Here is a 41552-nt window from a genome sequence, read left to right on the forward strand (position 1 = left end):
GCCCACCCACAACCAACATCAGCGTGACGAGGCAAGTTAGCGCCGTTACCACGGTCGAATGAATACTTAAATTGCGCAGTAAACGCGTCATTGTTATGGCTCCCCTTATTAATGCATGAACCAAGAAGGGTTTGACATTTCTTGGTACTTAAACGCGCTGCGCGCGCCCTGAAGCAGCAACCAGCGCCATAAGACGCGACGGTATATCGTCGAGTGCAACGACCTCGACTGCTCCCCCAACGGCAATCGCCTCGCGCGGCATACCAAAAACCACACAGGTCTCTTCATTTTGTGCGATCGTCGGCGCACCTGCTTGACGCATTTCTAATAGGCCTGCCGCGCCATCTTTTCCCATACCGGTCAGAATGACGCCGATGGCGTTTTTACCAGCATGCTTAGAAGCGGAGTGAAACAACACATCTACCGAGGGGCGATGGCGGTTAACCGGCGGTCCATCATTTAGGCGGGCTACGTAGTTGGCGCCACTGCGGGCAAGCTCTAAGTGCTGGTCGCCAGGGGCAATATAGGCATGGCCTGGCAGAACCCGCTCACCGTCCGTGGCTTCCTTCACGGTAATACGACACAGTCGATCCAGGCGTTCTGCAAAAGAGCGCGTGAAGCCACCGGGCATATGCTGGGTAATTAAAATGGCAGGCGCATTGGCAGGTAAAGGTTCTAATACGGCACGGATTGCTTCAGTGCCGCCAGTAGAAGCACCAATAATAATGAGCTTCTCGCTGGATATCATGGGTGCTTTAAGCCGAGTGGGCGGCGGCGTGTTTTTATGGCGTGCCTGACGCGGACGCGAACGAGCTGCAGCACGCAATTTTTCAGCAATTTCGTTAGCATACTCCATCATACCGCTGCGAATACCCAGGCTTGGCTTCGCTACAAAATCCAGCGCACCGAGCTCCAGGGCGCGCAGGGTAATTTCAGAGCCGCTTTGGGTTAGCGACGACACCATCAGCACCGGCATAGGGCGCAATCGCATCAGCCGCTCAAGAAAATCGAGGCCGTCCATCCTCGGCATCTCGACATCAAGCGTCAGTACATCTGGGTTATGCTGCTTAATCAGATCTCGGGCAGCAATGGGGTCAGGCGCAACGGCGACAACTTCCATGTCTGGCTGTGAGTTAATGATTTCGGTCAGCAAATCACGAATCAGCGCCGAGTCATCGACGCACAACACTTTGATCTTGGCAGCGCTCAAAGCACGCCTCCTCTTACGGTATCCACCGCGGCATCACTCCCTGCTGGCAAACGCCCTCGCCGGAGCTTAGCTCACGTCTATTGTTCACTTATTCGCGAGGGTATAAACCGTTTGCCCGCGCAACTTAAACGCATCGCTGATATACGAGAAGTTTTCGGAGTGTCCCGCAAATAGCAGACCATCCTGTTTCATCAGCGGCGCAAACCGCTTCAAAATCTTAGCTTGCGTCTCTTTGTCGAAATAAATCATGACATTACGACAAAATATTGCATCAAAAGGGCCTTTGATAGGCCACTGAGGGGCCAGCAAGTTCAGTGGCATAAACTCAACAAGTGCCGAGACTTCTGGGCGCACGCGGGCAAGCCCGATGTGATTGCCGGTACCTTTTTGAAAGAACCGCTTCACTCGCGCTTCGTCCAGTTTGCGCACTTGCTCCTGGGGATAAATCCCCTTACGTGCTTTCGCCAGTGCATCGGTATCAATGTCGGTAGCAATCACTTTGGCTTGGGAGGCTTTCGCGCCAAGTGTCTCTAGCAGCGTCATGGCAATCGAGTAGGGCTCTTCCCCTGTCGAAGCGGCTGAACACCAGATCGTTACCGGATCTTGCTTATGCCTAATATGTTCCGCCAATAATGGGAAGTGATGCGATTCACGAAAGAAAGCAGTTAGATTGGTAGTCAAGGCGTTGGTAAACGCCTCCCACTCTTTCGCGTCGGGTTGACGCTCCAGCCGCGACAGGTAGTCAGTAAAGCGCGTCATGCCATGATGGCGCAGCCGCTTAGCTAAGCGGCTATAGACCATTTCGCGCTTATGCTCAGCTAATACAATACCAGCGCGCTGGTAAATCAGCTCTCGAATGCGCGCAAAATCAGCATCGGTCAGCACCAGATCTCGTTCGATCTGCCCACTGGACGCCCATTGGCCTGCGTCGCTACCCCGTTCGCGTTGGTCTGTCAAAACTCTTCCCACTCCTCTACAGAGGCCATTTGCCGTTTCTTAGTCGGCACAGGCGATGTGGCACTGCTGTTATGTGCAGACCCCGCTGGCAACACGTTTGCCTTTGGAGTTGCGGTCACAGGCGGCTGCAAGCCAGTGGCCGCTAGCGGGCTTTGGTTAAGTCGAAACGCTTCAACGGAAAGCGACAACAGTCCTGCTTGTTGCTCTAGGGCAACAGCTGCCCGTGCAGTTTCTTGAACGCGCAGAGCATTTTGCTGTGTTGCTTGATCCATTTCCGCAACGGCTTGGTTGACTTCCGTAATACCGCTGCTTTGTTCCGCAGAAGCCGCCGAGATGTCGTGCATAATATGAGTAACGCTGCGTGCGGCTTCGGCAACCTCACTAATCGCTGCCTCAGCTTTTTCGACTAAGCCAGCGCCTACGCTCACTTCCTGGCTCGAATCGTCAATAAGTGTGCGAATTTCCTGCGCTGCTCCAGCACTACGCCCAGCAAGCTTACGCACCTCTTCGGCCACCACAGCGAAGCCACGACCATGCTCTCCCGCCCTGGCGGCTTCCACCGAGGCATTCAGAGCCAAGATATTGGTCTGAAACGCAATCGAATCGATGACGTTGATAATGTCGGTCATTTTCTGCGAGCTTTGTGTTATCCGCTGCATATTAGCGACCAGTTGTGTCATCAATTCCCCGGTTTGTGTAACCCTTGTTGCATTATTATCGGCCAGTCGACGCGCTTCTTGAGCGTTATCACTGTTCTGTCTAACTGTAGTAGTCATTTCTTCCATACTGGAGGCCGTTTGCTGAAGCGAAGCTGCCTGCTGTTCAGTTCGCGTGGAGAGCGCTTCGTTGCCACTGGCAATGTCTTTAGCTGCTGGGGTGACTACGTCAATGCCACTTTTTACATCACTAATGATGTTGCTCAGGCTTTTACGCATGGTGTTGAGAGAGTCCATCAACTGACCAATTTCATCACGGCGTTTGGGCGGTACATGTGCCGCTAAATTGCCGCCTGCGATTTGCAACGTAAAACGTGACGCGCGCTTCAGTGGCGTAATAATAGAGCGCAGCGTTAGGACACTAATCAGTACCAGTAACAATAGTCCTGCGCCTAATACACCAGCTTGTACGCTAAGCATGGCGGTTTGACCACGCTCGGCCTCTGCTGCCATTGCCTCCGCAGCTTCCTGCTTTTGAGCGATCAGTTGATTGACCATAGCGGATAGCTCCCGCCCCTCCTCGTTCATCACACTGATAACAGCATCCAGGCCGGTGAACGCTTGGTAAGTCTCTTCAGCCTGTAGCACGCTAGCCGCTTGGTTCATGCCTTCAGACAAAAAAGCTTGTAGCCGCTCGTTGAACGAAGTGGCCAACGGCGTCGTATTCACATCGCGACTGAAGTATGCCTGCCAGATATCAACGATTTGTGTAGCACTTCCCTCTATCGCCTCCCCCATCTCGAAACGCTGGTTAATCAGCTCCATGCGCTCAGGCTCAATCAGCGCCTGACGTGTTTGCGCAATCGTTTGATCAATTTGCTGAAGGCGAATAACATCCCTTAAGCCATCGTTATTTAGCTCACCCAATCGTTCGCCTGCCACATTAAGGCCATAAAGCCCCACGCCACCGCTCGCTACTAGCAGGGCCCCTGCCACGACCACCATGCCAACTAATTTGGCACGTATTGTGTCGAGACGAATGCGCTTAATGCGCTGTAACAAGCCCTTTTGGCGCACGCGCCCTTTATCCAAGTAGAGGCGCTTATTGCGCCCTTCTCGTATCTCTGCATAACGCTGTTCAGCCTGAGCAATCGCCTTGCGGGTCGCTTGCACCCGCACAGAGGTGTAACCAATTACTTGGTCGTTCTCTACAATCGGTGTGACGCTGGCGTCTACCCAGTAGTGGTCTCCATTCTTACAGCGATTTTTCACCAGCCCTCGCCATGTCTCCCCCGCCTGAACGGTTTTCCAGAGGTTCTCAAACGCAGGCGACGGCATGTCTGGATGACGTATTAGGTTATGAGGCGCTCCTATCAGCTCTTCATGCTGATAGCCGCTAATCTCGATAAATGCTGGATTTGCGTAGGTTATACGCCCTTTTAGATCAGTACGCGAAACGAGAAAATCGTCTTGTTTAAGCTCAACTTCCCGTTGAGTCACTGGCTGGTTATTACGCATCATGCTGCCTCATTGTTTATGTTATTGTTTATGTTTTAACGCGGTAATAGCTTGGTTCATTCCATGGCCAGAGCAGAGAGCGCTGAGTTAGAACTCTTCCCACTCTTCGGTCAGCGCTTGTGTTTTAGTGGCCGGTAGGCGCTGCGTTGTCGTTGGCGAGTGCGAAGGGGCGCTGATGACACGTTTTTGTGTGTCGGGCTGCCCACCACCTGCTACACGGAACCGTTCCACGGCTTCACGCAGGCGTGCTGCCTCGCTCTCTAGCTCATTGGCGCTCCGCGCGGCTTGCTGCACCAGCTGAGCATTCTGCTGAACGACTTGATCCATTTGCGCAACCGCTTGGTTAACTTGGCCAATACCGTTGCTCTGCTCTTCTGAAGCGGAGGCAATCTCATCCATGATGTCGCTAACGCGCTGTACCGCCGCGACGAGATCCTGCATGGTTTGGCCCGCCTGATTCACGCGATGTGTGCCAGCGTCTACTTTACCGAGCGACGCATCAATCAGCGTACGAATCTCTTTGGCAGCATTGGCACTGCGGCTGGCAAGGCTGCGAACTTCTTGTGCTACCACGGCAAAGCCCTTGCCATGCTCGCCCGCACGCGCCGCCTCTACAGAAGCGTTAAGCGCTAAGATATTGGTTTGGAAAGCGATATTGTCGATCAGGGTGATAATGTCAGCGACTTGATGAGAACTGGCGCTAATCTCCTGCATGGTCTCAACAATGTTACTGACTTCTTCCCCACTGCGACGCGCCGTGAGCGTCGCGTCTCCTGCCAACTGGCTTGCCTGCCGAGCATTGTCGGCATTGTGGCTAACGGTCGACGCGAGTTGCTCCATGCTCGATGCCGTCTCTTCTAGCGATGAAGCCTGCTGTTCTGTGCGAGAGGAGAGGTCGTTGTTGCCGCTGGCAATGTGCTGGGAGCGCTCAAAAATCGTGGTGCCGCTACGCCTGACCACGCCAACAGTTTCCGACAAGGAACCTTGCATATGGGCCATCGCGCTATAGAGCTTGCCGATCTCATTGTTGCCAGGTGACTGGATCTGCTGACTGAGGTCACCCTGCGCCATGCGCTCAAAATAGCCGACCAGCCGATCCAGCGGGCGCAGTACGTTGGCACTGACGCCCCATACCACTACCACTACCGTTAAAACGGTCATGGCCACAACGCCGATCAATACCCAGCGGATGCGGGTGGCAAAGGAAGTAAAGGCCAACTGCTGGACTTGTGGGTCGCTGGCACTTTGTACAATGGTCGCCCCGTGATGCAGCGCATAAAGACCGATACCACAGGCAATGAGCACCAGCAGCGAGAAGGTGGCCAATACTAGCCCCCAACTCAGACGGACGGTCATATTACTCATCAGTTGACGTACTAGCTGTGTCACACGCATTTCTCCAAACACAACCGTACTAGCCAGCGCCATCCATCGCGCCAGAGTGGGTTGTTTTTTGGCTCAAGATGGGCACGTCTCCCTGTGCCCCGTGGCAGGTCGTTAGCGGTTACTGGTGCTATCTACCAGCGCCATCTCTTCGCTCGTCAGCAGCTTATCGATATCGACCAGCACCAGCATTCGGTCATCCAGGCTACCGAGGCCACTTAGGAAATCAGAGGAGAGCGTTACGCCAAACTCTGGCGCAGGCTTGATTTGATCCGGCGTCAAGGTCATTACGTCAGAAACGCCATCTACCACGATACCTACGATACGATCTGCCACGTTGACGACGATCACCACAGTTTGGCCACCGTACTCAACGTTATCCAGGTGAAACTTAATGCGCAGATCCACAATCGGCACAATCACGCCACGCAGGTTCGTTACTCCCTTAATGAAGTCGGGTGCATTCGCAATACGTGTGACGTTTTCGTAACCACGAATTTCCTGAACCTTTAAGATATCAATGGCGTACTCTTCATCACCTAAAGAGAACACCAGGAACTCGCGATTTTCCGCTTCTGCTGCGGCTAGCACCGCCTCATTAGATGCTTGACTCATGACGGCTCAGCCTCCTTGTAATAAGAGAGATATGGTTGGTTAGCGGCTTTTCCTGCTTCTTTTTTGGCACGGCTTAAGCGATGCAAGCCTGTGATATCCAGAATTAACGCAACACTGCCATCTCCCAAGATGGTAGCGGCCGATACCCCGGGCACTTTGCGGTAATTATCTTCGAGGTTTTTAACCACGACCTGTTGCTGGCCAATCAATTCATCGACCAGCATGGCATAGCGACGCCCTTCGCCCTGAACGATGACAGCAATACTCTTGGTCGGGTCGGTAATGGCGTTTTCGACATCCAGCACTTCGTGAATGGCAATGACTGGGAGGTACTCATCGCGTACTTTTAGTACCACGTCGTCCCCTGCCATGGCATACATATCGCCTTTGGCGGGCTGCAGTGACTCAAGTACGGTAGACAGGGGCAGAATAAAGGTTTCCTTTCCGACTTTAATCGACATACCGTCGAGAATTGCCAGAGTTAGCGGCAGCACGATACGTGTATTAGTGCCTTCACCTTTTTTCGACTGGATCTCAACCCGGCCGCCCATGCCTTGAATATTCCGTTTGACAACATCCATGCCCACGCCACGTCCAGAGACATCGGTAACCTCTTTAGCAGTCGAGAAACCGGGGGCAAAAATCAGCTGAAAAACATCTTCATCCGACATGGTATCGGAGACGTTAAGACCATTCTCACGGGCTTTCGCTAGCAGGCGTTCACGATCCATTCCGGCGCCGTCATCACGCACTTCAATCAAAATATTGCCACCTTGATGCCGGGCAGACAGAACTAACTTACCCGTACGCGGCTTGCCCAGGGCTTCACGCTCGTCGGGCATTTCAACACCGTGGTCCAGACTATTACGCACCAAGTGCGTTAGCGGGTCGGTGATACGCTCGACCAAGCTTTTATCAAGCTCTGTGGATTTACCTTCGGTGATCAGTTCAATCTCTTTGCCTAGTTTGCCAGCGGTATCACGCACTACACGCGGAAAACGGCTAAATACGAACTCCATGGGGATCATGCGAATCGACATGACCGCTTCCTGAAGATCGCGGGCATTACGCTGCAATAGGCTCATGCCATTCTGTAGCGAACTGTTGCCGACCGACTGGTCACCAAGATCACTCACTGTTTGGTCCAGCATCGACTGAGTGATGATCAGCTCGCCCACCAAGTTAATAATCTGGTCGACCTTATCCACGGACACCCGAATAGAGGAGGACTCTGCTGCTGCCTTTTTCGGAGCCGCTTTACCTGGTTTACTGCTAGCAGGCGACTTGCTGGCGTGTGCTTTTTCGGCCACTGGCGCGGCTGGCTTCTCTTCTGACGCAGAGGGCTCAGCCGGTGTGCTGGGTACAGGTGTTGCGGGCTCTGCTGCCGAAGCAGCCTCCTCCACAGCTACCGTGGTGATTTCAATTTGTTCTGGCTCAATAATGAAGCACATTACGGCTTCAATATCATCGGCGCTGACGCCCCCTTTTAGGGTGACCTCATAGCGCTTTTCATCCCCCGACTGGGATTGAATATCGCCTAGCTGCTCTAACTCTTCTACCAGCAGCCCACGATCTTTATCGCCCACATTGAGAAGCACCACTTTGAGGGTGTGCTCGCTGGAGCTAGCGGCTGCCGATGCTTCTTTGTCGTCCTCTGCAGGCGCTGATTTTTGAGGGGCCGGTGCCTCCGCAGGGGCATCAAGTGTTTTGCCAATCTCTTCGAGGGCAATTTGCTGCAGCGTTTGGCAGATACGCTCATACGCTTCTTGATTGGGTTCTTCCTCGTTGCGATAGGCATCGAGTTGCTCGTGCATGATGTCTTTGGCCTCTAAAAAGGTATCCACGAGGTCAGCACGCAGGGTGAGTTCCCCTTTGCGCGCGTGATCCAGCAGGTTTTCGAAAATATGCGTGGTTTTTTGTAGCACGCTAAAACCGAAGGTTCCTGCGCCACCTTTGATAGAGTGGGCTGCGCGGAAGATAGCGTTCAACTGCTCGCTATCCGGATCATCGACATCCAGTTCCAATAAGTGCTGCTCCATATCAGCGAGCAGCTCTTCAGCCTCTTCAAAAAAGGTGTCAAAAAAATCCGCTATATCCATGCACCGCTCCACGTGAACGTCATATTTTTTGTGACAAGCCGCGCTTACTGGTCGTCGTTGGCTTGTGGGGTGTTTTGTGGCACTAGCTCTTTCGGCACCTCTTCCTCAGAAAACTGAGCATCAGGCGCTAGAACACCAGGGTTACGAATGGCTTCGGCAATTTCAGGTAACAACACAACCAACTCAATACGCCGATTGATCGGATCGGTTGGCGCAGTGTCAGCCAACAACACACGATCAGCAAAGCCCGATACGCGCAACAATTGATCTGGATCAAGCCCGCCGGCAACAAGCTCTCGGCGCGAGGCGTTCGCTCGATCATTTGAGAGCTCCCAGTTGCTGTAGCCACGATATCCTCCAGCATACGGCACACTATCAGTATGCCCACTAATACTTAAATCGTTAGGCAACTCATTGAGAAGAGGAGCTATGGTGCGTAGCAAACTACGCATATAGGGAGCGACCTGATCACTACCAAGCTCAAACATGGGTCGCTGTTCGGTATCCAAGAGTTGGATCCGTAACCCTTCACGGGTTAGATCAAAACGCATTTGGTTGCGCAGCTCACGCAGCTCCGGGTCACGCTCAATCACACGTTCAATGCGCTCCTGCAAATCATTAAAGAAGCGCCGCTCTTGAGCACTAGGGCGTGTATGCTGCATTACATCAATACGAGCGCGTTCACCATCACTATGAGTAGGATCAGGGCCACCACCAGGAATCACGCTGGTACTACCTGACATGTCGCCGCCTGTAATTGCAGTAACCAGGGGCGTACTGAAATACTCCGCCACACCTCGGCGGGTCTCTTCGCTGGAGACACTCAAAATCCACATCACTAGGAATAGCGCCATCAACGCGGTCATAAAATCCGCTAGGGCAATCTTCCAAGCTCCCCCATGGTGAGCATGGACGACTTTTTTACGCCGAATAATGATCGGACGCTTATCCCCACCCTTACTCATGCACTACCGCCTTTTTTGGCGTCACGAACGTACTCTTCAAGCTCAGTGAAACTGGGACGCTCTGCGGTATGCAGTGCCTTGCGGCCAAACTCAACAGCTAATTGAGGCGCATAACCGTGCAAGCTTGCTAGTAAGGTGACGCGGATACACTGCAACATTTTTTCTGCTTCTTTTGCTTGTCGCTCGGCGTAGCTGGCCACTGGACTTATAAACCCGTACCCCAACAAAATGCCTAAAAAGGTACCTACTAGCGCTAGCGCAATCATTTCACCCATCTGAGCGGGTGTGGCATCAGCGTAGGTCAAAGCCTTAATTACCCCCATAACAGCAGCAACGATACCGAATGCAGGCATCGCATCCCCCACTTTAGAGATCGCATCAACTGGAATATGAGCTTCCTGTTCGAATGCCTCGATTTCATGCAGCATAAGCTCATCAATTTCCATTGGCTCCATGCCGCCACTGACCATGAGGCGCAAATAGTCAGTTAAGAAATCCATGATGTGTGGGTCCGCCAGCACGGCTGGGTGCTCTTGAAATAAAGGACTCTCTTGAGGGTTATCGATATCGCGCTCAATCCCTAGCATGCCCTCACGGCGCACCTTGGAAAGAATCTTGTACTGCAATGCCATTAGCTCCATGTACAGCGCTTTATTATATTTTTTGGTTCGCTTGAGCTTGGGCAGTATCTTAAAAGTAGCTTTAATGGCTTTGCCATTATTGGCAGCAATAAAAGCACCGACCCCTGCGCCGCCAATCATGAGCAACTCCGTCGGCTGATACAGCGGCCCCAAGCTACCACCTGCTAACACATACCCGCCAAATACAGATAGCAGTACGACGACATAACCTAAGGGAATCAGCACAAGCAGTGTCCTTGCGATATCAGTTTTTTATCGACGAAGCCACACCCATTTCTTCACCAAGAAGGCATGAGCAGCTCCACCCCAAGTGCAACTTAGCAATATCATACTAAGGCGCATGCAATGTTTAATGAGAAATTACCAGCGTCTTTTACCGCTATCTAAACGTTAAAGAGGTAGTGTATTCGTTCTATACCCTGCTGCTAGTAACGTGACAATTTTATACGTTCAACGCTGTGCTTTACGGGTTTTCCCTGCACGCGAAGGCGGCTGACAAATACCACACACATAATCATGTGTCGGACTATGAGCATGGGCAACAAAGCGACCTTCACATCTTGTACAAGTCGTTAGCTGCAACAAATCACTTTCAAAAAAGCGCACCAACGTCCAAGCACGAGTAAGCCCCAGCACCGGCTCCACGCCTTCCAGTGAAATCTGCTCCTCGTACAGTCGATAAGCCTTAACGAAGGCGTCGATGCGCTCGCAGCCAGCGCCTTTCAGCAGCCCGACATAAATGTTGTAGAAGAACGAGGAGTGCACGTTGGGCAGCCAAGTGACGAACCAATCCGCAGAGAATGGCAGCATCCCTTTCGGTGGAGACATACCACGCACTTCCTTGTAGAGCTTAATCAACCGGGTACGGCTAAGCTCTGTTTCTGTCTCCAGCACCTGTAGCCGTGCACCCAACTCAATCAGCTCAATGGCCAGCTGCACTTGGTGCATCTCATCAACCAAGCTCTTCTGGCTCACTCCGACTCTCCCGACGACAAAGACTCCAAGGGCTCGCAAGCCGAAAGCAGTGATGCATGTAACCCAGATAACCCTTGATCTCTGGGGTTTTCTAAAATTTCGCGCAAACGTCGCCCACTCGAATGGCTAAATCGGCAGACTAACTGGTTGCTGCGCGCCAGCTTAGTGAGTTGCCAGGCATTCAGTGATACCAATAAATCGGCAAGTTCGCTGTCTATTTTCAGGCGAAACATAGCTGCTTCGCGATCCTCGCTCAGCAAACGCTGCGCAAGAAGCAAGTACGCTAAGTTAATTTCTTGAATTTCATCGAGAAAGCTTGTTTGACTCATAGTGTCCCATCGAACGACACAGGCGCGACATTGTGACCGTTATACTGGCGCCATTGATGACTTTTTTCTTTACCCAGCACCATGGTTGCATACAGCGCTTATATTGGCTACTTGAGCGTTTCACGATGACTTATCCCATTCTCAGATAGCTCAAACACCCAAACAAGCAGCTCAGCGACCACTTGATATAGGCTCGCCGGGATCTCGGCATCCAAATCTAACTGCATGAGCAGCGCCACAAGCTCTGGTGCATCGTGAACATAAATACCCTGGCGTTGGGCTTCGGCCATAATTCGCTCAGCCAGCTCACCATACCCTTTGGCTACTACACGTGGAGCCTGCTCCCCTTCTTGATACGCAAGTGCAACCGCTTGCCGTCGCCGATCACCCGATGTCATCATGATGGCGCTCCAATGTTACATACCTAGCCTTGATCTGAACTTTATGAAAATCAAGGGCGTTTAAACGCTGCTCCAATGAGCTAACCCCTTCCTCAAGACGCTGGTGCGTGCCAGCATTATCAGTGGTCAAATCAATACTCAGCGTCTTTTGATGAAGCCATAGTGCAACGCTGAAGCTACCTAAGTTAGGCACATCAAGCTGCATTTCGGAGCGCCAGCTCTCCTCCGCACCCTCCTCTTCCGATGAACCTCCTTGCCCCCCTTCACGCCCAGGCAGGTTGATCACTAACGCCATAAAAATCCCAGCCCACACATCACCTTCCCAGCGGAGCGTTGGCATCACCAACATCTCCAACTGCTGACGCACCAACCCCTGTAAGCTCTCATGAACGACCTCTCGTGAGCCACGGCTAAGCGCTTCCGGCTCGCTGGCAGTCGGCAATGTCAACGAGGCTGGATTAATCTCTCGACGCTCCGCAGCAGCTGGCGTCGGCGAAGTCGAGGCCGGGAGCATGACAACAGGGCGCTCTAAGAGCAGTTTATTATCGCCATTCATAGGCACTAGGGGCGTATTAGGCAAAATACCGGGGGTGGCGCTTGAGCGTAAAGCGGCTATTGAGGGGGTTGTGGCTAATACCGCAGAAGCAAAATTTGGTAAAAAAGGAGCAGCCGGGCGAGGCCCAGGTTGCATTTGTGGTTCACGCAGTAGTTGCTGGAGTGGAGTTTCACCTTGAAACCAACGCTTCAGGTGGGACTCATAAAATAATCCACTATCGCGGATGCTTGCTTCTAAACGACTTGCCAGCACTTGCGCCGATGGTGCGTCTTGAGCCGACATAAGCGGGGCCTGAGGCTTCATTACCGCTGGAGGTGCCGGGAAACGCAGTAATACATCCGCAATCGTGCGAGCAGCAGGGCTGAAGTGTGTCTGTGTTGAGGTGGGTGCGCCATCACCAGTGGGAGGACTTCCAGGCTGAGACTGACGCGCCCCCTCAGACGCACCTGGCAACCGCTTTAGGTCACCAAGCAGGGGAGCAAGCGGACGGCCATCCAACCCTGCATCGCCTTGCAAGGCACGTGGCCCCTCCCCCGGTAAAACTGGCTGTACTGGCGCATTTAATACACGCTGAGAGGACACCTCTCCCTGGCGCCCAAGCACTTGATGTAAGAGGGTATCAATAAGCGGCGTAATGCCACTCACGATGCCCCCTTATTCTGAGAAGCATCGACATCAAAGGCGCTATAAGCTCCCTGCTGGGGAGCATAAGCTCGGTGCAGGTCCCGCTGGCGCTGGGTGACGCCAATCAGCCTGCCAAGCTCATCGCGTCGTGCCACCAGGCGGCGACGAATCTCCACATCATGCTCTAAGATATGTTCTATTAACTCTGTTTTACGCTGCTTACCTGCAGCGTCAAGCATGACGTGTGCATCCAGCTCACGGAGCTCTTCTACGAGCATCACATAATTACTGCGTTGCTCGATCAACTCGGCCCACTGTTCAGCATCTGCAAGCTCATGCATGTCATTCACACGCACCAACAGCTTTTCGTATGCATCGAGCAGCGTTTGCTGAGAAATATCACGAACTGCTTCGGGAGCTGCCATGCCTGCCTCACGCACTCTGCTGTTGACCGATTTCACGCCATGCTGAGGCGATATCCTCAAGTAACCGCTCAGCTTGGTTGAGGCTCTCTTCGTCGTTTCGCAAGTTAGCTGTTAACAGCAAGCGGGCGATATAATCGTAAAGTGAGGCGAGCCTCTCTGCAATGACACCCCCTTGCTCTTGATCAAGGGCGGCCGCTAAACCGTTATTAACAATATCCAACGCTTTGGAAATTGACTTGCCTTTTTCAGCTCGGTTGCCAGCTTGCATATGGATTCGCGCTGCGCGGATTGCCGCCTGAGCGCCATCAAATAGCATCACGATCAGTTGGTGAGGATCAGCTGACATGACACCACTTTCGACACCGACACGGGCATAAGCATTAGCGCCTCGTCCGTTAGCGGTGCCACCGCGAGTGTAGGTCATTAGTGGGCACTCCTTTATAGGGTGTAACAACAGCTAGGGCAAAAAGCCAGTCGTGCTGTTCATCATTCAAGGTTGAGCATATATGCTCAGCTATTAAATATATCGGCGAAGCCACAGCAGACTTTAATGCCTGATTACTTTTTAATTTAGCTGCTTGCCTGAATTCGGCGTCCTATGTAGAAACCGCCACTTCTCTGACAGGCTTGCCTAGTCGCTCAAAAACATCGCCACGCAAAACACTCCCTAAATTATCGCGCATTGGCGGCTCGGCTGCTTGGGCCAGCACCACCTCTGCTGGCGCCCCACTATCATCAAGGCGCAAAATCCAGGCAAGCTGATCACTAGAGAAAAGCGCTAACGACCCCACCGGCAGGACCTTGAAATGTTCGACATAACGCCTCATCCAATGGCGATCAAACTGATGCGGATGAGCCAGCAAGTGGCGGTAAATTTGCTGCGCCGTGCGGGCCGGGCGATCTGGGCGATCTCGCCGCATCGCCTCAACAACGTCAACCACTGCACTGGCTTTCGCCAACTCGTTAATATCATCCCCGGTGATTCCTGCCGGATAGCCACTACCATCAAGCCGCTCGTTGATCCCCCCAATGACCGCTTGCGCCACCGTAGCAGACAGCCATTGGCAGGTATGTAGCCGAGCCATCAAGAGGGAAACATGCTCACTTAATGCCTGCCGATGTGTCGCTTCAAAATTGGGCGCTTTGAACACGACCTGAGGAATAAGCGCCTTACCCAAATCATGCACCAGCCCGCTGGCAACGATCGCCTTGCGCACATCCCGCGGCATATTGGCTCCTACTAAATCCAGCAAATGGACTGCAACAGCAATCCCGTGCCTTACCAGCAGCGGCTCTAAAGACAAACAGCGGGAGGCAAACAGCAGTCCCTCTCGATCTTCTTCATGCAGCATCAGTAAGCGGTCCGCATTACGAGAGAGCTGCCTTGAATCAATATCACTGCCTTGCTGAAGCATGAGCAACTGTGCATCAAGATAAGCAGCTACCTTAACCAAACGCCTTGCCATCGGTGTGGCATAGCGGCGTATATCGCGCCGTCCTATGTGCTCAGTATCTGGAGTGCGCTTGCCCGGCTGCTCAAACAGAGGCGATGGCTGCCGCTCCTCCTGCGCCTCCTTTTTATAGCGCGCCGCTTCACGCTCAATCTCGCAGACAAAATACCAAATCTGCCGTTCCTGCTCGGAAGTGCACCCTGCAAAGCGAAAGCCAACGCGTAGCATGTGCCGCTCGGGATCAGTTTTCTGATGGCGGGCAACGCCATTCACTTCAAAGTAAGTGCCGTTTGGAAAGGTAAACGCAAGTTTGAGCGAGTATTGCGTTTCAGCCAAAACACCGCTTGCTGTTAATGGCAACTCAAGCTGGCACCCATCCTGGGAGAGGTCACGGAGCTCCCCCTGGGCACTCTCACCACTCTCACCAACAACCAGTGCAGACACCACCATTCCCATGCGCAATTCAGCACGATATGACTCGCGTCGTTGCAGCACTTCGACCGAACTTGGGTAATTACTACAACAAAGAAAACGACCACCAGAACGACGGGTCTCCGTCAAAGATAACAGCGGTGTCCGCACCACTTTTCCCTGTGACTGACCCCGCAAAAAAAATTGCTCTCCCTGCTGTAAACGACTTAGCAGGTAGTCAACCGATGACAGATCCATTACCAGCGTTTCGCCCGCGTGCTGCTCCATCAAGACCACTGGCTCTGGACGCGCATCAGGAGTGGCCAAGCAGAGAGTCACCCCACCGCTCTCTATCATAGTATTCAGAAGAGAGCTGATTACCGATGGGCTAGTGACGCTCTCGTACTCATCTTGTTGGACTGCCATGCGTGCCTCGCTTTCCCCAGACGCGTTATACGTTAACGCTCATCACAAAGCAGCAGAGCATAACAGAAGCCTTTATCGAGCCGCATGTCCGCCATAGGACTCATAACACTTTTCTTTTCATCTATAGTAAAAGGATAAAGTTTGTGACAAACGCGCCGATAGATTGAAAAAGAGGCTCATCACCAGACGGTAAACGGCCTCAATGCCTTTACTCGGTTACGTTGCCTAGCCCCCGGCGGGCTTATTTAATAGAGGAACGTTGTACATGAGCCCACTATCCATTGACTCAGCCACACCAGCAATAACAGCCGCTTTATCGCAGGAACGCTCTACGCGCCCCGCTATCGATCCCCTACCTCCAGCCACCCCAAGCGGCGATGAAGCAGCAGCAGATGGCAATAAGGCCACAAAAGAAGCGCTTGTTGAACCGATACAGCGCATTAACGATGTCATGCGTCCCCGTGGGTTGGAATTTGATATTAGCGAACAATCGGCTCGCATCATTACAAGGGTCATTGATCGAGAAACGGGTGACGTCATACGTCAAATACCAGCAGAAGAAGCGCTGCTACTGGCCGAGCGGCTAGAAGAACTGCAAGGAAAACTGATCTCTCTTAAAGCATAGAAACCAAGCGAACGCTGCGGGCGCCTTGAAAAGCGATAACGTACCAGCCTAAGCGTTCGCCTTCCCACTACCCACCCAGCTAGCCGCATAACTACTTTACGCCCCCTATACCTGCATATTCATCACATCACGATAGGCAGTTACTAGGCGGTTGCGCACTTGCATGCCCATTTGAAAGGCCACACTGGCTTTTTGCATATCTACCATCACATCGTTTAACTCAATGTTTGGCTCGCCTGCCTGAAACGCCATCGCCCTGGTACTAGCCGCTTGCTGCAACCGATTAATTCGCTGTATAGAGGACTGCAGCTCACTTCCAAAGCCACCTTGACCAACAGCGGTTGCCACATGCTCCCCTTTAATAGGCTGAGCCGCTTGTGCCGCTAGCCCCTGCATCTGTTGCAGCGCAGACTGTATAGAAGGTGAACTCATACTCAGGCCTCATTTTTGCGGAAAATCAATTAGTACAAAAAGCCTACCATTGGTAGGAGTAGCGTCATACGTACAAATGAGTATAAAAAGCCAAGCTTTTCGTTCATTTATGGTCGACACACCCCCGGATAATGGCGTTCATCACAATTCCGCTTCATTTTTTTAGCGGATAACCGCGATTGACGGATATAGCCTATGCCTTCTTTGGTGATGCGCCTGGGCCGACACCCGTTTTGCCTGCCCTTCTGGAGGGACGCATGAGCGAAACTGGTGCTACGGCAGGCCGTCAAAACAGCACGACACCAAACGCCTCTCGCAGTGGAGCGGCGGAAAACGAATCCAGCAACCCCTCTGCCTTGGCGCGCACCATGAAACAGCTGCGCGGCAATCCGTTAGTGGTTGTATTGATTGCGGCAGCGGCCTCTATCGCCGTTGTGGCTGCTTTATTTATGTGGGCTAGCAGCCCAGAGTACCGTGTGCTTTACAGCAACCTGAGCGAAGCGGATGGCGGACGAATTATTTCGGAGCTTGATAGCCGCGGCGTACCCTATCAGTTTAGCCGGGGGGGCCAGGCACTGCTGGTGCCCGGCGAGCAGGTGCATACACTTAGGCTCCAGTTAGCTGAGCAAGGCTTGCCCCGCGGTGGCAACCTTGGCCTAGAGCTTATGGAAACCCAAGCTTTTGGGATTAGCCAATTTGCTGAGCAGGTGAACTTTCAGCGTGGCCTGGAAGGCGAGCTTTCACGCTCTATCGAATCACTAGGCCCCGTCGAAAGTGTGCGCGTGCATCTATCGATGGCAAAGCCGTCCGTCTTTATCCGTGACCGCGAACCTGCCAAAGCCTCTGTGGTGTTGAATCTCTTGCCAGGTCGCGTCCTTGGCGAGGGGCAAGTTAGCGCCATTGTGCACATGGTATCCAGCAGTGTGCCTGAGCTTGCTGCTGAAGATGTGACGGTGGTTGATCAGAACGGCCGCCTACTCACTGCCAATAGCGCCCAGGGTAATGACCTGGATGGTACGCAGTTAGCATACATCAGCGAAGTGGAGCGCTCCTATCAGCAGCGTATTGAGAACATTCTTTCGCCCATTGTTGGCAGCAACAATGTTCGCGCCCAGGTAGCGGCACAGATCGATTTTTCACGCCGCGAGCAAACCTCCGAGCGTTACAGCCCAAACCAAGCGCCTAACGAATCAGCAGTCCGCAGCCGTCAGCTTAGCCTCTCTTACGATGGCGAAGATCCATTGGCCACCGGCATTCCTGGGGCGTTAAGCAATACTCCTCCCGGGGTAGCCCCCTCCCCCATCAACCAGCTAGACCCGGAAGAGGGTGATGTTGCGGACGATGCAGGTACCGAACCAGGCGCTTTGCGCAACCTGCGCCAAGAAGATGTCGTTAATTACGAAGTAGATCGTAGTATTGAGCATATTCAGCACCGCCTTGGCCAGATACAACGCCTCTCAGCGGCGGTTGTTGTTAACTTTCGCGACGTCACTAATGAAGAAGGTGAGGTTGAACAGGTCGCGCTCAGCGATGAAGAGATCGCCCAAATTGAGCGTTTGGTGCAACAAGCAATGGGGTTTTCGGATCTGCGCGGCGATCAAGTGGAAGTGGTTAACACCCCCTTCGCTGGCGATGATGATACCCGCGTCGAACCGGTCTGGTGGCAACATCCCGACAACCTAGCGATAGCTGCCAATTTGGGGCGCTACTTACTAGTTGCGCTAGCCGCATTGCTACTCTACCTGCTGATTTTGCGCCCATTAATCAAACGCTACACCCAGCCGCCCGTGATGGCCGCTGCTGTGCCTGGAAGCACGTTGAGCACCCGTGTTGGTAGCGACGAAGATGACCAGGAAAGCGAGGCTGAAGGCGAGGGCGATGATGAGGCCACCTATAGCAACAAGCCCAAGCGCCGTCGCAAAACGTCGCTTTACGAACACAATCTTAACGACCTGCGAGAAATGGCCCAAGAAGACCCCCGTATGGTCGCGATGATTATTCGCAGCTGGATGAACGCTAATGACTAGCATTGCTGAAATGGGTGGCGCGCGTAAAAGCGCCATTCTCCTGCTGGCACTGGATGAAGACAGCGCCGCCGAGGTCTTCAAGTTCCTCAGCGCCAGCGAAGTGCAAGAGATCAGTACCGAAATGGCACGGCTTCACCAAGTTTCGCATGAAGACATGAAAGCCGTGCTGGAAGCGTTCCACCGTGAAACCGAAGAGTTCGTGGCGCTGAACCTCAACTCGAGCGAGCACATTCGCTCGGTGCTGACCAAAGCGCTCGGCAGTGAGCGGGCTACCAGCCTCATCGAAGACATTCTCGAAACCACGGGCGAAAACTCAGGTATCGATGCCCTGAACCTGATGGAAGCGTCCATGGTCTCCGAGCTCATCCGCGACGAGCACCCGCAGATCATTGCCACCATTCTGGTACACCTGGACCGCCATCAGGCGGCCGATATTCTCGAGCTGTTCGAAGAGAAACTGCGCAACGATGTCGTCCTACGGATTGCGACGTTCAGTGGCGTACAGCCGGCGGCTCTCCAAGAGCTCACCGAGGTACTCACCAGCATGCTCGACGGTCAAAACCTCAAGCGCAGCAAGATGGGCGGCGTAAGAACGGCAGCAGAGATCCTCAATTTGATGAACTCTGCTCAGGAAGAGGTGGCCATCGAAACCGTCCGCTCGCACAGCGAAGACCTTGCCCAGAAGATCATCGACGAGATGTTCCTATTCGAGAACCTACTCGACCTGGACAACCGCGCGATTCAGATGGTACTTCAGGAAGTGGAGACCAACTCGCTGGTGGTGGCGCTCAAAGGCGCTCAAGATGCCCTGGTGGACAAATTCCTACGCAACATGTCGCAGCGCGCCGCCGACTTGGTTCGCGAAGACATGGAGGCTCGCGGCCCTATCCGCATCTCGCAAGTGGAAACCGAGCAGAAAGCGATTCTACAAATTGTGCGGCGCTTAGCGGATTCCGGAGAGATCGTCCTGGCGGGCGGAGACGACGAGTATGTCTAATACTCATTCGCCTGAATTTGATCGCCACGGCGAGTGGCGACGCTGGCAAATGGATGAGCTGGTAACGCCTGCTAGTGATAAATCTCCACAAAATGCCTCAGGCCCCACGGCTCACCAGCGCAAAGTGGAAGCTGCCCAACGCGCCGCCGCAGAAGCAAGGGCACGCGAGGAAAAACAGCGGCAAGAGGTTTATGAGCAACTTCGCCAAGCAGCCGAAGAAGAAGGCTATCAAGCGGGCCTGAAACGCGGGCACGAAGAGGGCCTTACTAAAGGCCTGAGCGAGGGACGCGACCAAGCAGCCGAAGAGCTTAAAGAGCAAATTCGTCAAACGGTCGCACCGCTAGGATCATTGGCAAAGCAGTTTTCAGATGCCCTTGAGCGTCTTGATGACACAATCGCCCATGATCTTGCTGAACTTGCCCTGGCAACAGGCAAACAGCTAGCAGGAGACGCGCTAACTGAGCATCCTGAGCATATTTTGTCCATCGTTCGCGAGCTGCTGCATACCGAGCCACCGTTAGTCGGCAAACAGCGTTTATGGCTTAACCCAAACGACCACGACTTGGTTGAAGAGCATCTTGGTGGCGAGCTAGAGGCTGCTGGCTGGGTACTGCAACCCGACGATCAGTTGGCCCGTGGCGGCTGTCGCGTTACCAGTGCCCAAGGCGAACTGGACGCGACGTTTGAGAGCCGCTGGCAAAATATTAATGCACAACTGCGCAAACGACATAGCAACAACGCGACGCCGTCCGAGTAACGCGATGAATCACTCCACTTGCCCTCACCAACACCGCTGGCGTAAGACACTGCAGCGCACCAGCCAGCGTGTGAGCCGACTCCCCCACTACCGAACCAGTGGGCGGGTTGTGCGCGCGACAGGCATGGTGATTGAGGTGGTTGGCTTACGAGTGGCGGTAGGTAGCGCTTGCCACATTGAACTGCCAGGAGCAGATGGCCGGCTAAACGATAGCCACAAGCATGCAGAAGCTGAAGTCGTCGGCTTTTCCGGTGAAAAGCTGTTCTTAATGCCGCTAGAAGAAATCTCTGGCCTGATGCCAGGAGCACGGGTTACCCCTCTTGTTGATGGCAATGGCCACAGTGCCCGGCGCTTCCCGATCGGTGACGAGCTACTCGGGCGAGTCTTGGATGGCAATGGCAATCCGCTCGATGATCGTGAAGGCGTGGAGGAAGCTCCCCGCACGACGCTCCAATCTCGGCCGCTCAATCCGCTGTCACGTGCGCCCATCGAATCACAAATCGATGTTGGCATTCGCGCCATCAATGCACTGCTCAGCGTGGGTCGTGGCCAGCGCATGGGGCTATTCGCAGGTTCCGGCGTGGGTAAATCGGTTCTGCTGGGCATGATGGCGCGCTATACCCAAGCCGATGTGATCGTGGTGGGCTTGATTGGCGAGCGTGGTCGCGAAGTACAGGATTTTATTGACAATATCTTGGGGCCAGAAGGGCGCCGACGCGCTGTTGTTGTCGCCGCCCCTGCGGACACCTCGCCGCTGCAACGCTTGCAAGGGGCCGCTTATGCCACACGTATCGCCGAAGGGTTTCGGGACTCTGGCCGCAACGTGCTGCTGATAATGGACTCCCTAACACGCTATGCCATGGCACAGCGAGAGATCGCGTTAGCTATTGGCGAACCCCCTGCCACTAAAGGGTATCCGCCCTCCGTCTTTGCCAAGCTACCCGGCTTGGTAGAGCGGGCGGGCAATGCTGAGCGAGGCGGTGGCTCCATTACCGCGTTCTACACCGTACTAACTGAAGGCGATGACCAGCAGGACCCGATCGCTGACTCCGCCAGGGCCATTTTGGATGGTCATATCGTCCTGTCGCGGACGCTGGCAGAAGCCGGGCACTATCCTGCTATTGATATAGAAGCCTCTATCAGCCGTGCAATGACCGCCATCGTGACGCAGGAGCAGCAGCAAAAAGCGCGTACCTTTAAACAGATTTTTTCACGCTATCAGCGTAACCGCGACCTGATCAGCGTAGGGGCCTACAGCCCAGGTCATGACCCGCGGCTGGATGAAGCGGTGAATCGCTTCCCAGCCTTAGAGCGGTTTCTTCAACAGAACATTGATGAGTGTGCAACGGTTGAGGAGTCCTACCAAGCCCTGCACACGGTAGTGGGAGGCTAAATGAGTCATAACCAGCTTGATATGCTGACGGACCTGGCCCGTGATGCTCGTGACCAAGCAGGAAAACTGCTGGCCCAAGAGCGTCAAACCCAACAGCAAACGGAAGCCCAGCTGCAGTCACTCAACCGCTACCGAGTAGAGTATGCGGAGCGTTTGCAGCACGCCATGCGTGACGGCATTGACCCCGCTACCATGTATAATTATCAGCAGTTCTTAGCCTCGTTGGATGCCGCCCTTGTGCGTGCTAGGCAAGCACTGACTGCACAGCAAAAACGCGTACAACAGAGCCAGCAGCATTGGCAACAAGAGCAGCGCAAGCTCTCTTCTTACGATACACTGGCCTCACGTAGGCTATTAGAAGAGCATCGCCGCCAAGCGCGTTACGAGCAAAAAGCAACCGATGACTTTGTCACTAGTCGTGTAGCTCGCCAACAGTCTGATAAACCACTTTAGCGCCGGGTCAGGAAGCCTATCCATGAATATTCAACTGTTACTTTCTGCGAACCCCAGCCAGGGCAGTGGCGCATCAGCCTCACAAGCGACGGAGGCTCAAGGCTTTCCCACTGGGCTATTCCGCCAAGCCATGCTGCAGGCGACAGACCCCCAACGCCCAATGGGCGCACTTTCTAATGCTCCATCCCCCGATGGAGAACAGGCGCTGCGTGATTTTACCTCGCTCCTAGAATCGCTGGGTATTGAGCTCAATCAAGAGGAGATTGCAGAGCTTTTTGCTCAGCTACAAACGGCTGAACAAGGCACCCCAGAACCGCTAATAGCATTAGCTGCAGCGGCGGCTACCGACAACACGTTAGACATGCCATCACCTGCTCTACAGGAAATTTCCAGTCGGCTGACATTAGTCGCTGCCTTTACTGATGACGCTGGCCTACCGTCCCCCACTACTACCCAAACAACGTCTGTCGCCGCTATCGCCGAACAGTTAGCGATTGGCAAAAAAGACGCGATAGCTCTCATCAATGCTTACCAACAGCTATCGGGTAGCACAGGACCTAATGGGTCTGCTCAGCGCCCTGAAACGCTCAGCCAGCAAATAGCAGCGCTTTCACTGGGTAATGCTGCTAATACAGATACGAGCACTCAGCAGACAACCTCAAATACGCTTGCCGCACCAACCATGCAAACAATGGCCACCAGTGTGCACGTCAGCAGTGAAGCCATGGCTAGCGCTCTGGCCTCTGGAGAAGCAGCAGCGCGCATTAGCGGCAGTAACGAGCTAGCATTTAACCTGCCTAGCGCTAACGCCGCACCACAGCCTATTGCTGCAGCAACGGGAGCCTCACTGCCCTCCTCTATCGGCACCCCTGTCTCTCACCCCGCCTGGCCGTCACAGCTAGGTCAACAGCTCGTTCAGCTTATCCAGCGAGGGGGGGAGCAGCATGTTCAAATGAAACTACATCCTGCTGAGCTTGGGCCACTTTCTATCTCGTTAAAAATGACAGAACACGGCGCACAAGCTCAATTTTTATCCGCTCACGCTCAGGTTCGGCAAGTGATTGAACAAGCGATTCCTCAACTGCGTGAAGCACTGGCGGAACAAGGAATTTCACTAAGTGACACATCAGTGGGTGAGCAAGGCTTTTCTAATCAACAGGAAGCGTTTGCTCAGCACAGCACAGGCTCAAGCGCTGGTGGTGAAAGCGGGGTCACTAGCGTTGAGGGTGAAACCGGGACGCCTGTACCTGTGGGTTCCTCCATCGCACTCGATGGACGTGTGGACCTTTATGCTTAAAGCATAGCCACGCTATAAGTATGGTTTAATTGTGAGCACCGTGTTAACTAGCTAAACCAAAAGATAGGCTCTCCAAGAGAGCCTGTTCGTTTCTTCATTACCACCCGCGTTAGGCATAATGCTTGGCTAGCGTCATGTGCGAACATCATGGGAACAACGATGGCAGAATCAAGCGGCGGATCTAAAAAACTGCTCTGGGTAATGATCATTCTCGTACTGCTTTCCTCTGCAGGGGCAGCAGCGGCTATTTATCTAGTGCTGGATCAGCGCAACAGCAGCGACAGTGGCGAAGCTCAACAGCAAACGGTCGAGCTTACCCCCCCTGTGTTTACACGCATTGAGCCACTCACTGTTAATTTAGCTGATGACCGCTATGGTTCACGCCTGCTCTATACGGGTATTACGCTGCGAGTGGGTAACGAACAGAGTAAAACAATTATCGAAGAGCATATGCCGCAAGTGCGCAGCCGCTTACTAATTCTGTTATCGGGCAAACAAGCCAACGAACTCACCTCGACAGAGGGGAAAGAGGAGCTGGCTCAGGCAATTATTAGTCGTTTGAACGTACCCCTCACCGAAAATCAGCCCCCCCTAGATCTAAGGGAAGTGCTGTTTACCGAATTTATTGTGCAATAACCTCGGGAACTGGAGCCGTTCATGTCACAGGACGATCTACTGTCCCAGGAAGAAATTGACGCCTTACTAAAGGGTGTCAGTGGAGACGAAGAGCCCTCTCCGGCGTCGTCCAAGTCTCAGGACGAAACAAAAATTCGCCCGTATGACCCGTCGACTCAACATCGGGTCATACGCGAACGTCTGCATGCGCTTGATTTTATTAACGAGCGTTTTGCTCGTTATTTCCGCAACGGGCTATTTAACCTAATTCGTCGCAGCTCAGACATCACTGTCGAGTCCGTGCGCTATCAAAGCTTTAGCGACTTCTCACGTAACGTTCCGGTGCCGACCAACCTCAACATCGTGTCGATGAAGCCGATGCGGGGCTCTGCATTGGTGGTATTTCCACCAAATCTCGTGTTTATGGTAGTAGACAACCTGTTCGGTGGAGACGGGCGATTCGTTACGAAATCAGATGGGCGCGAATTTACCAATACCGAACAACGTATTATCCAGCGCCTGCTCAATCTTGCGATTGATGCCTATCAAGAAGCTTGGAAGGTAGTATACCCGATAGATGTCCACTTCCTACGCTCCGAAGTCCAGTCTAAATTCGCCAATATTACTAATTCACCTAATGAGATTGTGGTCAATACCAAGTTCAATATTGAGGTAGGCAACCTATCCAGTAGCTTTCAGATTTGCATGCCCTACGCAATGATTGAGCCGCTGCGCGATCTATTGGTTAACCCGATTAACGATAGCAATCATGACAGTGATGGCTCTTGGTCACGTCGCATGGCCAGCGAGCTGCGCCAATCTGAAGTTGAGTTGGTCGCTGACTTTGCGCAGATTCCGAGTCGAATTGCTCACGTCATGGGGCTAAAAAAGGGGGATGTTCTGCCGATGGACATTCCCAGTACGATCACCGCCAGCGTTGACGGCGTCCCTGTGATGGAGTGTGAATACGGCAGTCAACGCCAGCAGCGCGCCCTGCGTGTTGTGCGTATGATCGACCATGCTGCTATGAATAACGTATCGTCCAAGGACTTTATTAAAGGTTCAACGCGACAGAAAGCCAAGGAACCCAAAGCATGACTGACCCTAATAAACCCGATCAAAAAGTCTCTGATGACGATTGGGCGGAAGCCATGTCTGAGCAAGAAGAGCCGTCGTCTAGTGCTGATGCCGCAAGCGATGATGATGACCCCTGGGCAGCTGCCATGGCAGAGCAGGAGGCTGCAGAGCAGGCCGATACGGAAGATGAGCCTGAATCAGAGGCACCTCAAGCCAAGCCAGCCAGCGACGATGTATTTCGCCCGCTGAGCGCAGAAAAAAGTGCGACTCCCTCCCGTGATCTTGAGATGATCATGGATATTCCGGTTAAGCTTACCGTTGAGTTAGGGCGCACCAAACTGACGATTAAGCAGCTATTAGAGCTCGCTCAAGGATCTGTCATTGAGCTGGAGGGGTTAGCGGGTGAGCCAATGGATATCCTGATCAATGGCTACCTAATTGCTCAGGGGGAAGTAGTAGTTATCGAAGATAAATACGGTATCCGTATTACTGAGATTATTACACCATCCGAGCGCATTCATAAACTAAACCGATGAGTGTTGCGACCTCTAGTGCGCAAGCCCCCCTTGAGGCATTAAGTGGCGGTGATGCATTAATCGGCATGGCGGCATTAGGCAAAACAGCCGCCGCACTAGCGTTGGTGATTGCCATTATTTTGCTGTGTACATCGCTGCTCAAACGCTGGCAGCATCATCGCTATGACCATGGTGCACGTTTACGCATCGTAGGTACCACCGCAGTAGGCAATCGCGAGCGAATTGTGGTTGTCGAAATTGAAGACACATGGCTCGTTCTGGGCGTTAGTGGTGGCCGCATAAGTAAACTACACGAACGTCCAGCGCCTACTGATCGTACATCATCCACTCCCCCCCGTTCGCCGACCCGCTTCTCACAGCGTTTAGCTAACGCTATAGCTAATAGTCGCGGCAAGGGCGACAGTACTTCCTCAGACTCTCAGCATACCTCATGAAATACGCTCAGCATTTTGCCTGGCTCTATTCGCGTCACTGGTGGCTGATGAGTATTCTCATCATCGGCTGCCTCGTGGCTTTTCCTAGCCACGCCCAGCAACTACCGGGGTTAGTCTCGCAACCAACGGAAGGTGGTGGTCAGCAGTGGTCTCTCTCTCTACAAACACTGCTGTTCTTAAGCTCGTTGGCGTTCTTGCCAGCAATGCTGCTGATGATGACCAGCTTTACCCGCATCATCATTGTACTCAGCCTGCTAAGGACAGCGATGGGTACTCAGGCTACGCCGCCTAACCAGGTACTGCTGGGGATCGCGCTCTTTTTAACGTTTTTTATTATGTCGCCAGTACTTAACCAGGTATATGACACCGCCTGGGTGCCGTTGACGGATGAGGTGATCAACTTTGAAGAGTTCCTGCTTCGCGCGCAGCTACCTTTCCGAGAGTTTATGCTGGCTCAAACACGGGAGCCAGACCTGGCCCTATTTGTTCGTTTAGCCGATGTGGGCCCCTTGCAAGGGCCAGAAGAACTACCAATGCGCGTCTTGCTACCTGCCTTTGTCACCAGCGAGCTCAAGACGGCCTTTCAAATTGGCTTTACCATCTTTATCCCTTTTTTGATCATTGACCTTGTAGTGGCCAGTACGCTAATGGCGTTGGGGATGATGATGGTTCCACCGATCACTATTTCGCTGCCATTTAAGCTCATGCTTTTTGTATTGGTTGACGGCTGGCAGCTCATTATTGGTTCGTTGGCAGAGAGCTTTTATATGATTTAACGTCGCGGGGCGACGAGGAGCGTAATCATGACACCCGAGATGGTGATGAGCGTCGCTTATCAGGGTATGCGCGTGACACTTTTTCTAGCTGGTCCTATGCTGTTAGCAGCACTATTTACAGGTCTGATTATTAGCCTGTTCCAGGCCGCTACCCAAATAAACGAGATGACGCTGACATTTATCCCGAAAATCTTAGCGGTGTTTGCCGTTCTGGTACTAGCGGGCCCCTGGCTCATCGGCTTAATTACCGACTTCACGACGCGGCTATTTACCAACATACCCGCAATGGTGATGTAGCCTGTGGTTGAAGTAACATTTGCCCAGCTTCAGGGGTGGCTGGTGGCCTTTTTTTGGCCCTTTGTGCGTATTACGGCCTTTATGACAGCGACGCCTTTATGGGGCCACTCCAGCGTTCCCAATCAAGCTAAAGTAGCGCTTGCCGCAGTGATCGCCGTCGTCATTGCTCCCGTTCTCCCACCGATGCCCAGTGTACCGCTCATGTCTTGGGCAGGTCTGGGCATCATCATTGAGCAAATGCTGATCGGTATTGCGATTGGGCTGGTGATGCACATTATGTTTGCCGTTGTCCAAGCGGCCGGTGAGTTTATCGGCCTTCAGATGGGGCTTGCCTTTGCGAGCTTCTTTGACATGTCTAGTGGCACCAACATTATGGTGCTCTCACGCATTCTCTATATGGTCACCCTGCTCATGTTTCTCGCCTTTAATGGCCACCTGATGGTGTTAGAAACACTAGTGATGAGCTTTGAAACACTCCCAATTGGAATTGGCAGCCTTAATCCTAATGCGTTTGAACTACTGGCACGCTACGCAGGTACTATCTTTGCTTCCGGTATGCTGCTCGCTTTGCCTCTGGTAGCCTCGTTGCTCATTATTAATCTGGCGCTAGGCATCCTAAACCGTTCAGCACCGCAGCTAACCGTGTTTAATATTGGCTTTCCTACCTCGCTCACCGTTGGCATAGTGTTGCTCATGGTGCTAATGAGCGATATCGGCAGCTTTCTTCAGCAGCTGTTTAGCCAGGGAATTAGCTTTACGCAAAGCCTGATTGAGACCATGGCGCCCTTGAACTAAAAAGCCTCAGCATCCTGGCTGAGGCTTTCAGTCGACGTTAGGCGCTGAGACGCTACATGAAGTCGAACAACGACATGCCTTTGATATCCACGAACGCTTTTTGAGCCGCCTGCAGGCCTACTTGACGCAGGCTATACTCCGAAATCGCATCAGCGTAGTCCAGATCCACCAAGTCAGAAAGCGTCTGCTCATAATTGAGCATCCGGTTACTACCTACAGCATCCACCACGTCTAGCTCGTTTAGTTTTGCCCCAGCCGAAGCGCGCACTGTTAGAACATTATCAAGGGCATTATCTAGATCTCGCATAGATGTGTTTAGCGTATTGCGCAATTCTGCTTTTTCCGCACCGGTAGTGGCGGGATTTTCTAAAACACGTATTGCTGCTTCCATGGTGCGGAACAGATCCGCAGGGCGCTGCTCACTACCTGACTGGGCAACAAGAATCTCGTCGTCAGGCTCAGCGCTGCCAGTGAGTGTGACATTAATCCCCCCAAAACTAAGCTGCTGACCTTCACCGACATATTCTCCTGTCACCACCAAATCAGCAGGATCTTCCTGCCACTCGCCTTCACTAAAACGCTGCACTTGGTAGCTGACGCCGCTATCCACCGTCGTATCTTCATTAAACACAACACGGTAGCTGTCGCCATATCCAGGGTCATTGACATTACTCACCTGTGGGCCACTAAACGTCACGCTACCAGTATTTCTACCCGGCTCACCCGGAATTGGCTGCCCATCTAAACCGCTCTTCACAGCCTCGGCGACATAGCCTGCACCGCTCGGTACACTTTGGAATATCGAGATACCGTTCTCCGTGACCGGCATTAAACGTGAGGCATCGATACGCTGCTGGCGCGCATTCGCGTCGCCTTTATACTCGATATTACCGTCGCTATTTTTGACGAACGGCGGCGCGTTATCGGCATAGCCACCAAATAAGTAACGTCCGTTACCATCAGTGGCGTTTGCTTGGCCGATCATGGTTTCGTAAATACCTTTTAACTCGCTGGCAATCGATTCTCGGTCAACATCGCTCAAGGTGTCGCTCGACGCCTGGACCAGTCGTGTCTTGGCACTGATGATCGAGTCGCTAATGCTATTGAGGATGCTCTCTGTTTGGGCAAGCGAGTTTCGCGCGGAGACTCGCGAATCGGTATATTGCTGAGTGATTGCTTGAGACTGATCTACCCGTACCGCTCTAGAGGCGGCTTGAGGATCATCGGAAGGATTGACGACCCGACGACCGCTGGCTATTTGCTGACTCACCTTGAGGAAGTCTGACTGCTGGCGGTTGATGGAAGCCGTACTCTGCTCATACATGGTGACCGTACTGATGCGCATCGCTTAGGCTCCCCTTAGTTGCGTAAGTTAAGAATCGTGTCCATGATCGTACCGGCGGTATCGATGACACGGGCGTTGGCTTGATAAAACTGCTGATAGCGAATCAGGTTCGCGGCTTCTTCATCCAAGCTCACGCCGGACTCCGACTGCTGCACCGCACGCAGCTGATCAGTTAAGCCTTGGCGTGCATCAAGATTGACCTGAATAATGTTGGTGCGATTTCCCACATCGCTGACCAGCGCCCCATAAGCGCCACTCAATGAGGCAGAACCACCTACAATATCCTTACTCTGGAGATCTTGGAGCGCTAAGGCATTACGATTGTCGCCTGCAGCAGCGCTCCCTTGCTGAAATGTTAGAGTCCCTTCTGTAGATACATCAGCTAATACAAATGAGACACCATCAATAGTGATTTCATCGTCCTCAGCCAATACAGCGACTGTACCTGCCGAATCTTGAACGACTCCATTAGCATCTAAGCTTAGCGTTACACCGTTAACAAGGATCGGACCAGTATACCCACTGACAGACAAATTTTTATTTTCATTAAGTTCAATTTGTAGTGATTCCGACGTATTGGCAAGCGCATTCTCATAGCGAACATTGCTCACCTCTAGGTCTCCACTCTGCTCAACTAAGCTACCTGCAGCAATTTTATCTAAGTCTGAAACAATGGCTTCCATTCCACCAGCGGCACGTCGTAGTGGTTGAATTTCAAAGCTATCGCCATTTTGGGCAAGATTAATATCGTTGAAATTGACATCAACACCGGCAAAACTTAGAACATTGTCGCTAAATGACCATTCATCCGCCTCTAGCGCCTCACCGGTATCTTTTCTAATCACTTCAAACTCTTCAGTCGATGCATTAATAACACGCACCGTATAGTCGGTTGCTCGTAATGCGCTAGTATTCGCAGAGTCGATCGTAGCACTGACCTCTGCGGATCCCTTATTATCTGTATTATAGTAAGCGTTAGATTGACCAATACTAAAAAACTCTTGGCCCTGCTCACCGTTCAGGTCAACACCTTTTTGGTGTTGCGCATTAAATTCGAGTGCAATAGAAGCCGCCAACTGCCCTATCTGGTTCTGAGTTTTATCTAATGTCTCAGATCGAAAGCTCATTAAGCCACCTAATGAGCCACCTGTAATTAAACCTTCATCTAGGCTGACAAGGTTGCCATTACCACGAGCCCCTTCACGGTAGCCAACGACGATCCGTTGTGGATCATTCGGTGATGTAACAGCTTCGAGTTTATAGGCAGTATCCCCCGTGACGAGCGGCTGCCCATTAGGAAGAGAAAGATTGTAAGTCTTGCCATCTTGAATATTAAGACGCAAGTTCATCTTTTCATTCAACTCGGAGATCAGCTGGTCGCGCTGATTCAGCAAGCTATTTGGTGCCTCACCAAGCTGTGCACGCGAAAGTGCTATTTCACGGTTAATATTAGCAATCTGGCTTGTGGTGTTATTTATTTGGGTAATTTCGTCTTTAATTTGGCCGTTAACGCCTGATTGTAAATCCTGCAGATATCCATCAAACGAACGGAATTGAGCCGTTAGCGTATCCGCAGTGCCAAGCACGCCCTGCCGGGCGGCAGGATCCGAAGGAGCACTTGCTAAATCCTCAAGAGCGGAAAAGAAATTCTGCATCAAAGGAGAGAGACCTGCTTCACGATCTGCAAGCAAGTTATCGATTTGAGAGATTTGCGTATTGTAGGTCTCTAGGGCTGTTGATTGCGACTTGGCATTGTTCAATTGCGCGGCAACGAACGTATTGAACTGACGCTCAATATCTGCAACGCGGACACCGGCATTGTTCCGGCTTTCATTGAGTACCGTAATCTCTCGATTGTAGCCAGGAGTATAGACGTTACTAATGTTGTTGCTCGTTGTATTGAGGGCATTCTGCGCCGCATTGAGGCCGCTTAAGCCGATCGAAAACATGCTCATGGTTCAATTCCTTAGGCCGATTCTCTACTTATCGGCAGTGCGCAGAAAAACTTGAGTAGTTACCTAGCGAGAATCCGCCAACAGGCTACCCGCAGAACTCAGCGGCCCCATCGTATTCATTACCGATACCAGCTTATCGGCATAGCGCGGGTCGGTGGCATAGCCGCCACGCTGTAACTCACGCGCTGCTTGCTCTGCGTTAGACGCCTGCAAAACACCGGCGTAACGCGGATTGTTGCCAATTAGGTTGGCATAATCGGTAAAGGCATGCTCGAACGAGTCGTAGACACGGAAGGTGTCGACGACCTGCGTACGGCGACCGTTCACGTATTCGTGGGTTACGATGTCGGTGGTCTTACCCTGCCACTGGCTACCTGCCTTGATGCCAAACACGTTATAGCTGTTATGCCCCTGCTGGGTCGCGATTTCATGGCGTCCCCAGCCGGTTTCGAGCGCGGCCTGCGCCAAAATGAGTTCAGCAGGCACGCCCGTGGCTGCGCTCGCCGCTTGGGCAGGCATGGCCAGCGTTTGCATGAAACGCGTGACATGGTCATGCCCAGAGGCTGCTGTACGCGGGGCTTCTACAAGCGAAGCGGAAGCGCTGCTGCTCGCTGGCTGTTGCCGAATGGCATCCAACTCATCGTAAAAACGGCCGCTGCCCGACGCGGGAGCCTGGCCACTATCGGGCTGCAGGGGGTTGTCCAGAACGCGCGGTGTGCCGCGGGGAATGCCAGCAATCAGCGCCTGAAGCTCCTGGTCAGAATTGGAGGCTGGCTGCCCCACCACGCCCTGACGATGCAGTTGTTCCACCAACGCATCGGCCAAGCCGATACCCCGGGAAGCCATAACCTGAGACCACTGCTGATCGAGCATGGACTGATAGAAGGTCGTATCGCGACTCTCCAGCAGCCCCGAGGTCGGCGTGGCATCCCGCATGCTTTTGACCATCATCTGAATGAAGAGCGCTTCGAACTGCTGCGCCGCGCCCTGCACGCCCGCTTCAGGATCAACGCGAGCATTATGCTGTAGCCGCTGAAAACCGCTCATATCCAGCGCGAACTGACTGGTCATATCGCCCATGCTCATCAGATGATCTCCAGCTCAGCACGCAAAGAGCCTGATGCTCTTAACGCTTCCAGAATCGACATTAAATCCTGAGGTGTCGCACCTAATGCATTCAGTGCATTCACCACGTCTGCCAAGTCGGCTCCTTCAACAATTTGCAGGTAGGCTTCCTGCTGCTCAATATTGATATCCGCATCAGGCACTACAACGGTTTCACCCTCCCCGAGTGGGTTAGGCTGGCTAACACCAAATTGGGTATCAATCATAATCGACAGATTACCGTGGGCTACTGCAGCTCTACGCAGGGTAACCGCGCTGTTCATAACCACAGAGCCTGTACGTGCATTGAGCACCACTTTGGCGGGCGCCTCAGCTGGTGTTAGCTGAACATTCTCAACCCGAGCCATAAAATTAACCCGAGCGTTGGCATCCATTGGGCCATCGAGGGCAATGACTCGGCCATTGCGTGCATAGGCAACAGACTGGCCGAACTCATTGTTAATTGCCGTTACCATGCGCTGAACGGTGCCAAAATCAGCGTCGTTCAGCTGCAACTCTAGCATCCCACCGTTGCCACCAAGATTGAGCGGCACTTCACGCTCAACAAGAGCCCCGTTCGGAATGCGGCCAGAGGCCTGCTGGTTAATCTGTACGCTACTACCGCCCGCCTGCGCACCGGCGCCGCCCACTAACATATTGCCCTGGGCAATCGCATAGGTATCGCCATCGGCACCTTTCAGTGGCGTCATCAATAGTGTGCCACCACGCAGGCTACGAGCATTGGCAATCGAAGAAACAACGATGTCAAGACGCTGCCCTGGACGGGAGAATGGCGGCAGATCTGCAGTCACCATCACAGCAGCGACGTTGCGCAGCTGAAGGTTGGTTCCAGGCGGAACGGTCACGCCTAACTGCGACAGCATGTTGGTTAAACTTTGGCTGGTGAACGGCGCTTGGGTGGTTTGGTCACCGCTGCCATCTAACCCCACCACCAAGCCATAACCAACAAGCTGGTTATCACGAACACCAGCAAAGCTCGCTAGCTCACGCACCCGCTCGGCGTGTGCTGGCAGCATCACAAAACAGAGAGCCAACAGGGTCGCGAAGCGCGCGGTTGCTTGAATCCGTTGATACACCTTCCACTGCATAGCCATTTCACCAGGTCTCTGTTGTCGAGCTTGTTGACACGCCTAGAACGGCGACACATTCAGGAAAAAGCGCTGCAGCCACCCCATGTGCTGCGCTTCGTTGATATAGCCATCGCCTACGTACTCGATGCGCGCATCGGCCACTTGAGTCGACGGCACGGTGTTTTGCGCGGTAATCGTGCGAGGATTCACGACACCGGAGAAACGAATGAACTCGGTGCCCTGATTGATCGCGATCTGCTTCTCGCCGCGCACGCGCAGGTTCCCGTTATTCATGACTTCCAATACGGACACGGTGATCGTACCGGTAAACGTATTGTTGGCTTGTGAGCCGCCACCGCCTGCAAAGTCACTGGCACCTTCGATATCGAAACCGTACTCCGCCAGCGTATCCAACACGTCGGGTAGCTGGGCCAGGTTAAGACTTGCACTGCCCGAGCGGTTGGCATTGGACTGAGAGTTCTTGCTAGCACTGACTTCTTCATCCAGCACAATGGTCAGAATGTCTCCTATCGTGCGCGGCCGACGATCTTCAAAAAGCGGCTGATAGCCGCGACGCGCCTGATAAATAGAGCCATTAGGAACAGGTGGCGGACGGTCGATGATAGTGATTTGCTCTTGTTCGCCGACGACAGAGGCACGCGGGATTTGCGCGCACCCTGCGGTCAATAACACCAGCAGTGCTAAGCTCGCCATCACGATGCGGCGTAACTTAAAGTTTGATTTCAGCATAGCGCGACCTGTTAAGAAGCCCTGACGAACTTTGACATTAGAGCTGGCTTAGACGCGCTAGCATTTCATCGCTGGTAGAGATAGCACGACTATTGATCTCATAGGCACGCTGCGTTTGGATCATATTGACCATCTCTTCGACGACGTTCACGTTCGATGTCTCCACATATCCCTGGAACAGTCGTCCGGCACCGTTGTTGCCTGGGATGTCTTGATTAGGTGCGCCTGATGCGCCTGTTTCAAGGTAGAGGTTGCCACCAATACTTTCGAGGCCAGCGGGATTAATAAAGGTGCTGAGTGAGATTTGCCCAACTTCTGTATCCGTTGCAATCCCTGGCTGGCGAACGCTGACGATTCCGTCTTCACCAATAGTGACAGAAAGTGCATTCACAGGAAGGAAAATGGCTGGCTCAATTGGGTAACCGTTTGCTGTCACCATCTGACCATTTTCATTGAGTTGAAAGCTACCATCTCGTGTATAACCCGCCGTACCGTCAGGCAGTAACACCTCAAAGAAACCGTTCCCTTCAATGGCCAAGTCACGAGAATTTTGTGTTTCTTCTAGGCTTCCCTGGGTATGTAAACGCTCAGTAGCAACCGCACGCACACCCGTACCTACTTGCATCCCAGACGGTAGCCGGTCCTGAATATTGTTCTGGGCCCCAGGCTGGCGCATATTTTGGTAGAGCAGGTCTTCGAATACCGGGCGCGAACGTTTAAAGCCATTGGTGCCGACGTTCGCCAAGTTGTTCGAAATAACATCTAGTTTGGTTTGCTGAGACTCCAGCCCGGTCTTGGCAGTCCACAAAGACTTAATCATACATATATTCCTTTGGCTGAGTGGCTGCGATTAGCCCTGAATAGATAAAATACTGTTAGCTCGCTGAGCATTTTCATCCGCCGTACTTAGCATCTTCATCTGCATATCGTAGCGGCGCGCCACGTCAATCATGGAGACCATGGCATCCACGGCGCTGACGTTACTGCCCTCTAGAGCGCCGCTTACCAGACGCGCCTCTTCATCAGCCTGAAGTACGCCTGGCGCACCATCATCGCCAGGAGGCGCCCTAAACAAACCATCCTCACCACGCTCCAGGGCCTGTTCATCCGGTGTAACGAGCTTGATGCGGCCAACGTCCACCATTGCCTCAGGGCCCTCTCCTTGAGGAATGGCACTAATCGTCCCATCTGCCCCAAATGAGATTTGCGCGCCCTGTGGAACAGCAATCGGCCCAGCGTCTCCCATTACAGGGCGGCCTACACTCAACAGAACACCGTCACTATCAAGCTGCAGATCACCGCGACGGGTATAGGTCTCTGTACCATCTTCTGCTAACACCGCCATCCAGGCGTTTCCTTGCATGGCCACATCTAACATACGTCCAGTGCGCTCGATGGGGCCTTGTGAGAAATCAGTACCCGGCGTGGTTGTCACCGCCGCCACCCTTGTTGGCAGGGTGCCCGCGCCTTCAATGGGTACCGAGCGCGCAGCCTGCAACTGAGCACGAAAACCAGCGGTGGACACATTCGATAGGTTATTACTCACTACCGACTGCTGTTCCATCGTGTGTTTAGCGCCACTCATGGCGGTGTATAGCATGCGATCCACAGCATCAACTCCTTAATCAATCATTAAAGATTAATAATGGTCTGCAGGAGCTCGTCCTGAGTGCTGATCGACGTCGAGTTCGCTTGGTAGGCACGCTGCGCTACGATGGTATCGACTAGCTGCTTGGCGAGATCAACGTTGGAGTTTTCCAACACGCCTGACTCAATGGTGCCAAAGACACCGGTGCCCGCCGTACCGATAATGCCAATACCTGAAGCATTAGTTTCACGCCAGGCGTTATCACCAATGGCCTGCAAACCTTCTTTGTTAGCAAAATTCGCCAACACGATTTGCCCGGCGTCGCGGCGCTCCTCGTTGGTATAGATACGAATCACACGCCCCTCACGCGTCACCTCTAGACCGGCCAAACTGCCAGACGTATAGCCATCTTGTGTCAGCGTATTTTGAACGGAATTATTGTTAAACTGTGTTGTCCCCGTAAGCGTGAAGTCATAGCTCAACGCTTCCGCGCCATCCCCAACTAGAAATTCCAGTTCAGCAAAGGCCTTGGTAGCCCCGGGATTATCTATCGCTGTCGCATCGAAAGCATCAGCACGATCACTTCCGTTTGTAGAAGCACTATCTTCGTTAATCGCTGGAGGTATTCCCGGTGACCCAAAGGTCAGAACATACCCTGCATCAGCAACACCAACGACGGTATCTTCGTCCCGGGCACCACTCGCCGCTGTGTCTAAATCACCATAGGTGGCCAATTGACCATTACCATTGAATTTTAACCAAAAGGCGTTATCCATATTGGTCGATGCTGCACCAGAGCCGCCTGTGAACGATAGCTTACCGTCCACGGCCTGAAACGCTTTCCAAGTATTGTCGGCTACCTTCTCATAATAAACCGTTATATTGCGCTCATTACCTAGAGAGTCATAAGCCGTGAAACTGTTGGAGTAATGGTAAGATACATCTATTTCAAGAGGATCGCCTGCAGGATCGTAAGCTCCATCGCCATCTACGGTGAGCAGATTTCCAGTCGAGTCAACGGCCTGAAGTGAAGACTGCTGTAGATTCTGCCCAGGTACGATACTGGCATCTAGATTATAGGTAGCCGCTGCGTTAGCCGTTGCTTTAGCTGGAATATCAGCAGAAGAAATATTGATGGGTGTCGGTGCCCCCCCAGCAATAACAGGCGAAAAAGGATCGTTTGGTTCTGACAGCCCATAGCCCGTCAGTCGTTGCCCGGCCGCATTTACTAAAAAGCCTTGATTATCTTGGCTAAACTGGCCATTGCGCGTATACGCAGCTTCACCACTATTAAGCTGAACACGGTAAAAACCTTCACCCGCTACAGCAAGGTCCAGCGTACGTCCAGTTGCCTCTAAATCGCCAGCCGTAAAGTCTTGACGCACGTTTGCAATCTTGACACCTAAGCCCACTTGGCTATTAGCACCTGCAAACACGTCTGCAAAGATAGCGCCCGAGCTCTTGAAGCCGACGGTTTGCGAGTTCGCAATATTGTTGCCGAGAATCTTCAGGTTTTCTGATTGGGCGTTCAGGCCACTTAATGCTTGAGAAAAGCTCATTTTTTTCTCCTAGAGATGGGAAATTCTATACATCAAAGAATTTGTTTTACGTCATTCAGACTGATTTGCCCATAAATGGCCCCAAGGTCCAACCGAACACCGCCATTGCCATCGTTGGGTGTCACGCTATTAACAATGGCGTAGTTAAGGGCAGTAGACTCAATCACTTCGCCTTCGGCATCCGTTGCTTCTAGCTGAACTGTATAGCGATTACTGGCGACAACGTCACCCTGATCATTTTTTCCATCCCACTGGAAAGACTGCACGCCCTCTTCAACAGACCCCAAGTCGTAGCGACGGATTACCTGGCCGCCTTGACCCAAAATCGTTGCCTGCACATTTGCTGCTGGTTGCGCTAGCTCAATGCCAAAGGGCGTAGAGTAAGGCTGGCCTTCACCATCCTGCTCCAACATGATCTGACGACCAGGCACCATGACGCCTTGGCCAATTAGCCCACTCGCCTGCAGCGCCTGGTTGGCATTCATTTGGCTGGTAATACTTTCCAACGTAGAGTTGAGCTGCTCAATGCCACTGACGGTGTTGATTTGAGCAATCTGCGACGTCATCTCCGCGTTTTCCATCGGCTTCAGAGGGTCTTGATTCTGAAGCTGGGTGATAAGCAGCGTCATAAAACTATTACGTAGCTCTTCTGACTGGCTCTGCTGTAGTTGAACGCCACCACCATTAATATTGGATAACGTTGCTGGGTTAATTGTGTTCATCGTTAGCCCTCACCGAGCGATAGCGTTTGAACCATCATCTGTTTGGTTGTGTTGAAAACCTCGACGTTGGCCTGATAGGAGCGCGATGCCGAAATCATATTGACCATCTCATGGACCGGCTCAACATTCGGCTTAGCAACGTAGCCATCTTCATCAGCCGCTGGGTGGTTCGGCATATACTCCATGCGCAGCGGTGAATCGTTTTCCACAACCTCAGTAACCCGGACGCCGCCGACACCGTAGCGGTTAGACTGTGCCTGGGTTTCAAACATCACCTGCTTTGCGCGGTAGGTTTCACCATCGGGCCCTGCCACGCTATCGGCATTGGCCATGTTGCTTGCCGTTACATTCATACGCTGCGCTTGGGCGCTCATCGCAGAACCGGCAATATCAAACGCTGAAAACATCGACATCGCTTATTTCTCTCCTATTACTAGGTTATTCAGGTTGCATCGCATTTTTCAGGCCCTGAATACGACGGTTCATAATGGTGAGCGCCGCCTGGTAGCGCACAGCGTTATCCGCGAACTGGGTTCGCTCACGGTCCATGTCAACGGTGTTACCATCCAGGCTCGGCTGATCAGGAACACGATAGAGCAGCTCGGTGTTTCCAGCACCACGCCATGCGGGGCCTTCTCCTGCCAAGTGCTGTTCGGAGGTACGCGCTAACGCTAAGCCGCCATTTGGCTGCTGTTGAGACTGTCCGCCTTCAACGGCTTTTTTCAGCTCACTAGCAAAGTCAATGTCGCGCGCCTTATAGTTGGGCGTATCCGCATTGGCAATGTTAGCGGCTAGCACTTGGTGACGTGCTTGGCGCAGGCCCAGCGCCTGCTGGTGGAAGTTAAAGGCAGATTCAAGCTGATCAATCATGCCGATCCTCGCTCGCCGTGAGGCCAAAATAAATCGGAAATTGTTGATGATGAATAATATGCCCCTCTCTTTCACCTTAAAGCATGGAACAGCTACCGTTTACACCAGCATTTCCCATGATGCGTAGGATACTTTTGCATTACACTCCCATGCTGATGTTTACCATCTGATTTTCTATACTGGGCGACTTTACCCATGCGCTATTTGCTGCACATTGTTGCACGCTACTCAGCAGTTAAGACATTGTTGTTACTGCTATGTGTTGGCTTATCCCAACCCTCCTGGGCAGAAACAAGCGATCAGTCACTTGTTGAAAGCGTCCAACAATTTCTCTATCAAGAAGCACAGGCCCTGGGACAAGAGGCAGTCATCAATATCGCACCGCCATCCCCCCATTTACCCACCTGCATACAGCCAACGCCCTTTCTGACTAACCCTAACCAAGCTCCTATTGGGCGTGTTTCTGTAGGCGTTAGGTGTGGAGCTGATGGGCGTCAAGTACGCTACCTTCAGGCAGAAGTGGGTGTCATTGGCAGCTACGTTGTGGCAAGCCAAGATATTGATAGAGACACGTTGGTTACCGCAGCTATGCTCGACCAGCGGGAAGGCAACCTTAGCGATTTATCTAGCCAAACGCTGACCGACCAGGCCGATATTGTCGGCAAAGTAGCTCAGCGGCCTATCCGTAGTGGCAGCACGTTTCAGGCGCATTTCCTGCAAGCACCTAGCCTCGTGGAACGCGGGCAGCGCGTAACAGTCATAGCAGAAGGAGCAGGCTTTCGTGTCTCTCGAGAGGGGGAGGCACTTGCTGATGGGGCACAAGGAGAAACCATTCGTGTGCGTTTTGGTTCTCGTGAAATAATGACGGCGCGGGTGATCGGCCAAGGCACATTAATGGTGGATTTTTAGCCTAAGACCTAAAGTGTTTAGCACCTAGGCCGATAGATAGTCATACAGCGCGCGGCACCCCAACGTTGACGATGAGGCCAACAACGTGAAAATTGATAACCTTAATCCGCTGCTTCGCAATACTCCAGCGCAGCAGCGTGATGACGCACAGAAGGTAAGTGAAGCAAAGCAGCCTGAAACGGGTAATACTACCCGTGAAGCGACTCAGCTCAGCCAATCTAGCATCGATAGCAGCCAGGATATCGACATGGCTAAGGTACAGGAAATTCGTGATGCTATTCGTGAGGGACGGCTCGAAGTGCGTGCCGACCGTATTGCGGATGGTCTAATTGCCAACTTGAAAGATCAGTAAATCTACCTATGAGCCTTTCACGCCTACTCTCCAGTCAGTTGCAACGCCTCGAGGATTTGATTGCTTTACTCTCCAGCGAACAAGAGCAGTTGACTAAAGGCAGTATTGACGGCGATATATTGACTGATATCGCGGGTAAGAAACAGGCGCTTCTAGAAGAACTAGAACGCATGGAGGTATTACGTCGCGGGGTACAGGCAAAACTTGGCTATCCAGAAGGCGGTCCTGGCGCGAAGCTGGCGGCCACAGATGCTGACTGCCTAGCAACCTGGGAAAGCTTGCTAGAAAAAAGTGAGCGAGTTTCACGAATGAATGCATTAACCGGGCAAATGCTCTCATTGCGTATGAAGCATAACCAGGAAATGCTGGACTACATTCGCCAAATTGCAGAAAAAACGCTCTACAAGCCCAACGGGCGCAATAGTGCTCAGCCGGGCCGCATTAATGCCTCTGCTTAACAAGCAACCATAGACAAATACTATACAAAGCGCTTCAATGGGAACAACATCGTTCACCATCGGAGTTTGTTATGCTGCCTCATCTTCCAGAAGGTTTCACCGCCGTTGTGGCAGGTGCAAATGGCGGTATAGGAAGCGCCATACTGCAAAGCCTGCTTTCATCTCCGCAAAGCAGTTGGATGAAGTATCATTTGCCCAGGTGATGCATATTAATGCGGCACCCCCAGCCCTGCTACTCGCTGCTCTAAAGCCTTCTCTACAAGGCAAGCACGCTACCATTATTGCCAGCCTTTCTGCTCGTGTCGGATCTATCACTGACAATGGGTATGGTGGCTGGTATAGCTATCGTGCTAGTAAAGCCGCGCATAATATGCTGTTGAGAACCGCCGCTATTGAGCTTAAGAGGCTTAATAAACAGTCGATTGTTCTCTGCCTCCATCCCGGCACTACGGACACTCCTCTCTCAAAGCCTTTTCAAGCCCGTGTACCTATTGACTGGTAAAAGCAGAGCAAAAAAGCCCCGAGCACAGTATGCACGGGGCTTGAGGCTTGGCGCGCTTATCGAGCGCGCAACAGCGAGTAGGGTGAGGCGTCTCCGCCTCATCCCTCTCACAGAACCGTACATACGGACCACGTATACGGCTCATGCCATTAACTTACCCCGAATTCGGGGACAGTGATGCCGGTTCTGACCCT

The 41552-nt window shown here is 52.8% G+C and carries 46 protein-coding genes (1 of these 46 running past the window's edge); 18 read left to right on the forward strand and 28 right to left on the reverse strand.

What is annotated here, in order from left to right; all coding sequences use genetic code 11:
* From AC13CY_RS17805 to AC13CY_RS17880, 16 genes are all read right to left on the reverse strand, one after another.
* Nucleotides 1-91: the beginning of a methyl-accepting chemotaxis protein gene (locus AC13CY_RS17805; protein WP_172515208.1), read on the reverse strand. It extends 1613 nt beyond the left edge of the window; only the first 91 of its 1704 coding nucleotides appear in the window; the start codon lies at nucleotides 89-91; its stop codon lies beyond the left edge, outside the window.
* A gap of 57 nt (nucleotides 92-148) precedes the next feature.
* Complete coding sequence (locus AC13CY_RS17810; RefSeq protein WP_044629559.1) at nucleotides 149-1210, reverse strand: protein-glutamate methylesterase/protein-glutamine glutaminase; 1062 nt, start codon at nucleotides 1208-1210, stop codon at nucleotides 149-151.
* A gap of 84 nt (nucleotides 1211-1294) precedes the next feature.
* The gene (locus tag AC13CY_RS17815; RefSeq protein WP_044629560.1) at nucleotides 1295-2167 is read right to left on the reverse strand and encodes a CheR family methyltransferase; all 873 of its coding nucleotides are present in this window, start codon (nucleotides 2165-2167) and stop codon (nucleotides 1295-1297) included.
* Nucleotides 2164-4341, reverse strand: coding sequence for a methyl-accepting chemotaxis protein (locus AC13CY_RS17820; RefSeq protein ID WP_044629599.1), 2178 nt, complete (start codon nucleotides 4339-4341; stop codon nucleotides 2164-2166). Before AC13CY_RS17820 ends, AC13CY_RS17815 begins: the two co-directional genes overlap by 4 nt.
* Nucleotides 4342-4428: 87 nt before the next feature.
* Nucleotides 4429-5736 (reverse strand): methyl-accepting chemotaxis protein, encoded by a 1308-nt coding sequence (locus AC13CY_RS17825; protein WP_063610139.1) that lies wholly within the window; start codon nucleotides 5734-5736, stop codon nucleotides 4429-4431.
* Between the two features lie 102 nt (nucleotides 5737-5838).
* A complete protein-coding gene (gene cheW, locus AC13CY_RS17830; RefSeq protein ID WP_044629561.1) occupies nucleotides 5839-6339 on the reverse strand; it encodes a chemotaxis protein CheW in 501 nt (166 codons plus the stop codon).
* Nucleotides 6336-8438, reverse strand: a complete 2103-nt coding sequence (gene cheA, locus AC13CY_RS17835; protein WP_044629562.1) for a chemotaxis protein CheA — start codon at nucleotides 8436-8438, stop codon at nucleotides 6336-6338. Before cheA ends, cheW begins: the two co-directional genes overlap by 4 nt.
* A gap of 44 nt (nucleotides 8439-8482) precedes the next feature.
* On the reverse strand, nucleotides 8483-9403 hold the full coding sequence (gene motB, locus AC13CY_RS17840; protein ID WP_044629563.1) for a flagellar motor protein MotB: 921 nt from the start codon (nucleotides 9401-9403) through the stop codon (nucleotides 8483-8485).
* On the reverse strand, nucleotides 9400-10269 hold the full coding sequence (gene motA, locus AC13CY_RS17845; protein WP_044629564.1) for a flagellar motor stator protein MotA: 870 nt from the start codon (nucleotides 10267-10269) through the stop codon (nucleotides 9400-9402). The genes motB and motA overlap by 4 nt, the downstream gene beginning before the upstream one ends.
* 225 nt (nucleotides 10270-10494) lie before the next feature.
* Entirely contained in the window at nucleotides 10495-11019 is a 525-nt protein-coding gene (flhC, locus tag AC13CY_RS17850) for a flagellar transcriptional regulator FlhC (protein WP_044629565.1), read from the reverse strand.
* On the reverse strand, nucleotides 11016-11348 hold the full coding sequence (flhD, locus tag AC13CY_RS17855; protein WP_044629566.1) for a flagellar transcriptional regulator FlhD: 333 nt from the start codon (nucleotides 11346-11348) through the stop codon (nucleotides 11016-11018). Before flhD ends, flhC begins: the two co-directional genes overlap by 4 nt.
* 107 nt (nucleotides 11349-11455) lie before the next feature.
* Entirely contained in the window at nucleotides 11456-11749 is a 294-nt protein-coding gene (locus AC13CY_RS17860) for an EscU/YscU/HrcU family type III secretion system export apparatus switch protein (protein ID WP_044629567.1), read from the reverse strand.
* A complete protein-coding gene (gene fliK, locus AC13CY_RS17865) occupies nucleotides 11733-12197 on the reverse strand; it encodes a flagellar hook-length control protein FliK (RefSeq protein ID WP_483052838.1) in 465 nt (154 codons plus the stop codon). Before fliK ends, AC13CY_RS17860 begins: the two co-directional genes overlap by 17 nt.
* A 749-nt stretch (nucleotides 12198-12946) precedes the next feature.
* Entirely contained in the window at nucleotides 12947-13354 is a 408-nt protein-coding gene (gene fliT, locus AC13CY_RS17870; RefSeq protein WP_044629569.1) for a flagellar protein FliT, read from the reverse strand.
* Nucleotides 13355-13361: 7 nt separating this feature from the next.
* On the reverse strand, nucleotides 13362-13778 hold the full coding sequence (gene fliS / locus AC13CY_RS17875) for a flagellar export chaperone FliS (RefSeq protein ID WP_044629570.1): 417 nt from the start codon (nucleotides 13776-13778) through the stop codon (nucleotides 13362-13364).
* A gap of 172 nt (nucleotides 13779-13950) precedes the next feature.
* Nucleotides 13951-15642, reverse strand: a complete 1692-nt coding sequence (locus tag AC13CY_RS17880) for an HD domain-containing phosphohydrolase (RefSeq protein ID WP_074211204.1) — start codon at nucleotides 15640-15642, stop codon at nucleotides 13951-13953.
* 265 nt (nucleotides 15643-15907) lie between these two features.
* On the opposite strand from AC13CY_RS17880, the gene AC13CY_RS17885 reads away from it, so the two are divergent.
* Nucleotides 15908-16267, forward strand: a complete 360-nt coding sequence (locus tag AC13CY_RS17885) for a flagellar protein FlaG (protein WP_074211205.1) — start codon at nucleotides 15908-15910, stop codon at nucleotides 16265-16267.
* A 105-nt stretch (nucleotides 16268-16372) separates the two neighbouring features.
* On the opposite strand, the gene fliE is transcribed toward AC13CY_RS17885, so the two are convergent.
* Nucleotides 16373-16699 carry a flagellar hook-basal body complex protein FliE gene (gene fliE, locus AC13CY_RS17890; RefSeq protein ID WP_074211206.1) on the reverse strand — a complete coding sequence of 109 codons (327 nt, stop codon included), beginning with the start codon at nucleotides 16697-16699 and terminating at the stop codon, nucleotides 16373-16375.
* Nucleotides 16700-16956: 257 nt separating this feature from the next.
* On the opposite strand from fliE, the gene fliF reads away from it, so the two are divergent.
* From fliF to fliR, 13 genes are all read left to right on the forward strand, one after another.
* Complete coding sequence (gene fliF / locus AC13CY_RS17895; RefSeq protein ID WP_172515203.1) at nucleotides 16957-18726, forward strand: flagellar basal-body MS-ring/collar protein FliF; 1770 nt, start codon at nucleotides 16957-16959, stop codon at nucleotides 18724-18726.
* Nucleotides 18719-19723: a flagellar motor switch protein FliG gene (gene fliG / locus AC13CY_RS17900; protein ID WP_074211207.1), complete on the forward strand. Its 1005-nt coding sequence runs from the start codon at nucleotides 18719-18721 to the stop codon at nucleotides 19721-19723. The genes fliF and fliG overlap by 8 nt, the downstream gene beginning before the upstream one ends.
* Nucleotides 19716-20480, forward strand: a complete 765-nt coding sequence (locus AC13CY_RS17905; protein ID WP_044629576.1) for a flagellar assembly protein FliH — start codon at nucleotides 19716-19718, stop codon at nucleotides 20478-20480. The genes fliG and AC13CY_RS17905 overlap by 8 nt, the downstream gene beginning before the upstream one ends.
* 4 nt (nucleotides 20481-20484) lie before the next feature.
* Nucleotides 20485-21873: a flagellar protein export ATPase FliI gene (fliI, locus tag AC13CY_RS17910; protein ID WP_483052839.1), complete on the forward strand. Its 1389-nt coding sequence runs from the start codon at nucleotides 20485-20487 to the stop codon at nucleotides 21871-21873.
* Nucleotides 21874-22326, forward strand: coding sequence for a flagellar export protein FliJ (gene fliJ, locus AC13CY_RS17915; protein ID WP_044629578.1), 453 nt, complete (start codon nucleotides 21874-21876; stop codon nucleotides 22324-22326). It begins immediately after the preceding gene.
* Between the two features lie 22 nt (nucleotides 22327-22348).
* Nucleotides 22349-23623, forward strand: a complete 1275-nt coding sequence (locus AC13CY_RS17920; RefSeq protein ID WP_062360434.1) for a flagellar hook-length control protein FliK — start codon at nucleotides 22349-22351, stop codon at nucleotides 23621-23623.
* A gap of 159 nt (nucleotides 23624-23782) precedes the next feature.
* Nucleotides 23783-24259 carry a flagellar basal body-associated protein FliL gene (fliL, locus tag AC13CY_RS17925; protein WP_044629579.1) on the forward strand — a complete coding sequence of 159 codons (477 nt, stop codon included), beginning with the start codon at nucleotides 23783-23785 and terminating at the stop codon, nucleotides 24257-24259.
* 21 nt (nucleotides 24260-24280) lie between these two features.
* Entirely contained in the window at nucleotides 24281-25336 is a 1056-nt protein-coding gene (fliM, locus tag AC13CY_RS17930) for a flagellar motor switch protein FliM (RefSeq protein ID WP_044629580.1), read from the forward strand.
* Nucleotides 25333-25851, forward strand: coding sequence for a flagellar motor switch protein FliN (gene fliN / locus AC13CY_RS17935; RefSeq protein ID WP_044629581.1), 519 nt, complete (start codon nucleotides 25333-25335; stop codon nucleotides 25849-25851). The genes fliM and fliN overlap by 4 nt, the downstream gene beginning before the upstream one ends.
* Complete coding sequence (gene fliO, locus AC13CY_RS17940; protein WP_044629582.1) at nucleotides 25848-26285, forward strand: flagellar biosynthetic protein FliO; 438 nt, start codon at nucleotides 25848-25850, stop codon at nucleotides 26283-26285. The genes fliN and fliO overlap by 4 nt, the downstream gene beginning before the upstream one ends.
* A 47-nt stretch (nucleotides 26286-26332) precedes the next feature.
* A complete protein-coding gene (fliP, locus tag AC13CY_RS17945; RefSeq protein WP_137092845.1) occupies nucleotides 26333-27061 on the forward strand; it encodes a flagellar type III secretion system pore protein FliP in 729 nt (242 codons plus the stop codon).
* Nucleotides 27062-27088: 27 nt separating this feature from the next.
* A complete protein-coding gene (fliQ, locus tag AC13CY_RS17950; protein WP_044629584.1) occupies nucleotides 27089-27358 on the forward strand; it encodes a flagellar biosynthesis protein FliQ in 270 nt (89 codons plus the stop codon).
* A gap of 3 nt (nucleotides 27359-27361) precedes the next feature.
* Nucleotides 27362-28153, forward strand: coding sequence for a flagellar biosynthetic protein FliR (gene fliR / locus AC13CY_RS17955; protein ID WP_474354345.1), 792 nt, complete (start codon nucleotides 27362-27364; stop codon nucleotides 28151-28153).
* A 52-nt stretch (nucleotides 28154-28205) separates the two neighbouring features.
* Here the strand turns inward: fliR and flgL are convergent, their stop codons facing one another.
* From flgL to flgB, 11 genes are all read right to left on the reverse strand, one after another.
* Nucleotides 28206-29498: a flagellar hook-associated protein FlgL gene (gene flgL, locus AC13CY_RS17960; RefSeq protein ID WP_483052840.1), complete on the reverse strand. Its 1293-nt coding sequence runs from the start codon at nucleotides 29496-29498 to the stop codon at nucleotides 28206-28208.
* Between the two features lie 14 nt (nucleotides 29499-29512).
* Nucleotides 29513-31453 (reverse strand): flagellar hook-associated protein FlgK, encoded by a 1941-nt coding sequence (gene flgK, locus AC13CY_RS17965; protein WP_483052841.1) that lies wholly within the window; start codon nucleotides 31451-31453, stop codon nucleotides 29513-29515.
* A gap of 63 nt (nucleotides 31454-31516) precedes the next feature.
* On the reverse strand, nucleotides 31517-32539 hold the full coding sequence (gene flgJ, locus AC13CY_RS17970; protein WP_213262471.1) for a flagellar assembly peptidoglycan hydrolase FlgJ: 1023 nt from the start codon (nucleotides 32537-32539) through the stop codon (nucleotides 31517-31519).
* Nucleotides 32539-33594, reverse strand: coding sequence for a flagellar basal body P-ring protein FlgI (locus AC13CY_RS17975; RefSeq protein ID WP_230834973.1), 1056 nt, complete (start codon nucleotides 33592-33594; stop codon nucleotides 32539-32541). The genes flgJ and AC13CY_RS17975 overlap by 1 nt, the downstream gene beginning before the upstream one ends.
* Before the next feature lie 114 nt (nucleotides 33595-33708).
* Nucleotides 33709-34398: a flagellar basal body L-ring protein FlgH gene (locus AC13CY_RS17980; RefSeq protein WP_044629589.1), complete on the reverse strand. Its 690-nt coding sequence runs from the start codon at nucleotides 34396-34398 to the stop codon at nucleotides 33709-33711.
* A 37-nt stretch (nucleotides 34399-34435) separates the two neighbouring features.
* The gene (flgG, locus tag AC13CY_RS17985) at nucleotides 34436-35218 is read right to left on the reverse strand and encodes a flagellar basal-body rod protein FlgG (protein WP_058576994.1); all 783 of its coding nucleotides are present in this window, start codon (nucleotides 35216-35218) and stop codon (nucleotides 34436-34438) included.
* A 30-nt stretch (nucleotides 35219-35248) separates the two neighbouring features.
* On the reverse strand, nucleotides 35249-36007 hold the full coding sequence (gene flgF / locus AC13CY_RS17990) for a flagellar basal-body rod protein FlgF (RefSeq protein WP_058576993.1): 759 nt from the start codon (nucleotides 36005-36007) through the stop codon (nucleotides 35249-35251).
* Nucleotides 36008-36030: 23 nt separating this feature from the next.
* A complete protein-coding gene (flgE, locus tag AC13CY_RS17995) occupies nucleotides 36031-37545 on the reverse strand; it encodes a flagellar hook protein FlgE (RefSeq protein WP_058576992.1) in 1515 nt (504 codons plus the stop codon).
* Between the two features lie 32 nt (nucleotides 37546-37577).
* The gene (locus AC13CY_RS18000; RefSeq protein WP_058576991.1) at nucleotides 37578-38267 is read right to left on the reverse strand and encodes a flagellar hook assembly protein FlgD; all 690 of its coding nucleotides are present in this window, start codon (nucleotides 38265-38267) and stop codon (nucleotides 37578-37580) included.
* 2 nt (nucleotides 38268-38269) lie between these two features.
* Entirely contained in the window at nucleotides 38270-38680 is a 411-nt protein-coding gene (flgC, locus tag AC13CY_RS18005) for a flagellar basal body rod protein FlgC (protein ID WP_058576990.1), read from the reverse strand.
* Between the two features lie 25 nt (nucleotides 38681-38705).
* Nucleotides 38706-39137, reverse strand: a complete 432-nt coding sequence (gene flgB / locus AC13CY_RS18010; protein ID WP_172415808.1) for a flagellar basal body rod protein FlgB — start codon at nucleotides 39135-39137, stop codon at nucleotides 38706-38708.
* Nucleotides 39138-39332: 195 nt separating this feature from the next.
* Here flgB and flgA point away from each other — a divergent pair, with 195 nt between their 5' ends.
* The 4 genes from flgA to AC13CY_RS18030 all read left to right on the forward strand — a co-directional run bounded on the left by flgA (nucleotide 39333) and on the right by AC13CY_RS18030 (nucleotide 41358).
* Complete coding sequence (gene flgA, locus AC13CY_RS18015; RefSeq protein ID WP_058576988.1) at nucleotides 39333-40046, forward strand: flagellar basal body P-ring formation chaperone FlgA; 714 nt, start codon at nucleotides 39333-39335, stop codon at nucleotides 40044-40046.
* An 85-nt stretch (nucleotides 40047-40131) separates the two neighbouring features.
* Nucleotides 40132-40398, forward strand: coding sequence for a flagellar biosynthesis anti-sigma factor FlgM (flgM, locus tag AC13CY_RS18020; RefSeq protein WP_044629596.1), 267 nt, complete (start codon nucleotides 40132-40134; stop codon nucleotides 40396-40398).
* Between the two features lie 8 nt (nucleotides 40399-40406).
* Nucleotides 40407-40856, forward strand: coding sequence for a flagella synthesis protein FlgN (locus AC13CY_RS18025; RefSeq protein WP_058576987.1), 450 nt, complete (start codon nucleotides 40407-40409; stop codon nucleotides 40854-40856).
* Between the two features lie 202 nt (nucleotides 40857-41058).
* On the forward strand, nucleotides 41059-41358 hold the full coding sequence (locus AC13CY_RS18030; RefSeq protein ID WP_474355064.1) for an SDR family NAD(P)-dependent oxidoreductase: 300 nt from the start codon (nucleotides 41059-41061) through the stop codon (nucleotides 41356-41358).
* The last annotated feature ends 194 nt before the right edge of the window (nucleotides 41359-41552 follow it).

The organism is Vreelandella sp. L-15 (assembly GCF_056857635.1).

Coding starts and splice junctions, on each gene's coding strand:
- fliG (WP_074211207.1), top strand. CDS start 18,719: ATGACTAGCATTGCTGAAATGGGTGGCGCGCGTAAAAGCGCCATTCTC.
- flgA (WP_058576988.1), top strand. CDS start 39,333: ATGCGCTATTTGCTGCACATTGTTGCACGCTACTCAGCAGTTAAGACA.
- AC13CY_RS18025 (WP_058576987.1), top strand. CDS start 40,407: ATGAGCCTTTCACGCCTACTCTCCAGTCAGTTGCAACGCCTCGAGGAT.
- flgL (WP_483052840.1), bottom strand. CDS start 29,498: ATGCGCATCAGTACGGTCACCATGTATGAGCAGAGTACGGCTTCCATC.
- fliL (WP_044629579.1), top strand. CDS start 23,783: ATGGCAGAATCAAGCGGCGGATCTAAAAAACTGCTCTGGGTAATGATC.
- flgK (WP_483052841.1), bottom strand. CDS start 31,453: ATGAGCATGTTTTCGATCGGCTTAAGCGGCCTCAATGCGGCGCAGAAT.
- cheW (WP_044629561.1), bottom strand. CDS start 6,339: ATGAGTCAAGCATCTAATGAGGCGGTGCTAGCCGCAGCAGAAGCGGAA.
- AC13CY_RS17975 (WP_230834973.1), bottom strand. CDS start 33,594: ATGCTGCCAGCACACGCCGAGCGGGTGCGTGAGCTAGCGAGCTTTGCT.
- flgJ (WP_213262471.1), bottom strand. CDS start 32,539: ATGAGCATGGGCGATATGACCAGTCAGTTCGCGCTGGATATGAGCGGT.
- fliN (WP_044629581.1), top strand. CDS start 25,333: ATGACTGACCCTAATAAACCCGATCAAAAAGTCTCTGATGACGATTGG.
- flgB (WP_172415808.1), bottom strand. CDS start 39,137: ATGATTGATCAGCTTGAATCTGCCTTTAACTTCCACCAGCAGGCGCTG.
- fliM (WP_044629580.1), top strand. CDS start 24,281: ATGTCACAGGACGATCTACTGTCCCAGGAAGAAATTGACGCCTTACTA.
- fliO (WP_044629582.1), top strand. CDS start 25,848: ATGAGTGTTGCGACCTCTAGTGCGCAAGCCCCCCTTGAGGCATTAAGT.
- fliP (WP_137092845.1), top strand. CDS start 26,333: ATGAGTATTCTCATCATCGGCTGCCTCGTGGCTTTTCCTAGCCACGCC.
- AC13CY_RS17885 (WP_074211205.1), top strand. CDS start 15,908: ATGAGCCCACTATCCATTGACTCAGCCACACCAGCAATAACAGCCGCT.
- AC13CY_RS17905 (WP_044629576.1), top strand. CDS start 19,716: ATGTCTAATACTCATTCGCCTGAATTTGATCGCCACGGCGAGTGGCGA.
- fliE (WP_074211206.1), bottom strand. CDS start 16,699: ATGAGTTCACCTTCTATACAGTCTGCGCTGCAACAGATGCAGGGGCTA.
- motB (WP_044629563.1), bottom strand. CDS start 9,403: ATGAGTAAGGGTGGGGATAAGCGTCCGATCATTATTCGGCGTAAAAAA.
- flgG (WP_058576994.1), bottom strand. CDS start 35,218: ATGATTAAGTCTTTGTGGACTGCCAAGACCGGGCTGGAGTCTCAGCAA.
- fliF (WP_172515203.1), top strand. CDS start 16,957: ATGAGCGAAACTGGTGCTACGGCAGGCCGTCAAAACAGCACGACACCA.
- fliT (WP_044629569.1), bottom strand. CDS start 13,354: ATGGCAGCTCCCGAAGCAGTTCGTGATATTTCTCAGCAAACGCTGCTC.
- fliJ (WP_044629578.1), top strand. CDS start 21,874: ATGAGTCATAACCAGCTTGATATGCTGACGGACCTGGCCCGTGATGCT.
- AC13CY_RS18000 (WP_058576991.1), bottom strand. CDS start 38,267: ATGAACACAATTAACCCAGCAACGTTATCCAATATTAATGGTGGTGGC.
- AC13CY_RS17920 (WP_062360434.1), top strand. CDS start 22,349: ATGAATATTCAACTGTTACTTTCTGCGAACCCCAGCCAGGGCAGTGGC.
- AC13CY_RS18030 (WP_474355064.1), top strand. CDS start 41,059: ATGCATATTAATGCGGCACCCCCAGCCCTGCTACTCGCTGCTCTAAAG.
- flhD (WP_044629566.1), bottom strand. CDS start 11,348: ATGAGTCAAACAAGCTTTCTCGATGAAATTCAAGAAATTAACTTAGCG.
- fliS (WP_044629570.1), bottom strand. CDS start 13,778: ATGACCTACACTCGCGGTGGCACCGCTAACGGACGAGGCGCTAATGCT.
- fliI (WP_483052839.1), top strand. CDS start 20,485: ATGAATCACTCCACTTGCCCTCACCAACACCGCTGGCGTAAGACACTG.
- flgC (WP_058576990.1), bottom strand. CDS start 38,680: ATGTCGATGTTTTCAGCGTTTGATATTGCCGGTTCTGCGATGAGCGCC.
- fliQ (WP_044629584.1), top strand. CDS start 27,089: ATGACACCCGAGATGGTGATGAGCGTCGCTTATCAGGGTATGCGCGTG.
- AC13CY_RS17860 (WP_044629567.1), bottom strand. CDS start 11,749: ATGATGACATCGGGTGATCGGCGACGGCAAGCGGTTGCACTTGCGTAT.
- AC13CY_RS17880 (WP_074211204.1), bottom strand. CDS start 15,642: ATGGCAGTCCAACAAGATGAGTACGAGAGCGTCACTAGCCCATCGGTA.
- AC13CY_RS17980 (WP_044629589.1), bottom strand. CDS start 34,398: ATGCTGAAATCAAACTTTAAGTTACGCCGCATCGTGATGGCGAGCTTA.
- flgE (WP_058576992.1), bottom strand. CDS start 37,545: ATGAGCTTTTCTCAAGCATTAAGTGGCCTGAACGCCCAATCAGAAAAC.
- AC13CY_RS17825 (WP_063610139.1), bottom strand. CDS start 5,736: ATGCGTGTGACACAGCTAGTACGTCAACTGATGAGTAATATGACCGTC.
- cheA (WP_044629562.1), bottom strand. CDS start 8,438: ATGGATATAGCGGATTTTTTTGACACCTTTTTTGAAGAGGCTGAAGAG.
- AC13CY_RS17820 (WP_044629599.1), bottom strand. CDS start 4,341: ATGCGTAATAACCAGCCAGTGACTCAACGGGAAGTTGAGCTTAAACAA.